Origin of the sequence: Halobacterium salinarum DSM 3754 (assembly GCF_008124605.1) — an archaeon.
Classification (GTDB): domain Archaea; phylum Halobacteriota; class Halobacteria; order Halobacteriales; family Halobacteriaceae; genus Halobacterium; species Halobacterium salinarum.
The window spans coordinates 106,277-160,119 of sequence record NZ_VRYN01000003.1 but is presented as its reverse complement, the minus strand read 5'-3'; the positions used below and the strand labels follow the sequence as shown (position 1 = coordinate 160,119).

At 67.7% G+C, this 53,843-nt stretch carries 62 protein-coding genes, 2 tRNA genes and 2 pseudogenes (2 of these 66 running past the window's edge); 37 read left to right on the top strand and 29 right to left on the bottom strand.

What is annotated here, in order from left to right; all coding sequences use genetic code 11:
* Both APQ99_RS08930 and APQ99_RS08925 read right to left on the bottom strand, forming a co-directional pair.
* Positions 1-272, bottom strand: the 5' end (the start) of a protein-coding gene (locus tag APQ99_RS08930; RefSeq protein WP_010902970.1) for a long-chain-fatty-acid--CoA ligase. It extends 1,294 nt beyond the left edge of the window; only the first 272 of its 1,566 coding nucleotides appear in the window; the start codon lies at positions 270-272; its stop codon lies off the left edge, out of view.
* A gap of 75 nt (positions 273-347) precedes the next feature.
* A complete protein-coding gene (locus tag APQ99_RS08925; protein ID WP_010902969.1) occupies positions 348-1,706 on the bottom strand; it encodes a sulfatase-like hydrolase/transferase in 1,359 nt (452 codons plus the stop codon).
* Between the two features lie 101 nt (positions 1,707-1,807).
* Between APQ99_RS08925 and APQ99_RS08920 the strand changes: the two genes are divergently transcribed.
* From APQ99_RS08920 to sod, 3 genes are all read left to right on the top strand, one after another.
* Complete coding sequence (locus APQ99_RS08920; protein ID WP_010902968.1) at positions 1,808-2,263, top strand: hotdog fold thioesterase; 456 nt, start codon at positions 1,808-1,810, stop codon at positions 2,261-2,263.
* A gap of 40 nt (positions 2,264-2,303) precedes the next feature.
* Positions 2,304-3,749, top strand: a complete 1,446-nt coding sequence (locus APQ99_RS08915) for a cryptochrome/photolyase family protein (RefSeq protein WP_012289312.1) — start codon at positions 2,304-2,306, stop codon at positions 3,747-3,749.
* Between the two features lie 64 nt (positions 3,750-3,813).
* On the top strand, positions 3,814-4,416 hold the full coding sequence (gene sod, locus APQ99_RS08910; protein ID WP_010902966.1) for a superoxide dismutase: 603 nt from the start codon (positions 3,814-3,816) through the stop codon (positions 4,414-4,416).
* A 28-nt stretch (positions 4,417-4,444) separates the two neighbouring features.
* Here sod and APQ99_RS08905 read toward each other — a convergent pair whose 3' ends face one another.
* On the bottom strand, positions 4,445-4,906 hold the full coding sequence (locus APQ99_RS08905) for a DUF7522 family protein (protein ID WP_012289311.1): 462 nt from the start codon (positions 4,904-4,906) through the stop codon (positions 4,445-4,447).
* Between the two features lie 87 nt (positions 4,907-4,993).
* On the opposite strand from APQ99_RS08905, the gene APQ99_RS08900 reads away from it, so the two are divergent.
* Positions 4,994-5,263: a DUF5827 family protein gene (locus APQ99_RS08900; RefSeq protein WP_010902964.1), complete on the top strand. Its 270-nt coding sequence runs from the start codon at positions 4,994-4,996 to the stop codon at positions 5,261-5,263.
* A gap of 7 nt (positions 5,264-5,270) precedes the next feature.
* Here APQ99_RS08900 and APQ99_RS08895 read toward each other — a convergent pair whose 3' ends face one another.
* Both APQ99_RS08895 and APQ99_RS08890 read right to left on the bottom strand, forming a co-directional pair.
* The gene (locus APQ99_RS08895) at positions 5,271-5,849 is read right to left on the bottom strand and encodes an MBL fold metallo-hydrolase (RefSeq protein ID WP_010902963.1); all 579 of its coding nucleotides are present in this window, start codon (positions 5,847-5,849) and stop codon (positions 5,271-5,273) included.
* 53 nt (positions 5,850-5,902) lie between these two features.
* Entirely contained in the window at positions 5,903-6,241 is a 339-nt protein-coding gene (locus APQ99_RS08890; protein ID WP_012289310.1) for a cupin domain-containing protein, read from the bottom strand.
* A gap of 85 nt (positions 6,242-6,326) precedes the next feature.
* Here APQ99_RS08890 and thyX point away from each other — a divergent pair, with 85 nt between their 5' ends.
* The 3 genes from thyX (at position 6,327) to APQ99_RS08875 (ending at position 8,053) form a co-directional block, all read left to right on the top strand.
* Positions 6,327-7,070 carry an FAD-dependent thymidylate synthase gene (gene thyX / locus APQ99_RS08885; protein WP_012289309.1) on the top strand — a complete coding sequence of 248 codons (744 nt, stop codon included), beginning with the start codon at positions 6,327-6,329 and terminating at the stop codon, positions 7,068-7,070.
* Positions 7,071-7,166: 96 nt separating this feature from the next.
* A tRNA-Glu gene (locus tag APQ99_RS08880) sits at positions 7,167-7,241 on the top strand.
* Between the two features lie 377 nt (positions 7,242-7,618).
* Positions 7,619-8,053: a GtrA family protein gene (locus APQ99_RS08875; protein WP_010902960.1), complete on the top strand. Its 435-nt coding sequence runs from the start codon at positions 7,619-7,621 to the stop codon at positions 8,051-8,053.
* 11 nt (positions 8,054-8,064) lie between these two features.
* Here APQ99_RS08875 and APQ99_RS08870 read toward each other — a convergent pair whose 3' ends face one another.
* On the bottom strand, positions 8,065-10,512 hold the full coding sequence (locus APQ99_RS08870) for a right-handed parallel beta-helix repeat-containing protein (RefSeq protein ID WP_010902959.1): 2,448 nt from the start codon (positions 10,510-10,512) through the stop codon (positions 8,065-8,067).
* A complete protein-coding gene (locus APQ99_RS08865) occupies positions 10,509-11,627 on the bottom strand; it encodes a thrombospondin type 3 repeat-containing protein (protein ID WP_012289308.1) in 1,119 nt (372 codons plus the stop codon). Before APQ99_RS08865 ends, APQ99_RS08870 begins: the two co-directional genes overlap by 4 nt.
* A 117-nt stretch (positions 11,628-11,744) precedes the next feature.
* On the opposite strand from APQ99_RS08865, the gene APQ99_RS08860 reads away from it, so the two are divergent.
* Entirely contained in the window at positions 11,745-13,430 is a 1,686-nt protein-coding gene (locus APQ99_RS08860; RefSeq protein ID WP_010902957.1) for a hypothetical protein, read from the top strand.
* A 14-nt stretch (positions 13,431-13,444) separates the two neighbouring features.
* On the opposite strand, the gene APQ99_RS08855 is transcribed toward APQ99_RS08860, so the two are convergent.
* Positions 13,445-13,786 (bottom strand): hypothetical protein, encoded by a 342-nt coding sequence (locus APQ99_RS08855; protein WP_010902956.1) that lies wholly within the window; start codon positions 13,784-13,786, stop codon positions 13,445-13,447.
* A 176-nt stretch (positions 13,787-13,962) separates the two neighbouring features.
* Between APQ99_RS08855 and APQ99_RS08850 the strand changes: the two genes are divergently transcribed.
* Positions 13,963-14,100: a hypothetical protein gene (locus APQ99_RS08850; RefSeq protein ID WP_227970939.1), complete on the top strand. Its 138-nt coding sequence runs from the start codon at positions 13,963-13,965 to the stop codon at positions 14,098-14,100.
* 95 nt (positions 14,101-14,195) lie between these two features.
* Here APQ99_RS08850 and APQ99_RS08845 read toward each other — a convergent pair whose 3' ends face one another.
* The 4 genes from APQ99_RS08845 to APQ99_RS08830 all read right to left on the bottom strand — a co-directional run bounded on the left by APQ99_RS08845 (position 14,196) and on the right by APQ99_RS08830 (position 17,096).
* Positions 14,196-14,609: a hypothetical protein gene (locus tag APQ99_RS08845; RefSeq protein ID WP_012289307.1), complete on the bottom strand. Its 414-nt coding sequence runs from the start codon at positions 14,607-14,609 to the stop codon at positions 14,196-14,198.
* Positions 14,596-14,817, bottom strand: a complete 222-nt coding sequence (locus tag APQ99_RS08840) for a hypothetical protein (protein WP_010902953.1) — start codon at positions 14,815-14,817, stop codon at positions 14,596-14,598. Before APQ99_RS08840 ends, APQ99_RS08845 begins: the two co-directional genes overlap by 14 nt.
* Before the next feature lie 131 nt (positions 14,818-14,948).
* A tRNA-Glu gene (locus tag APQ99_RS08835) sits at positions 14,949-15,023 on the bottom strand.
* A 93-nt stretch (positions 15,024-15,116) separates the two neighbouring features.
* On the bottom strand, positions 15,117-17,096 hold the full coding sequence (locus APQ99_RS08830; protein ID WP_010902952.1) for a 3-hydroxyacyl-CoA dehydrogenase/enoyl-CoA hydratase family protein: 1,980 nt from the start codon (positions 17,094-17,096) through the stop codon (positions 15,117-15,119).
* Between the two features lie 141 nt (positions 17,097-17,237).
* Between APQ99_RS08830 and APQ99_RS08825 the strand changes: the two genes are divergently transcribed.
* The 5 genes from APQ99_RS08825 (at position 17,238) to APQ99_RS08805 (ending at position 21,455) form a co-directional block, all read left to right on the top strand.
* The gene (locus APQ99_RS08825; protein WP_010902951.1) at positions 17,238-17,813 is read left to right on the top strand and encodes a DNA-3-methyladenine glycosylase family protein; all 576 of its coding nucleotides are present in this window, start codon (positions 17,238-17,240) and stop codon (positions 17,811-17,813) included.
* A 146-nt stretch (positions 17,814-17,959) separates the two neighbouring features.
* Entirely contained in the window at positions 17,960-18,352 is a 393-nt protein-coding gene (sdhC, locus tag APQ99_RS08820) for a succinate dehydrogenase, cytochrome b556 subunit (RefSeq protein ID WP_012289306.1), read from the top strand.
* A 1-nt stretch (position 18,353) separates the two neighbouring features.
* A complete protein-coding gene (locus tag APQ99_RS08815; RefSeq protein ID WP_010902949.1) occupies positions 18,354-18,716 on the top strand; it encodes a succinate dehydrogenase hydrophobic membrane anchor subunit in 363 nt (120 codons plus the stop codon).
* A 6-nt stretch (positions 18,717-18,722) separates the two neighbouring features.
* Complete coding sequence (locus APQ99_RS08810; protein WP_010902948.1) at positions 18,723-19,601, top strand: succinate dehydrogenase/fumarate reductase iron-sulfur subunit; 879 nt, start codon at positions 18,723-18,725, stop codon at positions 19,599-19,601.
* A 6-nt stretch (positions 19,602-19,607) separates the two neighbouring features.
* Positions 19,608-21,455, top strand: coding sequence for an FAD-binding protein (locus APQ99_RS08805; protein WP_010902947.1), 1,848 nt, complete (start codon positions 19,608-19,610; stop codon positions 21,453-21,455).
* Here the strand turns inward: APQ99_RS08805 and purD are convergent.
* Positions 21,449-22,741: a phosphoribosylamine--glycine ligase gene (gene purD / locus APQ99_RS08800; RefSeq protein ID WP_136361469.1), complete on the bottom strand. Its 1,293-nt coding sequence runs from the start codon at positions 22,739-22,741 to the stop codon at positions 21,449-21,451. The genes APQ99_RS08805 and purD overlap by 7 nt on opposite strands.
* 134 nt (positions 22,742-22,875) lie before the next feature.
* On the opposite strand from purD, the gene APQ99_RS08795 reads away from it, so the two are divergent.
* On the top strand, positions 22,876-25,041 hold the full coding sequence (locus tag APQ99_RS08795; protein WP_136361468.1) for a thioredoxin domain-containing protein: 2,166 nt from the start codon (positions 22,876-22,878) through the stop codon (positions 25,039-25,041).
* Here the strand turns inward: APQ99_RS08795 and APQ99_RS08790 are convergent.
* Complete coding sequence (locus APQ99_RS08790; RefSeq protein WP_010902944.1) at positions 25,031-25,381, bottom strand: TlpA family protein disulfide reductase; 351 nt, start codon at positions 25,379-25,381, stop codon at positions 25,031-25,033. The two genes, APQ99_RS08795 and APQ99_RS08790, sit on opposite strands and share 11 nt — an antisense overlap.
* 128 nt (positions 25,382-25,509) lie before the next feature.
* Between APQ99_RS08790 and APQ99_RS08785 the strand changes: the two genes are divergently transcribed.
* Entirely contained in the window at positions 25,510-26,493 is a 984-nt protein-coding gene (locus APQ99_RS08785; protein WP_136361467.1) for a PLP-dependent cysteine synthase family protein, read from the top strand.
* A 13-nt stretch (positions 26,494-26,506) separates the two neighbouring features.
* Here APQ99_RS08785 and APQ99_RS08780 read toward each other — a convergent pair whose 3' ends face one another.
* The 4 genes from APQ99_RS08780 to cyaB all read right to left on the bottom strand — a co-directional run bounded on the left by APQ99_RS08780 (position 26,507) and on the right by cyaB (position 30,115).
* Positions 26,507-26,959 (bottom strand): DUF5804 family protein, encoded by a 453-nt coding sequence (locus APQ99_RS08780; protein ID WP_136361466.1) that lies wholly within the window; start codon positions 26,957-26,959, stop codon positions 26,507-26,509.
* Entirely contained in the window at positions 26,956-28,134 is a 1,179-nt protein-coding gene (locus APQ99_RS08775) for a tRNA sulfurtransferase (RefSeq protein WP_136361465.1), read from the bottom strand. The genes APQ99_RS08780 and APQ99_RS08775 overlap by 4 nt, the downstream gene beginning before the upstream one ends.
* Positions 28,135-28,210: 76 nt before the next feature.
* Complete coding sequence (locus APQ99_RS08770; RefSeq protein ID WP_136361464.1) at positions 28,211-29,437, bottom strand: methionine adenosyltransferase; 1,227 nt, start codon at positions 29,435-29,437, stop codon at positions 28,211-28,213.
* A 66-nt stretch (positions 29,438-29,503) separates the two neighbouring features.
* Positions 29,504-30,115, bottom strand: coding sequence for a class IV adenylate cyclase (gene cyaB / locus APQ99_RS08765; RefSeq protein WP_010902939.1), 612 nt, complete (start codon positions 30,113-30,115; stop codon positions 29,504-29,506).
* A gap of 112 nt (positions 30,116-30,227) precedes the next feature.
* On the opposite strand from cyaB, the gene APQ99_RS08760 reads away from it, so the two are divergent.
* The 14 genes from APQ99_RS08760 (at position 30,228) to hflX (ending at position 40,638) form a co-directional block, all read left to right on the top strand.
* Positions 30,228-30,419 carry a DUF7511 domain-containing protein gene (locus APQ99_RS08760; protein ID WP_010902938.1) on the top strand — a complete coding sequence of 64 codons (192 nt, stop codon included), beginning with the start codon at positions 30,228-30,230 and terminating at the stop codon, positions 30,417-30,419.
* Positions 30,420-30,479: 60 nt separating this feature from the next.
* Positions 30,480-31,391 (top strand): FKBP-type peptidyl-prolyl cis-trans isomerase, encoded by a 912-nt coding sequence (locus APQ99_RS08755; RefSeq protein WP_010902937.1) that lies wholly within the window; start codon positions 30,480-30,482, stop codon positions 31,389-31,391.
* Between the two features lie 233 nt (positions 31,392-31,624).
* Positions 31,625-32,452: a hypothetical protein gene (locus APQ99_RS08750; RefSeq protein WP_010902935.1), complete on the top strand. Its 828-nt coding sequence runs from the start codon at positions 31,625-31,627 to the stop codon at positions 32,450-32,452.
* A gap of 52 nt (positions 32,453-32,504) precedes the next feature.
* Entirely contained in the window at positions 32,505-32,720 is a 216-nt protein-coding gene (locus tag APQ99_RS08745; protein ID WP_010902934.1) for a hypothetical protein, read from the top strand.
* A gap of 36 nt (positions 32,721-32,756) precedes the next feature.
* Positions 32,757-33,179, top strand: coding sequence for an RNA-binding protein (locus APQ99_RS08740; RefSeq protein WP_010902933.1), 423 nt, complete (start codon positions 32,757-32,759; stop codon positions 33,177-33,179).
* A gap of 64 nt (positions 33,180-33,243) precedes the next feature.
* Positions 33,244-34,005, top strand: coding sequence for an Lrp/AsnC family transcriptional regulator (locus APQ99_RS08735; RefSeq protein WP_148889174.1), 762 nt, complete (start codon positions 33,244-33,246; stop codon positions 34,003-34,005).
* 76 nt (positions 34,006-34,081) lie between these two features.
* Positions 34,082-35,695, top strand: coding sequence for a TrkH family potassium uptake protein (locus tag APQ99_RS08730; RefSeq protein ID WP_010902931.1), 1,614 nt, complete (start codon positions 34,082-34,084; stop codon positions 35,693-35,695).
* Positions 35,695-35,895: a hypothetical protein gene (locus tag APQ99_RS08725; RefSeq protein ID WP_010902930.1), complete on the top strand. Its 201-nt coding sequence runs from the start codon at positions 35,695-35,697 to the stop codon at positions 35,893-35,895. Before APQ99_RS08730 ends, APQ99_RS08725 begins: the two co-directional genes overlap by 1 nt.
* A 44-nt stretch (positions 35,896-35,939) precedes the next feature.
* On the top strand, positions 35,940-36,608 hold the full coding sequence (locus tag APQ99_RS08720; RefSeq protein WP_010902929.1) for a potassium channel family protein: 669 nt from the start codon (positions 35,940-35,942) through the stop codon (positions 36,606-36,608).
* A 112-nt stretch (positions 36,609-36,720) separates the two neighbouring features.
* Positions 36,721-37,419: an RNase P subunit p30 family protein gene (locus APQ99_RS08715; RefSeq protein WP_136361687.1), complete on the top strand. Its 699-nt coding sequence runs from the start codon at positions 36,721-36,723 to the stop codon at positions 37,417-37,419.
* Positions 37,403-38,005, top strand: a complete 603-nt coding sequence (locus APQ99_RS08710) for a class I SAM-dependent methyltransferase (RefSeq protein WP_136361463.1) — start codon at positions 37,403-37,405, stop codon at positions 38,003-38,005. Before APQ99_RS08715 ends, APQ99_RS08710 begins: the two co-directional genes overlap by 17 nt.
* On the top strand, positions 38,002-38,496 hold the full coding sequence (locus APQ99_RS08705) for an Rpp14/Pop5 family protein (RefSeq protein ID WP_010902926.1): 495 nt from the start codon (positions 38,002-38,004) through the stop codon (positions 38,494-38,496). The genes APQ99_RS08710 and APQ99_RS08705 overlap by 4 nt, the downstream gene beginning before the upstream one ends.
* Positions 38,497-38,556: 60 nt before the next feature.
* On the top strand, positions 38,557-39,282 hold the full coding sequence (locus APQ99_RS08700) for a ribosome assembly factor SBDS (RefSeq protein ID WP_010902925.1): 726 nt from the start codon (positions 38,557-38,559) through the stop codon (positions 39,280-39,282).
* A 48-nt stretch (positions 39,283-39,330) separates the two neighbouring features.
* A complete protein-coding gene (hflX, locus tag APQ99_RS08695) occupies positions 39,331-40,638 on the top strand; it encodes a GTPase HflX (protein ID WP_010902924.1) in 1,308 nt (435 codons plus the stop codon).
* Between the two features lie 1,117 nt (positions 40,639-41,755).
* Here the strand turns inward: hflX and APQ99_RS08690 are convergent.
* From APQ99_RS08690 to APQ99_RS08670, 5 genes and pseudogenes are all read right to left on the bottom strand, one after another.
* Entirely contained in the window at positions 41,756-42,412 is a 657-nt protein-coding gene (locus APQ99_RS08690; protein WP_136361462.1) for a hypothetical protein, read from the bottom strand.
* Positions 42,413-42,650: 238 nt separating this feature from the next.
* A complete protein-coding gene (moaC, locus tag APQ99_RS08685) occupies positions 42,651-43,139 on the bottom strand; it encodes a cyclic pyranopterin monophosphate synthase MoaC (protein WP_136361461.1) in 489 nt (162 codons plus the stop codon).
* The gene (locus APQ99_RS08680; protein WP_136361460.1) at positions 43,132-44,568 is read right to left on the bottom strand and encodes an NAD(P)H-hydrate dehydratase; all 1,437 of its coding nucleotides are present in this window, start codon (positions 44,566-44,568) and stop codon (positions 43,132-43,134) included. The genes moaC and APQ99_RS08680 overlap by 8 nt, the downstream gene beginning before the upstream one ends.
* 190 nt (positions 44,569-44,758) lie before the next feature.
* Positions 44,759-45,268 (bottom strand): hypothetical protein, encoded by a 510-nt coding sequence (locus APQ99_RS08675; RefSeq protein ID WP_136361459.1) that lies wholly within the window; start codon positions 45,266-45,268, stop codon positions 44,759-44,761.
* Positions 45,269-45,330: 62 nt separating this feature from the next.
* Positions 45,331-45,537 (bottom strand): annotated as a pseudogene (locus APQ99_RS08670) (IS66 family transposase); the annotation flags it as partial.
* Between the two features lie 161 nt (positions 45,538-45,698).
* Between APQ99_RS08670 and APQ99_RS08665 the strand changes: the two are divergent.
* Entirely contained in the window at positions 45,699-46,499 is an 801-nt protein-coding gene (locus APQ99_RS08665) for a hypothetical protein (RefSeq protein WP_136361458.1), read from the top strand.
* Positions 46,500-46,523: 24 nt separating this feature from the next.
* Positions 46,524-46,711, top strand: a pseudogene (locus APQ99_RS08660) (IS6 family transposase); the annotation flags it as partial.
* A gap of 43 nt (positions 46,712-46,754) precedes the next feature.
* Here the strand turns inward: APQ99_RS08660 and APQ99_RS08655 are convergent.
* A complete protein-coding gene (locus APQ99_RS08655; RefSeq protein ID WP_136361457.1) occupies positions 46,755-47,648 on the bottom strand; it encodes a hypothetical protein in 894 nt (297 codons plus the stop codon).
* A gap of 64 nt (positions 47,649-47,712) precedes the next feature.
* Entirely contained in the window at positions 47,713-48,618 is a 906-nt protein-coding gene (locus tag APQ99_RS08650) for a DNA-3-methyladenine glycosylase family protein (protein ID WP_010902918.1), read from the bottom strand.
* Between the two features lie 84 nt (positions 48,619-48,702).
* Between APQ99_RS08650 and APQ99_RS08645 the strand changes: the two genes are divergently transcribed.
* Positions 48,703-49,086: a DUF555 domain-containing protein gene (locus APQ99_RS08645; protein ID WP_010902917.1), complete on the top strand. Its 384-nt coding sequence runs from the start codon at positions 48,703-48,705 to the stop codon at positions 49,084-49,086.
* Positions 49,087-49,161: 75 nt separating this feature from the next.
* Here APQ99_RS08645 and APQ99_RS08640 read toward each other — a convergent pair whose 3' ends face one another.
* Positions 49,162-49,404: a UPF0058 family protein gene (locus tag APQ99_RS08640; RefSeq protein ID WP_010902916.1), complete on the bottom strand. Its 243-nt coding sequence runs from the start codon at positions 49,402-49,404 to the stop codon at positions 49,162-49,164.
* Positions 49,405-49,545: 141 nt separating this feature from the next.
* Here APQ99_RS08640 and APQ99_RS08635 point away from each other — a divergent pair, with 141 nt between their 5' ends.
* Complete coding sequence (locus APQ99_RS08635; RefSeq protein ID WP_010902915.1) at positions 49,546-49,944, top strand: translation initiation factor IF-2 subunit beta; 399 nt, start codon at positions 49,546-49,548, stop codon at positions 49,942-49,944.
* Positions 49,945-49,948: 4 nt separating this feature from the next.
* On the opposite strand, the gene APQ99_RS08630 is transcribed toward APQ99_RS08635, so the two are convergent.
* Both APQ99_RS08630 and APQ99_RS08625 read right to left on the bottom strand, forming a co-directional pair.
* Positions 49,949-50,131, bottom strand: a complete 183-nt coding sequence (locus tag APQ99_RS08630) for a DUF7836 family putative zinc-binding protein (protein ID WP_010902914.1) — start codon at positions 50,129-50,131, stop codon at positions 49,949-49,951.
* 143 nt (positions 50,132-50,274) lie between these two features.
* On the bottom strand, positions 50,275-50,559 hold the full coding sequence (locus APQ99_RS08625) for a DUF357 domain-containing protein (protein WP_010902913.1): 285 nt from the start codon (positions 50,557-50,559) through the stop codon (positions 50,275-50,277).
* Between the two features lie 113 nt (positions 50,560-50,672).
* Between APQ99_RS08625 and APQ99_RS08620 the strand changes: the two genes are divergently transcribed.
* Complete coding sequence (locus tag APQ99_RS08620) at positions 50,673-51,761, top strand: NAD(P)/FAD-dependent oxidoreductase (protein WP_136361456.1); 1,089 nt, start codon at positions 50,673-50,675, stop codon at positions 51,759-51,761.
* A 48-nt stretch (positions 51,762-51,809) separates the two neighbouring features.
* The gene (locus APQ99_RS08615) at positions 51,810-52,094 is read left to right on the top strand and encodes a DUF7545 family protein (protein ID WP_010902911.1); all 285 of its coding nucleotides are present in this window, start codon (positions 51,810-51,812) and stop codon (positions 52,092-52,094) included.
* 7 nt (positions 52,095-52,101) lie between these two features.
* Here APQ99_RS08615 and APQ99_RS08610 read toward each other — a convergent pair whose 3' ends face one another.
* Entirely contained in the window at positions 52,102-52,764 is a 663-nt protein-coding gene (locus APQ99_RS08610; RefSeq protein ID WP_136361455.1) for a 2,5-diamino-6-(ribosylamino)-4(3H)-pyrimidinone 5'-phosphate reductase, read from the bottom strand.
* 105 nt (positions 52,765-52,869) lie between these two features.
* On the opposite strand from APQ99_RS08610, the gene APQ99_RS08605 reads away from it, so the two are divergent.
* A protein-coding gene (locus tag APQ99_RS08605; protein WP_136361454.1) for a Single-stranded DNA binding protein crosses the window boundary here: on the top strand, positions 52,870-53,843 show its 5' portion. The gene runs 298 nt beyond the window's last position; only the first 974 of its 1,272 coding nucleotides appear in the window; it begins with the start codon at positions 52,870-52,872; the stop codon falls past the right edge of the window.

Here is a 53,843-nt window from a genome sequence, read left to right as displayed (position 1 = left end):
ATTTCGCGGGTCTTGTACTGTGGGTTCATCGGCACCACGACGCAGCCGGCGCGGAGCGCGCCGTGGAACGCCGTCACGTACTGTGGGAGGTTCGGGAGGTACAGCGCGACCCGGTCGTCCGGGGTCACGCCGTGGTCGCGGAGCGCGGCCGCGAACTGTCCGGTTCGCTCCCAGAGGTCGCTGTAGGTGTGGGTGTGGTCGTCGTACACGACTGCGGGGTGATCCGGAAGCTCGGTCGCCGAGGTTTGGACGTTGGTAACGAGATTCGACATCGGTTGTTCACCATCACGATAGACCATGGCAAATACGTTTCCAAATGGACGCCCGCTGCCGGTATTGGTGTCTGGTCAGCGGTACCCGAGCGCGGAGAGTCGGCGTTCGACGTCGTCCGGCGTGGCGGCCGCGGCGTCGCCGTCGGTTCGGATCGCGTCCAGCCGCTGGCGTGTCGCTGCGTGCAGGGCGTCCAGCGGTGGATCCGCGGTGCCGGACACGTCCGTCTGCTCGCCCGGATCGCTGGCACGGTCGTACAGCTCGTGGGTGTCGCGCTCGGGGTCGCGGATGTACGTCCAGCGGCCGTCGCGCGCGCTGACGAGCGGGCGACCGGCACCGAGGTGGCGCGGGATCGGTTGTTGTGTCACCGACGCCCCGCGTACTGCGACCGACGTGATCGGGCCGCGGGTCGGCTCCGTCCCGGCGCGGATCTCGGGGGCGAGGCTCTCACCGGTGAACCCCCGTGTCGAGCCGCCCATCACGTCGAGCACGGTCGCGGGCACGTCGGAGAGGCCGACCGCCGTCGACACCCGCCCGCCCGCGCCGGCCGGATGGTCAACGAGCAACGGCACGTGCACCAGCTCGTCGTAGAGCTTCGGGTAATGCGCGAGGTGGCCGTGTTCGAGGAACTCCTCGCCGTGGTCCCCAGCCACCACCACCATGGTGTCCTCGCGGCGGTCGCCGAGCGCCGCCAGCACGCGCCCGATGCTGGTGTCGACCTGGCGCACGGTCGCGTCGTAGAGGGTGTGCAGCTCGCCGGCCGTGGCCGAGCTCACCGTCAGCCCGAGGCCGACGCGGAGGTGCGCCGACAGCATGCCCAACATTGCGCCCCGGCGGTCCGTCGTCGCACGCAGGTGGCGCGGCGCGGGGACGTACGGCGTGTGGGTGTCCATGTAATGCAGCCAGAGGAAAAACGGCTCGCTGGCCGCCGACAGGAACTCGACGGCGCGGTCCTCGATGTCGAGCATGCGCGTGGCGTCGACGCGCTCGCGGCCGTCGCTGCGCCGCCGGAACGGCGACGCCCCGACCTGCAGCCACCCCTGGACGGTGGGGTGTGCGGCGAGCGTGCGCCCGAGCCGCGAGTTCGTGTCCGTGAACGCGTCGTAGGTGTCGAAACCGCGGTCGTACCCCCAGTGTTCGGTGAGGAACCCGTTGGCGGCGTTGACGCCGGCAGTCCGGACGCCGGCGTCGGCGAGACGGCCGGCCAGCGTGGTGTCACCGACGCCGATCGCGCCGTCGGCAGCGAACACGTGGCTGTCCCCGAGCACGCTCGGGAACGAGAACGGCGTCCAGTTCCCGTGGGCGTACGCGCGCTCGAAGACCGTGCCCGAGTCCGCGAGCGCGTCCAGGGTCGGCGTCTCGACCCGGGATCGCGCGTCCGCTCGCAGCGAGTCGACGGTCACCAACACGGTCCCGGCGGCTGAAGTCACTACCATGTCGTGTGATCGCACACACTTTAGCAGTTCTCATACGTTCACTGATAAGATCGGCGTGGCGGCTCGGTGGGCTTATAGACACCGGGGTTCCAGTCGCAGCCATGACCGGGTTCGACGCCGACGACGCGGCCGCGCTCATCCAGTCCTACGTCGACGACCACGGGCTGCTGTCGTTTCTCGGGGTGTCCGTCGAGGACGCCAGCGACGGCGAGATGCGCCTCCGCATCCCCTACCACGAGAAGCTTACGAACCACGGTCCCGGCGAGGGAGACGTCCACGGCGGGATCGCGGCGACGCTGATCGACACCGCCGGCGGGCTGGCGGTGCGCAGCGCGCTCCCGAAACCCGTCGCCGCGAACGTCGCCACCATCGATCTGAACGTGTCCTATCTCCGGCCGGCCCGCGGCGACCTGATCGCCGATGCGTCGGTCGTGCGCGTCGGCTCAACCGTCGGCGTGGCGGAGATCTCGGTCGTCACGCCCGCCGACACGGCGGACGCCGAGCCCACCGAAGTGGCCGTGGGACGCGGGTCGTTCCGCGTGTTCCGCGACGACTGACACCCACACGTTGAGGATGCCGGCCGCCCAACCCCCCGGCATGCAACTGTTCTGGCACCGACGGGACCTCCGCACCACGGACAACCGCGGCCTCGCAGCGGCCGCTCCGGGCGTGACAGCGGTCGACGGCGGCCACGACCAGGGCCCTGTCGCGGCGGTGTTCTGCTTCGACGACGAGGTGTTGGCTCACGCCGCCCCGCCCCGGGTCGCGTTCATGCTGGACGCGCTGGCCGCCCTCCGGGAGCGCTACCGCGACCTCGGCAGCGACCTCATTGTCCGCCACGGCGACCCCGCTGCGGTGCTCCCGGCGGTCGCCAACGATCTCGACGCCACCCGGGTCGTCTGGAACCACGACTACTCGGGGCTGGCCACCGACCGCGACGCGGGCGTGCGCGACGCCCTCGACGCGGCGGGCGTCGCACACGCCCAGTTCCACGACGCCGTCCACCACCGGCCGGGCGAGATCCGCACGAACGCGGGCGACCCGTACTCGGTGTACACGTACTTCTGGCGGAAGTGGCAGGACCGCGAGAAGAACCCGCCGGCCCCGGAGCCAGAGCCCGCGGATCTCGCGGCCGACACCGCGCTCGCGGACACCAGCCCGCTGCCGTCCGTCCAGGAGCTCGGCTTCGCGGAGCCGGAGGCGGCGGTCCCCGACGCCGGAACCGCGGCGGCGCGATCGCTGCTCGATGCCTTCCGCGAGTCCGGCGACATCTACCGCTACGAGGACCGCCGCGATTACCCCCACGAGGAACCCACGTCGCGGCTCTCCCCGCACCTGAAGTTCGGCACGATCGGGATCCGAACGGTCTACGAGGCCGCACGCGCGGCGAAATCCGACGCCGACACCGACGACGAACGCGAGAACGTCGCGGCGTTCATCGGCCAGCTCGCGTGGCGGGAGTTCTACGCACAAGTCCTGTATTTCAACCAGAACGTCGTCTCGGAGAACTTCAAAGCGTACGAGCACCCCATCGAGTGGCGCGACGACCCCGCGGCGCTGCAGGCCTGGAAGGACGGCGAAACCGGCTATCCGATCGTGGACGCCGGCATGCGCCAGCTCCGCGCGGAAGCGTACATGCACAACCGCGTGCGGATGATCGTCGCCGCCTTCCTCACGAAAGACCTCCTGGTGGACTGGCGGGCGGGCTACGACTGGTTCCGGGAGAAGCTCGCGGACCACGACACCGCCAACGACAACGGCGGCTGGCAGTGGGCCGCCTCCACGGGCACCGACGCCCAGCCGTACTTCCGGGTGTTCAACCCGATGACCCAGGGGGAGCGCTACGACCCCGACGCCGACTACATCACCGAGTTCGTCCCCGAACTCCGGGACGTGCCCGCGGACGCGATCCACAGCTGGCACGAGCTGTCGCTGTCCGAGCGCCGCCGACACGCCCCGGAGTATCCGGACCCCATCGTGGACCACAGCCAGCGCCGCGAGGACGCGATCGCGATGTTCGAGCGTGCGCGCGGCGACGAGTGAGCCCACGATCCTCACGAACATTTAACATGACGCCGCGTGATCACTGATCCGGTGGATTCCACCGATGAGCCAGCACGAACTCCCATCGCTGCCGTACGACTACGACGCACTCGAACCACACATCAGTGAGCAGGTGGTCACGTGGCACCACGACACCCACCACCAGAGCTACGTGGACGGCCTCAACAGCGCCGAGGAGACGCTGGCGGAGAACCGTGAGACCGGCGACCACGCTTCGACTGCCGGCGCGCTCGGGGACGTCACGCACAACGGCTGTGGGCACTACCTCCACACGATGTTCTGGGAGCACATGAGTCCCGACGGGGGCGGCGAGCCGTCCGGGGCGCTCGCCGACCGCATCGCGGCGGACTTCGGCTCCTACGAGAACTGGCGGGCTGAATTCGAGGTGGCGGCCGGCGCGGCCAGCGGCTGGGCGCTGCTCGTCTACGATCCGGTCGCCAAGCAGCTCCGGAACGTGGCCGTGGACAACCACGACGAGGGCGCGCTCTGGGGCAGCCACCCCATCCTCGCCCTCGACGTCTGGGAGCACTCCTACTACTACGACTACGGCCCCGACCGCGGCAGCTTCGTCGACGCCTTCTTCGAGGTGATCGACTGGGACCCCATCGCGGCGAACTACGACGACGTGGTGTCGCTGTTCGAGTGACCGAACACGCTCCCGTGTTTTTTTCGCGTCATGGCGGCTCATCAGTGGCTGGCGTGAGTGCGGCGACGCTGTGCTCGTCACCGACCGCGTGCACGGTGTCGGTGAGCGCGTCGAAATCGTAGCAGGTGCCGTCGGCGTCGAGGCCGATGACGACGCCAGCGGAAGTGGTGCCATCGGCGGCATCAAGGAACGTCCGGAACAGCTCCCAGGTGTCGAACCCACGGTGCGTGTACCGCAGCGTGGCGTAGTGGAGGCGGTTGTAGGTGGCGCGAGTGATGAACCCGTAGCGCTCGTTGTCGAGGTACCGCTGGGCGTCCACGGTCGTCGTGCGGGCTGCAACGTCATCGCGCATGTACAGCAGCGCCTGCGCGTGCCGGTCAAGCACCCAGATGTCCCGGAGGCTGTCTCCGACTCGATCCATGACGGCGTCCACGAGCGCCTGCATGGCGTCTGTGCGTTGGTCGTCCAACTGCGGTGAACTATCTGACATGTTGGGCGGATACATGGACTTCGGCGAGACAGATAACCGTTGGGTCAACTCGCTGGGTTTTTCGGCGTCGCCGCCGCCTGTCAGCACATGCCGGTTGCGAAATCCGAGTTCGACGACCTGTACCCGTGTGACTTCTACGAGCCAGCGGCATTACTCGACGACGACCGCATGTACACCGTCTACGAGATCGCGCGCCTGCTGCAGGACCTGGAGCCCGACGCGGACATCGATCGCGGCACCGAGGACGTGTTGCTCGACTGGGCGATCCCGTGGGTGATGCTGCACGCCGGCGCGCTCGTCGTCGCGGAACCCCGGACCGACGACGAACCCGGATACTACGGCCTGGACACGAGCTAACCGCGGCTCACTGGAAGCGCGCGGATCGGGCCGCCAGGTCGATGTCGGCGGCCGGATCCGAGGTGACGCTGGGGCCGTGGCCGGGATACAGCGCCGTCAGTTCCTCGCCCGCGACGGTGTCGGCGAGCCGGTCGATGCTCTCGACCAGCGTCTCCCGGTCGCCGCCGTCGAGGTCCGTGCGCCCGAAGCTGCCGTTCGCGAACACCAGATCCGCGGAGAACAACACGCCGGCGGCCGGGCTGTACAGACACACGTGGTGGGGTTCGTGGCCGGGCGTGTGCAGAACCACGTAGTCGTCGTCGCCGAGCCGGATTTCGTCGCCGTCGGCCAGCGCCCGGTCGGCGTCGGCGACGCCGTCGAACCCGAGCACGGTCGGGTCGAAGGCGTCCACGAGCGCGTCGAGGTTGCCGACGTGGTCGGGATGCGGGTGTGTGATGACGACCGCGTCGGGCGTGACGCCGTGGTCGCGGACCGCGGCGACGACGTCGTAGTTCGCGCCCGCGTCAACCACCACGTCGCGGTCGCCGGTCACCAGAAACACGTTGCTCGTGAACGCCTGAACGCCCGCCGAAAGGTTCGTCGGCATGGCTGTCCGTATGCCGGCCACCACTTAGGGGTTGCCGCACGCGGCGCGCGCGGTCAGCGGGGTGCGCCCACCAACACCAGCTCGGAGTGGTGATCGCCGTTGTGGAGCTGTCGGTCGTCGGTGGCGTCGACGCGGATGGCGTCGCCGGCGTCCAGCGACACCGTCTCGTCGTCGAAGACGACGTCCACACCGCCGTCGGCGACGTAGTACACTTCCTCCTGGCCGTCGTTGGCGTGGTCGTGCTCCATTCCGGTTGCGCCCGGCTCCATGTGGTACACCGAGATGGCGACCTCGTCGGTGTTCAGGGCGTCTTTCATGAAGTAGAGGTCGGCGTCCGCGTCGGCCGACAGCGCCGAGTCGACGTCGTCCACTGACACGTCCTTGTGGGCCATGTTTCGACGTGGTTCGTGGCACCACTTCATGGTACCGGCGCGTGGGTTCGGAGTGTTTTTGCCACCGGCAGGCACACCGTCTAGCATGCGCGTCCGTCTCCTCGAAGCGACTGAGAACCCGGAGGAACTCATCTGTCAGAGCGCCCGCAACGACTACATGTCCGACTGGGTCGGTGACACGCCACTCGACACCGCGATGGCGTCCGTGGACGGCGACACCACAGACGAAAAGCTGTCGAACCTCATCGCACAGCTGCTCACTCGCGGCCACTACGGCCCCTTCGAGCATCCGTCGGCGACGTTCGCCATCGAGGGTGTGAGCCGGTCGTGTATGGCGCAGCTCACTCGCCACCGCCACGCCAGCTTCGACGTGCAGTCGATGCGCTACGTCGCGTTCGACGACGTCGATCCGGCGGCGGTTGCGGAGGGCGAGCTGGTGGTGACGCCGCCGTCGGCGACCGACCCCGACTGGGTCGGCCGCAACCAGGACGCGGGCGACATCGACGAGGAGACCATGGCCGAACGCGAGGCGGTCTTCCAGGCGTCGGTGCGGCGCGCCGTCGAAGACTACCAGGAACTGCTGGGGCTCGGGATGCCCCCGGAGGACGCCCGGTTCGTGCTCCCCATCGGGACCGAAGTGAACGTGGTGATCACGCTGAACCCGCGGTCGCTGATGCACGTCGCGGACATGCGGGCCGCCGCCGACGCACAGTGGGAGATCCGCGAGCTCACCGAACAGCTACTCGATGCGGCCGCTCAGTGGTGTCCCCACACCTTCGAATATTACGACGCGGAGATGAAACACCGGAAGAACCGGCTCGCGCCCTGACCGGCCGCGTGTCCCCCGGCGCTACGGGAGGGAGTGACAGTCTGCCCGCGAGACGAAACGGTTATTTGTGTCTCCCAATTACCGAAGAGTGGACGCGCTCCGTTGGTGTAGTCCGGCCAATCATCTTGCCCTCTCACGGCAAGGACTAGGGTTCAAATCCCTGACGGAGCATTCCAACTTCCTGCAGTCGCGTTACGATCACCGATCACCGGCTGGTGTGGCATAAAGCATGCGTGGCCGCCCAGCTGTGGAACGGTTCCAAGGGGTGTCAGCGGACCGCAGGTGAAAACGTCTCGGGGATCCGGTGGCAGTCTATCAGGGAGCGTGTGACACCCGTTAGTGCCACCGTATCCGTTCATTCCGGATCACACAGATAAGAGTATGCCTCGTGATATCAGCCATGATAACGGCGAACGCAACTCCCGGCTGGGTTGCGGTGTGCGTTGACACGACCGGAACAGTGATACATCGTTACACACGTACGCCTCGGTAGGCGTGACTCACACGAGAGCGACTGCGTCGGCCACTCCGACGGTGGTGCTGTGTGGATGATTCGGCGGCTGCTTCGCCGCGCTAACTCCGGGCCGACCGCAACCAGGCTGCGCCGGTTCGCCGCCGTCGGTGTGGTTGCGGCGGGCGCCCAGATGGCGCTGCTGTGGGTGTTCGTTGACGCGGTCGAGGTGGCCTACATCCCCAGTGCGGTCGCCGCGATCGAGGCCACGATCGTGCTGACGTACGTCTTGAACAACGCGTGGACCTTTCAGGCGATCCGGAACAGCGGCCGCGTGGAGTACGCCGTTGGGCTGGTGAAGACCAACGTCGTTCGCGGGACCGCGATCCCGATCCAGTTGGGGGTGTTGTTCGCGCTCGTCGAGTGGTACAGCCTGCCGTACTTGCTCTCGAACGCCGTCGGCATCCTCGTCAGCGGTGGCTACCGGTTCGTGCTCGATCTGCGCTGGACGTGGAGCACGAGCGCCAACTGAGACCCCACCGGCTACCTGCTCGCCGCGGCCACGACCGCGGCGGTCACCACACCCCACCCAGCGAGTGCCACGCCGCCCGCCGACAGCAGCGGCGGGACCGCGAGCAGTCCGGCGGCGATCCAGACGCCGGCGGCGACCACCGCGAGTGCGTGCGCGACCCGCCCCCGAACCGGGGGTTGGGCACCGCGCATCGACGCGACGACGCCGTACCCGCCGACGCCAACCGCAAGCACCCACAGCGCGCCCCCGAGCAGTCCAGGGACCGACAGGACGCTATCCAGAAGCGACGGCGGTGCGGCGCTGTCCGCGGGCTGAGGTGGGCCGGCTGTCGGGGGCGGTGCCGTCGTCGCTGGGGCCGTGGACGCGTCCTCAACCCGGACGGTCGTCGTGGCGGGCGGGCGGCTGGCCACCCCCCGGTCGTTCACCACAGCCACCGCGATCTCGTGTGCACCGGGGTCGTCGAACGCGCTGACGAGCGACGGCGACGCCTGCGTGGGGCGGCGCTGCCCGTCCACGGTGAACTGGTAGGTCGCGTTCGGCCCGGCAGGGGACGCCGCCGTGACCCGGACATCGGTGCCGGCGGCGACCGTCGACCGGTTGGCCGTGAGGCTGACTGATGGGCGCTCGATGAGCGCGCGATGCGGTGTCTCCGCGATCGGCGCGATGTCGGCGACGCCCCGCCGCATGCGGATCGTGTCCCCGTCGCCGTCGGGCGTGACGCTGGCGTAGAACGGCCCGCTTGGGGCCCCCCAGTAGTTGTGCTCGGCGTCGATGGTGCCGTTGGTCGCGGCTCGCAGCCCGACGAGGTGGCCGTAGATGTCGTTTCGCGTGATCGTGACGTTCCCGGAGGCGTTGGTCAGGGTCACACCGACCGACGGGCCGACGGCACTCGCGTCGGCGCTGCGGGCGGTTGAGCGCGTGTTGACGGCGATCGTGTTGCCCGTCAGCCGAACCGGCGACGGCCCGTCGACGGTGATGCCACGCGTGTTGGCGGCGACCGTGTTGTTCCGCGCGGCGACGGGGCCGCCGTTCGCCGCGCCGGAGACGCGCGCGCCGAAGGCCACGTTGTTCACTAGCGTGTTGTTCGCAACCGTCAGCGGCCCCGGGGTGCGCGCGGCACGCACGCGCACGCCGCCCCGACCGTTGGCCGCCACACGGTTCCCCGCGACAGTGAGGTTCCGGACGCGACTGCCCCGAACGTTCACCCCCCGGTCGTGGCTCCCGCGAACCGTGTTGTCCGCGATCGTGGCACCCGAAAGCACCGGCGCGTGGAGCGCAACGCCGTCGCCGCCGCTGCCGGTGACAGTGTTGTTCCGAACGTCGAGTCGGGAGACGAACAGCCGTTGGGCGTCGATCGAGACGCCCGCACCGACGGTCTCGCGGAGCGTGTTGTTGGTCACGGCGACCGAGACGTGTGGCGGCTGGCGCTGTGCGCGGCGGTGCGTGAGCGCGATGCCGCGGGCAGCGCCACGCACTGTGTTGTCGTCAAGCACGACATCATCGAGGTCGATGGCGCGCCGAACGCCGATCCCGTCGCCGTCGACCCCGTGGACGTCGATGTCGGAGACGCGCACCCGATCGAGGTGCCCGCTCTCGATGGTGACGGCGTCGCCGCGGGCGTCGGCGAACTCGACGCCGTGCACGGTGGTGTACGTGACACTGCGGTCGTCCGGCCCGGGAACGTCGGCCGCACGGTTGCCCGTGGAAACGGCGACGCCGCCGGACTCGTAGCCGGTGATCGACCCCCCGACGACCGACACACCGACCAGGTGGCGGGCGCGAACCACCACGCCGTACTGGCCGGGGTTCCGGAAGTCGGTGTCCCGGATCGTGACGCCGGCCACACGGCGCGCGAACGGGTCCGTTCCGGGGGTCGTGACGGCCACGCCCGCGTAGCCGGTGTCGGCGATCGTCGAGCGCGCGAGCCGCAGCGACGGCGGCCCGTCGGCGGTCGTGACGGCCACGCCAGCGCGCACGTGCTTGCGCAGCAGGCTGTCCTGGACGGTGATGCGGCCGTCTGCGGACGCCACGCGAACCGCCGTGGTGGCGTATTCGACGGTGGTGTTTGCGAGGCGCAACCGGGAGTCAGCGGTGCCGGCGTACGTGATGGCGGTCCACGAGCCGGGCTGTGGTTTCGGGCGCGCGGTCGTGAACGACACGCGGTCGGTGCTCGTGCCGGCCGCATCGAGGCTGCCGGCCACCGTGATCGAGGCGTCCTTGGCGACCTGGACCGTCGTGCCCGGGGCGACGGTGAGCGTCGCGTTCTCCGTGACGGTCAGTTCGGTCGTCACCACGTACGGGCCCTCACCGGGGGTCCACGTGGTGTTCGTCGTGACGTTCGTGCCGACGTACGTCGCGTCGCCGGTGGCAGCCGCCGATGTGCCGGCACCGAGCGCGGCGGCCGCGAACACGAGCCCCACCGCGAGCGCGGCGAGCAAGCACACCACGGCGCGCCTCATGCATTCCCCTCCGGAGGCCCGAACAGTACTCGCCCGAGCTGTGTGGCGAACGCGTCGGCGCTGGGGCCGCTCGGACGGATCACCGACGCGTGCGCGGTCTCAAGCGCGCTGTGTTGCGTGGGATCGGTGCCGTCGAGCACCTCCCGGCCGTCGTTGACGCCGTCGCCGTCGGTGTCGACTGCCGTCGGATCGCTACCGAAGCGCCGCACCTCGATCCCGTCGGTGAGCCCGTCACCGTCCGTATCGGCGACGGTCGGGTCGCTGTCGTAAACGCCGACTTCCACGGCGTCCGTGAGTCCGTCGCCGTCGGTGTCCCGCTCGGTCGGGCTCGTCCCGAGCTCCGCCTCAGCGGTGTTCGGAAGCCCGTCGAAGTCGGCGTCGACGGCCGAAGCCGGCGTTCCCTGGAGGCGCTCGGCGAGACTCCCCGTCGCCTCGGGGAGCGACCCCGCACGGAGTTCGGCGGCGTCGTCGACGCCGTCGCCGTCGGTGTCCCGCTCGGTCGGATCCGTGCCGGCGACCCGTACCTCGACGCCGTCCGAGAGTCCGTCGTCGTCGGTGTCCCGGGTCAGCAGCGCCGTACCGGCGCGCACCTCCTCGTCGTTCCGGAGGCCGTCGCCGTCACGGTCGCCGTTGCGCTTGATCGCGTGGACCGTGATCGTGGTCTCGTTGACGCGCTCCTCGACCCGTGTCTCGGGGTCGTACATGCCCACGTGGAGCTCGTGGACGCCGGTCTCGAACTCCCCGGCCGGCACGGGCAGCGAAACGGCGCGTTGCTCGCGCTCCCGCATCGTCACCGTCGTGGTGGCGACTGCGTCGTCGAACACCGGCTGGAAGCTGGACAGCGAGTCGTTCGTCAGCCGCAGTCGGTAGGTGTCGTAGCGGCTCGTGGATTCGAAGACGATGTCCTGGGTCGTCGCGACGATGTCGGTCCGGGCGTTGCGCCAGATGAACTGCGTGTCGTTCTCGACGGTGGCGTTGCCCGGACCGGAGACGCCCACCGTGACGACGCCGCCACCGGTGTCAATGCGGCCGGCCGCTGGGGCCGCTGTGACGGCGACGCTGGCGGCGACAACGACCACAACGGCTGCCACCGCTGTCGAACGGCGGCGCGACATGCACACGAGTATGCTTGAACCCGTAGTGTACTTGAACATACTGGTGGCCGGGTGCGCCGGGGCCTCGGCACCGGGAATGCGGAGGCCTGAAATCGCCCACCGACGTACCACGGGACAATGACTCAGCGGGTCCGCTGGCAGCGACCGCTCCCCGGCGGCGAGCACGCAACCGTGACGCGCGTCGTTGGTGACCACGAACTCCCCGAGTCGGGGGCCGAAACCCGGCGGTTCCGCGTGGACGCCACCGCCGACTGGGTGCGCGCTCGGGCCGCGGGCGGCGACGTGACGCGGCCCGCGGCCGACGCCGTTTCGGTCTCGCTGCCCGCCGATGCCGGGCTCACGCGCCTGCGGCTCACAACGCCGGACGGGACGACGCGGCTGTGGCTCCCCGGGCCGGCAGCCGCAGCCCGCATCGACGCCGCCCTCGACGGCGACCCGACTGCCGCCCGGCAGCTCACGGCGCACGCCGGTGGCGTCGCTGCGCTCGCGTTCGCCGCCGGCGAGTGTCTCACGCAGCCCGGTCTCTGCGACCTGCTGGACGCGGTCACGGCGGCCTCGGACAGCGCCGCCGACGACCTGCACGCGCGCCGGTACGGCGTCCTCGTGGGCATGCTATCGACCACCGCCGGGCCGCCGACGGACACCGCGGCGGACGTGCGCGCGCTCTGTGAGGGGGTTGACGCCATCGACGCCGTCGGGGACGTGTCGGTGAGCGCCGTCGTCGCCGAAGCCATGCACCGGGTGACAGACACGCCACGGGGGGCGCGGGCGTTCCTCGCCGACCACGGCGTCGAGCCGCGGGCGCTGGCCGACGACAGCGACGGCGTGTTCTTCGCCGCGCTGCTCGCGCACGCCGCGACCACGCGTGGCCTCCCGGCGGCGAAACGGTGTGCGACCCGGTGGCCGGCGTCGAAGACCTTCGGCGCGGCGAAAGCGGACGCCGAAGCCGCCGACTACTGGGCGCGCGGCGACGCGTGGCGCAGCGCCGTCCCCACGGCCGCCGACCAGTCCGACGCAGTGTTCGCGTACGCGCTGGCGAACGCGCTGTACTGGACCGCCGAGGTCGACCGCGGCGACAGCCGCATCGACGAGCTGCTGTTCGACGGCGCTGTGGTGGCCGGCCGGGAGATCGACCACGACTGGATCATCGGCCACAGCCGCTTCGAGCGCGCTCGCGCCCGCGCCCACCGCCACCGAACGAGTCGCACCCACGCCCTCGCCATCGCGGCGTTCACCGACGCCGAAGCGATCGCCGACCAGTGGTCGTTTCTGGACGCCTGGGAGCCAGTGTACACGCGCGCGATCGTGGCGTCGAACATGGCGTCGGCGCGTGGCAACCACCACGCCGCGGTCGGGGCGCTCGACGACGGCCGAGCGGCGCTCTCGGAGCTGGCCGTGCCGGACGCCCGTCGTGAGGAGATGTACACGCACTTCGACGCCCAGCGCCACGAGCGCCGCGCGATACTCACCGACGAACCCGACCAGCGCCGGTCACACCTGGAGGCGGCGCGCGCACAGTACGACCAACTCGGGTTCGACCGGTCCGTCGAGCGCATCCAGGAGAAGCTCGCAGCCGCGCCCGACCACGGAGACGACGCCACGAACGGCGGCGTGCGGGACCGCCAGCGCGCGGCGCTCGCAACCCGGCAGTCACTGGCGGGCAGCGACCGCGGGCCGGCGCTGGCGGACATCCCGGCGCTCCACGACTTCCTGACGGAAACGGCCCCCGAGGCCGTCGGCAGCCCGGATCCGGGCGTGCTGCCCAGCGAGCGCGGCGGCCCACCCGACGACCTGCCCCCGTAGCACCACGCCGGCGCTCAGGCGTACTCGGGGGCGCGGTCGTCGTGGTCGGCAGCCACCCGGGTGGCGTCCACGTCGGCCACGGAGTCGATGCCGAAGCCGTCGGCGAGCGCGTCCGCGGTGGCGCGCTCGATGTCCGGCGCGTCGGCGACCGTGACGACCGCCGTGACTGTCGCCGTGACCTGGAGGTCGTTCAACCGCGGGCGGAGGTCCTGGACGTCGATCCCATCGACGCTGGCGACTGCGGACACGCCGCGCACGACGTTCGTCACTCCGTCCCCGAGGTCGCCGGTGGCGTTCCGAGGCACGTGCATCGTGAGGTCCGCGGTGATCTGTACCGTCTGGTTGGCCGTAGCCATAGCCTCCCGCCGAGAGTCGAACTCGGCTGGAGCGGGACCGCCCGCCGGGAGTGCCCGGCAGTCCACGGCCACCGCTGGGGGAACACGAGGGCGCCAACAGCAGTACTGGTGCTAGAATGGCGTCCACGTCATCCCCCGGGTGGTGTGTCGCGCGCAGTTACGCAGCGAGGGTGGACGTGGACGCCGATTTCGGCGCAAATCCTGTTGTTGCCACGCATCCCGTTCGAGAGCATCCGGACCCGCCACTGCTCGTGGCGGCGGTGCCGGATGCGGGGGATGCTGCGGCGATCATGAGTGGATTCGAGCCGGTGTGACTCGCGGTCAGCGAGTCGCTCGTCGCGTGTACGAAGTCACCTGAGCCACATAAGTGTTGCCGCACTGTGAGAGTTGTTACCGCAGTGGGCGCCGGTCACGACGTGAGCGCGCCGGCCAATCGCCGAGCGGCACCGAGGGCGGCGGTGACACCGCGGCCGGCGGCGACGGCTGCACCACCAACGCGCAACGCAGCCGGCGCGACACCCATGCGATCCGAGAGCGCTCCGGGGGACGCGTCCGCGCCGACGACCGCGACGGGGGACTCCCGAACCCGCAACTCGACGGTGAGGTCCGCGTCCTCCAGCGCCGCCGCCGCGGCGGGGACCTCGGACCGCGGAACGCCCCCCAGCGCGTCAACGCCCGCGGCGAGCGTTGGCACGTCTACGAGCAGGCGGTCGCCGGTCGAACGGACCGAGACCGGCGTGCCGTCGATCGAAACGTCGAGGTCGGTGGCCACTGACAGCGGCGGCCGGCCGTCGTGGTGGGACGCGCCGTCAGTCGCGCTCACGAGTGGTGACGCGGATCGTTCCGTCCACGTGCCAGCGCGCGTGCTCGGCGTCATCACCGGTCCCGCTGGGGACGTCCACATCGAGTTCGTCGAACTCGTAGATGATCTCCGCGCCGCGCCCGGTCAGGCGGTCGTAAAGCCCAACCGCGAGGTCCGGCCACGTCGTCGGTTCCTCGACGGTCTCGCTCGCTGAGTCTGTCTCGCTCATCAACGATGATGAGGGACCGGCAGGTGTTAAATCTAGTTACATGTATCCGAGCATTCAGTCGACGGGACGGCGACGGCCACGGCTCACAGCCGGACTACCCAGTCAGCGGTATCGCACACGACCGCAAGAAATGCTCGGTCAGGGATTTGAACCCTGGTCGTCGGCTCGAAAGGCCAACATGATTGGCCGGACTACACCAACCGAGCGTCCGCATCCGGACTGAACGACCGCTCACGTATAAATCCCTCTAATCTGATTCGCCACGACAACCACCGACGCGCCACCCGACGGCGCGGCGGCTACTCCCCGTTGAACTCCGGCTCCCGGTCCGCGGAGAACGCGCTGACGCCCTCCATCAGGTCTTGGGTGTTCATCAGCTGGCCGAACGACTGCGCCTCGATCTCCAGGCCGGCGTCGGTGTCGTCGCGGCCGGCACGCATCGCGCGCTTCGTGTACTTCATGGCGATCGGCGGGCCGGCGGCGAGGTCGCGGGCGAGCTCCCAGGCGCGCTCCTCGAACGCCTCGGTGGTGACGACCTCGTTGATGAAGCCGTAGTCGGCCAGTGTCTCGGGGGCGAAGCGGTCGGCGGTGAAGATGATCTCCTTGGCGCGGCCCTCGCCGACGATGTGCTTGAGGCGCTGCGTGCCGCCCCAGCCCGGGAGGAGGCCGAGATCGTGTTCGGGCTGGCCGAGCTCGCTGCGCTCGCTGGCGAGGCGCATGTCCGCGCAGGTCGCCAGCTCCATCCCGCCGCCGAGACAGTAGCCGTCGATGGCCGCAACCACCGGCTCGTCGGCGGCTTCGAGCTTGCCGAACGTCTGCTGGCCCATCCGGGAGAGCTCCACCGCCTCTACGGGGTCGGCGTTGCCCGCCATCGACGTGACGTCCGCGCCGGCCGAGAACGCTTTCTCACCCGCGCCGGTCAGGAGGACGGCGCGCACGTCGTCGTCGTCGCCGAGCACGTCGATCGCGTCCGACAGATCGGCCAGCAACTCGCCGCTGATGGTGTTCATGCGGTGCGGGCGGTCGAGTTCGATGTGGCCGACGTTGCCGTCGACGGAGACGCTGACGGCGTCGAACTCCCGGCGGCCGTCCGCGTCCTCGTCGCCGCGCCCGTGGAACGACTCGCCGGCCGCCGCCATCTCGGCGAGGGTGTCGGCGGGCTCGTAGCGCGCCTGCCCGGTCGCCTCGTGGGCCGCAACCAGCGTCTCGTGGAGGTACGTGATGCCCGCTGCGTCGGCCATCTTCGCGGGGCCTTCGGGGTAGCCCGCGCCCAGCATCACAGCCTCGTCGATCTCCGCGGGGTCGGCGACGCCGCCGCCGACGAGCTTCGCGACCTCGTTGGCCATCACGGCGGTGAGCCGGTCGGCGATGTCGGCCCGGATCGCGTCGGTCGGCACGTCCGCGCCGGCCGCGTCATCGCCGTAGTCGTAGAAGCCAGCGCCGCTCTTCCGCCCGAGGTCGCCGGCCTCGACGTGGTCGACGAGCACCGGACACGGCTCGTAGGCCGTGCCCAACACGTCCTGCATGTAATCGAGGACGTCGTGGGAGACGTCGATGCCCACCTGGTCGGCGAGCTCGAACGCCCCCATCGGCAGCCCCATGTCGTATTTGGTCGTGGAGTCGACCTCGGCGATGGTCGCCTCGTCGTCGTGGACGAGCCACGCGGCCTCGTTCAGCAACGGCACGAGGATGCGGTTGACCACGAACCCGGGGGAGTCCTTGCGCACCCGCACCGGCGTCTTCCCGAAGTCCGCGGCCAGCGACTCGATGCATTCGAGCACCGCGTCGTCGGTGTGCGCCCCGGAGATGACTTCCACCAGCTCCATCCTGACGGGCGGATTGAAGAAGTGCATGCCGCAGAACCGCGCGGGGCGCTCGGTGACCTCCGAGAGGTCCGTGATGGAGAGACTGGAGGTGTTGGTGGCGAACACCGCGTCGGCGGGGGCGTGCGCCTCGACCTCGGTGTACACGTCGGTTTTGATCTCCATCTTCTCGGGGACCGCCTCGATGACGACGTCCACGTCGTCGACGGCGTCGCTCACCTCGACGTGCGTGCTGATGCGGTCGAGTGCGGCGTCGGCCGCGGCCTCGGTGAGCTGGTCGGATTCCGCGAGCTTCCCCAGCGACCACTCGATCTGGTCGTAGCCGTCCTGGACGAGCTCCGCGGAGATGTCCCGGAGCCGCACTGTGTATCCGGCCATCGCGGCCACTTCCGCGATCCCGTGGCCCATGTTTCCGGCGCCAAGCACCGCGATGCTGTGGATGTCATCGACGTCCATGCGGGAGTGGTCGCCGGCTGCCCCGTTGAACCTTTCCCTCTCGGTGGCTGACAACAGTGCACACGTTTACGCGCGTGGACACACCGCCAGCGAACCACCCGACAGCGCAGCCCCCAAACGTCGCCGCACCGAACCAGGCGTATGGCCGACGCACACGACGCGCTCAGGACCGACCCGACGCTCGCGCCGCTGCTCGACGCCCACGGCGAACTCGCAGTCACCCCCCACGACGACCTCTTCGAACGCCTCGTCGTGGCGATCATCCGCCAGCAGCTGTCGACGGACGCCGCGGCGACGATCCGCGAGCGCGTGTTCGACGCCGTCGACGTGACCCCGGCCGGGATCGCCGCCGCCGATCCGGCCGTCCTGCGCGACGCCGGGCTGTCCCGCCAGAAGACCGACTACGTCACCAACGTCGCGGCGGCGTTCCGCGAGCACGACTACACGCGGGCGCGGTTCGCCGAGCTGAGCGACGCGGCGGTGCGCGAGGAACTCACCGCGATCACCGGCGTCGGGGACTGGACGGCGTCGATGTTCCTGCTGTTCGCGCTCGGCCGAGCGGACGTCTTCCCGGTGGGGGACTTGGGCATCCGGACCGGCATGCAAGCGCTGTACGGCGCGGACACCACGCGCGCCGAGATGCGGGAGATCGCCGACAGCTGGCGGCCGTATCGGTCGTACGCGTCGCTGTACGTGTGGCGTGCACAGGACGCATAGTCGCTGCCGCCACACCGTGACCGCGCCAGCGCACGAGAGCGGCTGCTTACCGGTTCTGCGTGCTATTTTCGGGGTTTTTTCAGGGTTGCGTACTCGCTGAGCGTGTAGTAACTTCTATGTGCGGTCAGTCCCGACCGTTAGTTGGTATGAGCGAGTCGTATGACCGAGGCCTTGTGGCGGACTTCGGCCGATGGACGGAGTTCTCGGCCGGCATGTGGGCCTGGGTGTTTCACAAGTTCACAGGGTGGGTTCTCGTTGGCTATCTGTTCACCCACATCTCGGTCCTGAGCACGTCGCTACAGGGCGCACAGGTTTACAACAGTACGCTGAGTGGATTGGAGAGTCTGGCCATCGTGCGCCTGCTCGAAGTGGGGCTGCTGGCGGTGGCCGTGTTCCACATCCTGAACGGCATCCGGCTGCTGTTCGTGGACCTCGGCGTTGGGCTGGAGGCACAGGACAAGAGCTTCTACGCGTCGCTGGTGTTGACGGGCGTGATCGTCGTCGCCAGCGTGCCGACGTTCCTCACGGGTGCATTCTGAGATGGCGAAACGATACTCCTCGTTCCGATCGGGATCGACGACGTGGCTGCTCCAGCGGCTGACCGCTGGGTTCCTCGTCGTGGTGTTGGCGTTCCACTTCTTCAACCTGCACTTCGTCAATCACGCCTACAACATCGACTTCGCCGGCAGCCAGGTCCGGATGCAGAGCCTCGGCTACTACGTCACGATGGTGTTGTTCCTCGTGACGGCGACGTTCCACGGGGTCAACGGCGTCTACAACGCCCTCGTGAACCAGGGCATCGAGGGGAACGCCAAGCGCGCCGCGCAACTCGTGCTTGGGGTTGCCGGCGTGCTGTTGATCGTGCAGGGGATTCGCGTGGCGAACGCGCTTGCGGGGTTCTAGATACGAATGAGCACGAAACCATCACAATCAGAGACCGAGACCGAGACCGACACGGAGCCGGCGACCACCGGCCACCAGCAGCGCCGCCTCGACGACAAGCGTGCGCGGGCCGACGACCGCGACGAGGCCGCCGCGCAGGCCGAGACCGAGTTCGACGGCGAGACGGTCGAGCTGAAGGTGTTCCGGTACGATCCGGAGATCGCGGGCAAAGAGGAGCCGCGCTTCGACACGTTCACCGTCCCCTTCGAGACGGGGATGACCGTCCTGGACGCGCTCATCTTCGCGCGGGACAGCTACGACTCCAGTCTGACGTTCCGGCATTCCTGCCGGCAGGCCGTCTGTGGGTCCGACGCGTTCTTCGTCAACGGCAGCCAGCGGTTGGGCTGCCAGACCCAGATCGAGGATCTGGAGTGGCCGGTTCGTGTCGAGCCGCTGCCCCACTCGGACGTCGTCAAGGACCTGGTCGTGGAGATGGATCACTTCTACGACCAGATGGAGTCCGTCGACCCGTTCTTCGACCCGGACGACCTGCCCGACGGCGAACTCGAAGAGCAGCGCCAGAGCCGACAGAACCGCGAGAACATCAAGCTCTCGACGCGCTGCATCTGGTGTGGCGCGTGCATGTCCTCGTGCAACATCGCCGCCGGGGACAACAAGTATCTCGGCCCGGCAGCAATCAATAAGGCCTACCGGTTCTATATGGACGACCGTGAGGGATCGGAGAAGCGACAGGAGCGCCTGGAGATCATCGAACAGGAGCACGGCGTGTGGCGCTGCCAGACGCAGTTCTCCTGTACGGATGTGTGCCCCAAGGACATCCCGCTGACCGAGCACATTCAGGAGCTCAAGCGCGAAGCAGTCAAAGAGAACCTGAAGTTCTGGTAACAACTCATGTACGAGCACGACGTCATCGTGGTCGGCGGCGGCGGCGCGGGACTCCGCGCAGCCATCGCCGCCCAAGAGGAAGGCGCAGACGTAGCGATCGTCACGAAGCTCCACCCGGTGCGCAGCCACACCGGGGCCGCGGAGGGCGGCATCAACGCCGCGCTCCGTGACGGAGACTCGTGGGAGGACCACGCGTACGACACGATGAAGGGGTCGGACTACCTCGGGGACGCCCCGGCCATCGACACCTTCGCGAAGACCGCGCCCGACGAGGTCATTCAACTGGAGCATTGGGGGATGCCGTTCTCCCGGGAGGACGACGGGCGCGTGAGCCAGCGGCCGTTCGGCGGGCTGTCGTTCCCGCGGACCACGTACGCCGGGGCCGAGACCGGCCACCACATGCTGCACACGCTCTACGAGCAGGTCGTGAAACGCGGCATCGAGGTGTACGACGAGTGGTACGTCTCGGAGCTGGCGGTCACCGACGAGGACAACCCCAACGACCGCGAATGCCACGGCGTCGTGGCGTGGGACGTGCAGTCCGGCGAGATCGCGGGGTTCAAAGCCAGTGACAGCGTCATCCTGGCGACCGGCGGGATCGGGCAGGCGTTCGATCACACGACCAACGCCGTCGCGAACACCGGCGACGGCGTGGCGATGGCGTACCGCGCCGGCGTCCCCGTCGAGGACATGGAGATGATCCAGTTCCATCCGACGACGCTGCCGTCGACGGGCGTCCTCATCAGCGAGGGCGTGCGTGGCGAGGGCGGCATCCTCTACAACGGCGAGGGCGAGCGGTTCATGTTCGAGCACGGCTACGCCACCAACGACGGCGAGCTGGCGTCCCGAGACGTGGTGTCGCGGGCGGAGCTCACGGAGATCAACGAGGGCCGTGGCGTCGACGACGAACACATCTACCTCGACATGCGCCACCTCGGCGAGGAGCGCATCACCGACCGCCTGGAGAACATCCTCCACCTGGCCGAGGACTTCGAGGGCGTCAACGGGCTCGAGGAGCCGATGCCCGTCAAGCCCGGCCAGCATTACGCCATGGGCGGCATCGAAACCAACGAGTTCGGGGAGACGTGTGTCAGCGGGCTGTACGCCGCCGGCGAGTGTGCGTGCGTGAGTCTCCACGGCGCGAACCGCCTCGGCGGGAACGCGCTGCCGGAGCTCATCGTGTTCGGCGCGCTCGCGGGCCGCCACGCCGCCGGCAAGGAGATGGCCGACCCGCTCATCGAGACCGGGCCCAGTGACGCCCTCGAACACGACGAGCTCAGCGTGCCGACGGGCGCGCCCGACGGCGACGCGGGCGTCGCGGAGCCGGCCACCGACGGCGGCGCACAGGGCGCGGTGGACACCCGCGCACCGACCGACGTGGTCGCGGACACGGCGACCACCGAAGAGGAGCGCATCGAGGCGCTGCTGGGCCGCGAGGACGGCGTCAACCACGCCGACGTGCGCGCCGACCTCCAGCAGTCGATGACCGAGAACGTCAACGTGTTCCGCACCGAGGACGGCCTCAAGCAGGCGCTCGCGGACATCCAGGACGCGCGCAAGCGCTACCAGGACGTCTACGTCGCCGACAAGTCGCGGACGTTCAACACGGACCTGCAACACACGATCGAGACGCGCAACCTCCTGGACGTCGCGGAGATGATCACCATCGGGGCGTTGGCCCGCGACGAGTTCCGGGGCGCACACTGGCGCAAGGAACACCAGGAGCGCAAGGACGACGAGTGGCTCAAACACACGATGGTGTCGTGGAACGACGGCGACCCCGACCTGTGGTACCGCCCGGTGCTGCTTGAGGGGCACGACGACACCTACGAGCCGAAGACGCGCTCCTACTGACCGTCTCGCAGGCGGCGCATGCGGGCGTTGCGGTCCGCTAAGAGCGTTTCACTGCCGATGTCCCGGCGCACGCGCACGCCGTCGGGCAGGTCTGCGAGCGCGGCGTCGACAGAGGTGGCGGCGGCGGGGATGCTGTCGCCGGTACCGACGACGGCGAACGACCGCGACGTGGTGGTCGTGAGGGTGCCGTCGTCGTGGGCGTCGACGCTGGCGTAGAACAGCTCCGCGTCCCCCGTCGACGCGTCGTCGATGGTGATGGTGGTGCCGCCCGTGGGATCGGTCGGGTAGCCGTCCGGAACGGCGTACGTGCAGACCGTCGCCGGCTCCGAGAAGGCGAGCTCGGGCAGCGCTTCGCCATCGCGGGCCGCAGCCAGCACGTCCAGGAGCGGCGTCTCCATCGTGGTCAGCGTGTTCATGGCTTCGGGGTCGCCGAACCGGGCGTTGAACTCCACGACTTTGGGGCCGTCGGCGGTGAGCATGAACTGGCCGTAGAGCACGCCGCGGTAGTCTTCGAGCCCGTCGACGACGGCGCGGATGGTGTCGACGGCGGCCTGGTAGTCGGCGTCGGTGGCGAACGGCACCAGCCGCCCGGGGCCGGCGATGCTGCCCATGCCGCCCGTGTTCGGGCCGTCGTCGCCCTCGTAGGCGCGGCCGTGGTCGTGGACGACCGGCGTGGTCCGGATGTCGCCGTTGGCGACCAGCGCCTGGACCGTGATCTCGACGCCGTCGAGGCGCTCCTCGATGACCCAGTCGTCGTGGTCGCTGGTGCGGATGTAGTCGGCGGCCGCCGGCTTCGAGAGCTGGTCGCCGGTGACGCGGACGCCCTTGCCGCCGGTGAGCCCCGCGGGCTTGACCGCGACGTGGCCGTCGACGCCGGTGACGTAGTCGGCGGCCGCGTCCGAGCCGTCGAACGTCTCGAAGTCGGCCTGCCCGGGGACGTCGTTGGCGGCCATGAACTCCCGCTGAAACTGTTTGTCCGTCTCGATGCGGGCGTCGGCCTGTGTGGGGCCGAACGCGTAGATGCCGGCGTCGGACAGCGCGTCCACGACGCCGGCGGCGAGCGGGGCCTCGGGGCCGACGACCACGAGGGTGGCGTCGACGGCCGTGGCGTGGTCGACGACCGCCGCGGGGTCTGCCGGATCGAGGATCGTGAGGTCGTCGGCGAGCGCGTCGATGCCGGGATTACGGGTGGACCCAGCCGCGTAGAGGGTGCAGTCGTCGGCGAGCGCGTCTGCCAGCGCGTGCTCTCGGCCGCCACCGCCGAGCAGGAGGACACGTTCGGTCATACCCGCCACCGACTCCCCACGACAGTGTAAACGTTCTCCTTTCTCGTGGCGGATCTATCCACGGACGTGGTATACCACCGGCCGGCGGTGACGCGACACCGGGGTTTACCCGCGCGGGCGCGCTACCGGGGGGCATGACCCATCCGACCGCCCGCAACCGCTTGGACGAGGCGGCCAGCCCGTACCTCCGCCAGCACGCCGACAACCCGGTGAACTGGCAGCCGTGGGGCGAACCGGCGTTTTCCGCCGCCCGCGAACACGACGTGCCGATCTTCCTCTCGATCGGCTACTCGGCGTGCCACTGGTGTCACGTCATGGCCGAGGAGTCGTTCGCCGACCCGGAGATCGCTGCCGTCCTGAACGAGCAGTTCGTCCCGGTGAAAGTCGACCGCGAGCAGCGCCCGGACGTCGACGACCTCTACATGACCGTCTCACAGGTCACGCGCGGCAGCGGGGGGTGGCCGCTGTCGGTGTTCCTCACGCCCGAGCGCAAGCCCTTCTACATCACAACCTACGTCCCCAAGGAACCGACGCGCGACCAGCCAGGGTTCGAGAGCCTGCTTGAGGATGTGACCGCGAACTGGCGGGAGAACCGCGGGGACCTCGACGCGCGCGCCGAGCAGTGGCTGCAGGCAGCCCGCGGGGAACTGGAATCCGTGCCCGACCCCGTCGACGACGCGGGCACCGACTCGCCGCTGCCCGCGGCCGCCGGCAGCATCGCCGACGCGGCCGACGCCACACACGGCGGGTTCGGGCGCGGCCAGAAGTTCCCCCATGCGGGCCGCCTGCGCGTGCTCCTGCGGGCGACACAGCGCGACGCCGGGGACGGCGCGCGCGCCGCCAGCGCCGCCCGCCACACCCTCACCGCGATGGCCGACGGCGGCCTCCACGACCACGTCGGCGGCGGGTTCCACCGATACTGCACGGACCGCGAGTGGACGGTGCCCCACTTCGAGAAGATGCTGTACGACCAGGCGGCGCTGGCGCGGCTGTACGTCGACGGCTACCGCGCCCTCGGCGACAGCCGGTACGCCGATGTCGCGCGGTCCACGCTGACGTTCGTCGACCGCGAGCTTGGCCACCCCGACGGCGGGTTCTACGCCACACTCGACGCCCGCAGCCCACCCCCGGACGCCCCCGACGGCGACCGCGAGGAGGGCGCATACTACGTGTGGACGCCCGATCGCGTCGCCGCCGCGATGCGCGATCACGCCGCCGCTGCACCCTGCGACACCGCGGACGCGGACGTGCTCGTTGACGCCGCGTGCCGGCGCTACGGTATCGACGACACGGGGAACTTCGAGGGCGGGACCACCGTCCCCACCGTGTCGGCGTCGGTGGGTGCCATCGCGGACGCCTTCGACACCGCCCCCGCCACGGCCGAGGCGTGGTGTGACGTGATCGACGCGCGCCTGCGGGCGGCCCGAGCCGACCGCCCACGGCCCGCGCGCGACGAGAAAGTGCTCGCCGGGTGGAACGGCCTGATGGCGCGCGCGTACGCCGAGGCCGGGCTGGCACTCGACGACCGGTTCGCCGAGCGCGCCGCCGACGCCATCGCGTTCGCACGCGACACGCTCTGGGACGGCGACCGGCTCGCCCGCCGCAGCATCGGCGGTGATGTCGCGGGCGTCGGGTACGCCGCCGACTACGCGTTCCTCGCCGCCGGCGCGCTGGCCACCTACGAGGCCACCGGAGCCGTGGCCCACCTCGACTTCGCGCTGGATCTCGCCGACGCCATGCTTGAGGCGTGCTACGACGCGTCGGCGGGCGTGCTCTATGAAACGCCCGCGTCGGTCGACGACGTGGCCGTGCGCTCGCAGGCGACCGGGACCGGCTCTACCCCCAGCCCGGTCGGCGTGGCCGCGGACACCCTCGACGCGCTGGCTGCGTTCGCGCCCGCGGCCGGCTACGACGACGCCGCCGCGGCGCTGCTGTCGCGGTACGGCAGCCACATCGCGGAGTCTCCAGGCCGCCACCCCGAGCTCGTGCTCGCGGCGGACACGCGCGCCGGCGGCCGCCGCGAGATCACGGTGGCCGCCGACGACCTCCCCGACGCGTGGCGCGACGCCGTCGGCGCGGCGTACCTGCCCGACCGGCTGCTGTCCAGGCGGCCCCCGACCGAGGACGGCCTGGACGCCTGGCAGTCCACGCTGGACCAGGCGTCGGTGCCGCCGCTGTGGGCGGGCCGAACTGGTGGCGACGACGGCACGCCGCGCGCGTACGTCTGCCGGCGGGCGTGCTCGCCGCCGCTGGACGACGCTGCGGGCATCACCGAGTGGCTCGCCGAGTTCAGTCGCTGAGCGCGTCCGCCAGATAGCGCTCGGGCGGGAGCGAGTCGCGCTCCTCGAAGCGCGCGTGTTCGGTGCCGTCGGCGCCTTCGACGACGACCGTCGGGATGCGGTCGATGCCGTACTCGTCGACGCGCGGCCCGGTTTTTCCGTCGTCGCCCCGCGACACCGGGTGCACGGCCGGTTCGACGCCGCTGGCGGCGAGCGCGGCGGCGAAATCCGGGAGCTGGGACCGGCAGTCGCCACACCAGTCCCCGCCCCAGACGTGCACGGTCGCGTCCGCGGGCAGCGATTCGAACGCCTCGATCACGGCCGGATACGACTCCGCGTCCCACGCCGGGTTCGGCTCCATCGTGGTGAGTGACACGCCTGGGGGTTGGCTGCTCGCGGACAAAAACCCCGGCCCCCTGGCAAGCGACGACTGGGAAACGCTGGCCGCGCCCGTTACACGTTTACTCCACAGCCACGTACGTCGGGGCAATGAAAGACAGCATCCTGGACGCCATCGGGACGCCACTCGTTCGGCTCACGGCACCCGAGGGTGCGACCATCGCGGCGAAGCTGGAGGGGTTCAACCCCGCCGGCTCGGCGAAAGACCGGCCGGCCAGGGAGATGGTGTTGGCCGCCGAGCGCGCGGGCGAGATCCAGCCCGGCGACCAGTTGGTCGAGGCGACCAGCGGGAACACGGGGATCGGGCTGGCGCTGACCGCCGCCGCCCGCGGCTACGCCCTCACGATCGTGATGCCGGCGTCGATGTCCACGGAGCGCAAGCAACTGCTGCGCGCGTACGGCGCGGACCTGGAGCTGGTGGACGCCGGCATGGAGACCGCGAACCAGGTGGCCGACCGGGTCGCCGCCGACACCGGCGCGTTCCGGGTGGGACAGTTCGAGAACCCCGCGAACCCGCGCGCCCACTACCGGACGACCGCCGAGGAGATCCTCGACCAGGTCGAGGGCCGCGAGATCGACGCGCTCGTTGCGGGCGTCGGGACCGGCGGCACGATCACCGGGACCGCAACCAGGCTCCGGGAGGCCCATCCCGAGATGTCCGTGGTCGCGGTCGAGCCGGAGGCGAACGCGGTGCTGTCGACGGGCGAATCGGGCGACGACGACTTCCAGGGGATGGGGCCGGGGTTCGTCAGCGACAACCTCGACCGGGAGCTGATCGACACCGTCGAAACCGTGGCGGTGGACGCGGCGGAAGCCGAGACGCGGCGGCTCGCCCGCGAGGAGGGCGTGCTCGTGGGCCAGTCCAGCGGCGCGGCGGCGCTGGCGGCCACCCGGACCGCCGAGCGCATCGCCGACCCCTCGCTTGACTGCCCGGACGTCAGCTTCGACGCCGACGCCGTCGGCGATCCGGACGCCATCGCGGACGGTGGTGACGGACCCGACGACTGCCCGCTGGTCGTCACGATCCTGCCCGACACCGGCGAGCGATACCTCTCGGCGGGCGTGTTCGACTGACCGATCCGCGGCGCTACTGGAACTCCGCGGCGGTCACCCGCACCGGCAGCGTGTCGTCGACCGCGCGGCGGTCGTACGCCGGCACCTCGTCGCCCTCCCGGGTGGCGTAGATCGGCTCGACGAGCGCGCCGTCGACGATCCCGTAGAGCTTCAGGCGGGCGTCCGTCTCGGCCGCCGGGAGATCGCCCGCTCGCACGCGGGCGGCCACGTCGCGTGACAGCCACTCGTGTTCCGCCACGGACGGGTCGCGAACCATCGCGGCGTCGGCGAGCCGGGCGAGATACCAGTTCAGGTCGTTCAACAGCGACACCGCCGCCCCGAGGCTGACGGTGGTCACGGCCACGGTGTTGGCGTACGGCGACCGCACGTCGTAGGTCGACAGCGCGCGCCGCGCCGTCTCGTACTCGAACAGCGCCGCCCGCAGCGACGGGTCGTCGTCGGTCCCGAGGATCAGCACGTCGGTCACGCGACCGCCACCTCCACGGGGCCGGTGTCGGCGGCGACCGTGCGCGCCCACTCGAAGAGCGCGTCGGGTTCGTCGGCGCGCACGCTCTCGATGGGGGCGGCCGTCAGCGGCTGGCGCGGCGCGAGCCGGTTGCAGCCGACGTCGAGGCTGGAGTCCCGGAACGTGTCGATGGAGCGGGCGGCCGCGGTGATGCGTTGTTTGTCCCACGTGAGCAGCGGTCGGTGGACGGGCAGCGTGGTGGCGCGGTCGACGACGCCGAGGTTCGCGGTGGTCTGACTGGATTTCTGGCCGACGGCTTCCCCGGTGACGATGCCGGCCGCGCCCGCGTGCTCGGCGACGTGCTCGGCGACGCGGTACATGAACCGCCGGAACGAGAGCATGCGCGTGCGCCCCGTCGCCGCGGCCAGCCGGTCGATGGCGTCGCCGGCCGGCGCGACCCGCAGCGAGAGGTCGTGGTTGGGCGCGTAGTCGTCGAGCGTGCGCACGGCCGCCTCGGCGCGGGCGCGATGGTCGGGGCCGCCGTAGTCGCCCAACGCCAGGTACAGCGGGATGACGGGCGCGCCCCGGCGCATCGCCTCCCAGGCGGCGACCGGCGAGTCGATGCCGCCGGAGACGAGCGCGACCAGCGGCTGCTGGGTGCCAAGCGGCATGCCACCGGGGCCGTCGCGGTGTGTCAGGAACACGAACGCCTCGGCGTCCCGGACTTCCACGAAGAACGTGATGTCCGGGTCGTCGAGATCAACGACCGGCTGGAAGTCGTCCTCGACGGCGGCCCAGACGGCGTCGCCGCCCACGCGGTTGACGTCGTGGCTGTCGAAGTCGTGGGTGCCGGCGCGGCGCGCGTCGACCGCGAACGCGCCGCCGTCGTAGTGGGCGCGGGCGGCGGCGGCGAGCGCGTCGCTGATCGCGTCGAGGTCGGGGGCGACTGAGACGGCGGGGCTGGCGGAGACGACGCCGAACGTGTCAGCGGCCGCACCCGCCGCGCGGCCGGGCGCGGGACTGCGAACGAGGACGCGCCCCCATTCGCGCTCGACATCGCCGGGCACGCCGCGGTCGGCGAGCATCGCGGCGACGTTGTCCCGGAGCGTCCGCTCCATGTCGGACTGGACGTGACTGGATTTCACGCCGACATCGCCGTGCCTGACGACGACGCTGTCGGCCCCGGGTGGAAGCATGCGTGGTGGAAGCCAGTCCGCGAGTAAACACCTATCGGTCCCCACTGAAGAACACTCGCAGACCGGGGGTGCGCGCTCAGAACGTGGTGCGTTCGCCGTCGATGACGCGGCGCGTGAGGTCCGTGACCGACGCGAGTTGCGCGTCGACGATGCGCTCGATCTCGGCGTCGACGTCGGTCACCGCGGTGCCGTCCTCGGTGACGACTTCCACGTCCGCGACGTGGGGCTCGTCGATCGGGCGGCCGATCTGTGAGAGCAGTCGCACCCGGAGGTCGCGGATGCCGTCGACCTCGGCGACGACCGCCTCGGCGATCTGCGTCGAAAGCAGGTTGTAGATCTTCCCGATGTGGTTGACCGGGTTCTTGCCGGACGTGGCTTCCATGCTCATGGCGCGGTTGGGGGTGATGAGGCCGTTGGCCCGGTTGCCGCGGCCGACGCTGCCGTCGTCGCCCTGCTCGGCGCTGGTGCCGGTGGTGGTGAGGTAGATCGAGCCCGACTCGTAGTCGTCGGCGGTGTTGACGTGGACGGTGACCTCGCGGTCCGTGTGCTCGGTGGCGAGATCGAAGACGTGCTCGCGGATGGCTTCGACCTGGGCGATGTAGGCGTCCATATCCGGCACGTGCGCGTCCACGAGCGCGGCGGCGATCGTGAGGTCGATGTGGTCGTCTTCGCGTTTCCCCATCACTTTCACGTCCTCGCCGACCGCGGGCGTGTGCTCGGCGTACGGCCCGTTCAGCGAGCGCTCGGCTTCGAGGACGATGCGCTCGGTTTCGGTGAGCGGGGCGTGGCCGACGCCGAACGACGTGTCGTTGGCCATCGGCACGGCGGGGCCGTCGTCGTCGTCGGTGAACACGTCCTGGAGGTCCCCCGATCCCTCGCCGAGCTTGACGTCGACGATCACGTCGGTTTCGAGGTCCAGGTGGGGCAGCGTCTCACGCAGGTACTCGCGGGCGGCTTCCAGGGCGATGGATTCGACCGGGATGTGGTGTTCGGTGCCGTCGGCTTCGACGTAGTGGCTGGTGGCGCGACCGACGACCAGGATGTAGATCGGGTCGATGACGTTCCCGCCGCCGAACGCGGGGGCGGCGTCACCGGCGACGAGTTGGGTCTCGTCGGTGTTGAAGTGGAGGACGTGGCCCACCCGGTCGCGGTATTCCCGGGCGAGGGTTTCACAGACGTGTTCGGCGATGCCGTCGCAGATGGAGTCGGGGTGACCGAGCCCCTTTCGCTCGACGATTTCGACGGCGTCGTCCTCGACTGCGCTGCGGTCGAGAGACTGTACTTGGATGTTCCGGTCAGTCATTGGCTGAGCGTACCCGGTCTCGGTTCGTATAACTTCCGGAAACGGAGACGCCGACAATTATGCGTGCTACGCATTCGACGTGCGGAGGCCGAGATACGACGTGCGGATCTGATCGGTCGGATCCAACCCCAGACGCCGGAGCACCGCGTAGGCGTCCTCCCGAGCGCCGGAAACGGCGTGCTCTGCCTCGACGGTCGTCTCGATCTCGACGTACTCGCCGACGTCCTCGACGGCATCCAACAGCACAGTGAACCCCTCGAAGTGGTGTTTCGTGCGGAGCTTCCGCACCACCGCGGCCGACTCGAACCCGAGTTGCTCGATGATGGCCGCCATCTGTGCGTCGTCCCCGACCGCAGTCTCGAACTCCTCGCGGGTCTTCGACTCGGCCTCGACCAGCGGCCCCTTGTACGTGACGCGGGACTCGCCGTCGGCGCGCGCCGGCCCCGAAAGCACCGCATCGATGTCCGCCGTGAGGTCGTCGCCGCGCTCGAACCCCCGCGCAGCGGTGGCGACGCGCCGCAACCGGAACGCCTCATCGGTCTGCTCGAAGGCCCGGTGGGGCGCATCGTAATACGTGTCCGCCTGCGCAACCGTCGTGTGCTCGGCGGCATCCACGTCGGCAAGCGCCGCCCGAACCGTCTCGTACTCCCCCGGAACCTTCACTTCGACCTCATACATACGTTCGTACTCGGCACGCTGATTCAAAAAGACCGACGCTTCCCGGTCTCAATAGCCGTATAGTCCACTCCTAGCAGCGTTCAAGAGCACTGGCGGCACACACCGAGACGACATGGCCGCCAACAGCCCCACATGTGAGTCCCGCCCCACCGCAGGTTCACCGCTGCAGCTCACCGTTGTCCGGTACAGCGACGACGCCGACCGCGCGACGGTCACACCGGTGTCGGTCGTCGACGGCGACGTCACGACCACGTGGCTGTCAGTTGACGCGGGCGCTGTCGTGTCGTTGGCCGACGCCCGCTGACCGTCTCGCTCACCGGTTCGAAACGTGATTCTTAAGGATGGAACGAGAGTGCGTATTGGTATGAGCGACGAACCCGAGGCCGAGCAGGCCGACTCATCCAGCGACGAACAGGACGGATTCCAGACGGGCGACTTCGTTGAACTGTCGTATACGGCCTACACGGTCGACAGCGAGGAGCTTGTCGACACCACCGACGAGGAGATCGCCGAGTCGGAGGGCGTCGACACGGACGAACAGGAGTTCTCCCCGCGCACGATCGTCCTCGGTGAGGAGCACATCTTCGCAGCCGTCGAAGACGACATCGTCGGGCAGTCCGTCGGCGACGACGGAACCGTTCTCGTCGAGGAGGCGTTCGGCGAGTACGACGAGGACGAGGTCCGAACGGTCAGCGCCAACAAGATCCCCGAAGACGACCGCTACCCCGGCGCACACGTCGACGTCGACGGCGAGCACGGCCACGTCGAAGCCATCATCGGCGGGCGCGCCCGCGTCGACTTCAACCACCCGCTTGCCGGCGAGGACATCGAATACGAGTACGAGGTCCTCGACGAGATCACCGACCGCGAGCAGCAGGCCGTCGGCTTCCTGGAGATGATGTTCGACGTCGAACTCGACGTCGATCTCGTCACCGAGACCGTCGAGGAGGAGGTCACCGAGGAAACCGAGGACGGCGACGCCGAGACCACCACCGAGAGCGTCGAGAAAGAGACCCTCTACATCGAGCAGTCCCCGCAGCTCCAGTTCAACCAGCAGTGGATGATGGGCAAAAGCCAGGTGCTGTCCCAGGTCATCGACATGCTCGACATCGACCGCGTCATCGTCCAGGAGATCATCGACGGCCAGCCCGCCGGTATGCCGGGCATGGGCGGCATGATGGGCGGTGCGGGCGGCGACCTCGGGGACGTCGAGGACGCCCTCGAAGACGCCGACGTCGACGCCGACGAGATCGTCGACGAGCTCGACGACGAGTAACGCCACCACGCCGACTGTCGGCGAACGCGCGCGCCGACAGCCCGCAAAGCGTTTAATGCCCCCGTGAGTGCTGTGGGGTATGGCACGGAAACTCCTGAAGGCTGGTGTCGCGCTGTTGGTGATCGTCCTCGTCTGGAAGCTCTTTGCGGGCGGCGACGCCGAAGACCTCGAAGAGATCGACCGCATCGACTGAGTCGAACCACTTACGCGGCCCCCATTCCTACCGCGAACGTATGTACGGCGTCGTCACGCGGAACGCCGAGGAGCTGGACTGGCCGGAGTTCGAAACCGGGTTCTACGAAGTCAAGGACGTGACCGGCCGCCACGTCGACCCCGTGGAGAACGCCGTCAGCATGGTGTCGTGTTTCGGTGACAACGCCACCGCCGGCACCGACCCCGAGCTCGTTCCCGTCGACGACGACGGCAGGCCGGCGACCCGTGAGCGCCAGTACTTCGACTGGGCGTACATCTGCCCGCTGGCCGAGGACTACCGCAACGGCGTGCTCACCGTCGTGGAGACGTGCAGCGACGTGAGCGGCGACGTTCGACTCGACGACGTGGGGTTCCCGCGGGCGGAGTACTGTCACTGCGATCGCTGCACGGCGGCGTTCGAGGCGTCGGCGTTCGACGACTGGCAGGCGTGGCGCGCGGACGTCATCACGTCGTTCGTCGCGGACGCCGTCGACCGCATCGACGGCAAGACGTATCTCACGCTGTACCCGGATCCCTACCCGGGCCACCTCTACGAGCGGGCGGGCCTGGATCTCGACGCGCTCGCGGAGCTGGTCGACGAGTTCGTCGTTCCGCTGTACGACACCGCCTACGAGACCACGTACTGGATCGAAACCATCGCCGCGGGGTTCGAGGACGCGGTCGACGCGCCGTTCAGCATCGAGCTGTACGCGGTGAACGTCGACATCGAGAACCTGCTGCACGCCGCCGAGGTCGCCGCCGAATACGGCGAAGACGTGTTCTTCGGGTACGAAGCCAGCAACGCCCGGGCGGCGCTCCGCAGGCTGGACGCCGAGGACCGCGACGGCGTGTCGTTCGGGCCGGAGTGAGTCGCCGCCAGTAATCAATTCACTTTTGACTGCTGGGGTGGAATCGGATGCCATGAGCTTCGAGAAGGGCGACACGGTCGTGCTCCACGAGAAACACAGCGACTACGACGGCGAGGAGGGCGAGATCACGCAGACCGCCGAAACGATGTTCGGCGACGTGAACTACACGATCAGCTTCGAAGACGGCCAGGAAGCCGGCGTTCCCGAGGACAGCCTCGACCTCGTCGCGGAAGCCGACGACGACGACGCGGAAGCCGACGCCGAGTAACGAGTCTTTTACGCGTCGGCGGCGTACGCCGCCATCATGAGTGAGGTTCCGTTCCACTACATCGATCTCCGCGTGTTCTGCTACGACACGGAGGCCGACTCCCGGGTAGCGGACGCGCTGGGGCATTTCCTCCCGGAGGACGTCGAGATCGAGCGCACGGACAGCGAGGGGCATCTCGGCGACCGCATCGGCGTGCTGTCGACCCGCGTCGAGCGCGCCGACGACATGCGCCACGTGCTCGACCAGCTCCGGGACGGCGCTGATATCGAGCAGATCCGCGACCAGCTCGACGAGCGCGTCGACGACAACTGCTCGCTGTTCGTGCACCTCGACAAGCAGGCGGCGTACCTGGGGGACGCCCAGCTCGGGGACGGCATCTCACTGCGCGCGAAGGTCGAAGCCTACCCCGCGAAGAAGGACGCCGCCGTCGAGAACGCGCGGGACGCGCTCGCGGACTAGGACCCGGTCGGTGGCCGGCCCCTGATCCAAACTGGTTATCCTCCTCGACGTGGAGGGAACACGTATGAGCGACCGACTGGACGAGGTAGACAAGCGAATCCTCTACAACCTGGTTCGTGACGCGCGCAACACGTCCGCCCCCGACATCGCCGACGAGGTCAACGTGTCCACAGGAACGATCAGAAACCGGATCACACATCTCGAAGCGGCGGGGATCATCCGCGGCTATCACGCGGTCGTCTCGTACCCACAGGTCGGCGGTCGGCTCACGAACCTCTACATCTGCACCAGCCCCGTGCCCGACCGGGATCGGCTGTCCAAACAGGTCGCTGAGATCCCCGGCGTGGTGAGCGTCCGCCAGCTGATGAAAGGGCGCAGCAACCTCCACGTCACGGCTGTCGGCGACGACATGCAGGAGCTCACCCGGATCGCGAACGACCTGTCGGCGATCGGGCTGGACATCGAGGAGGAGAACCTGCTCCAAAGCGAGGAGATCCGGCCGTACCACGAGTTCGGCCCCGACGACTCCCAGGACGGACACACGATCGCGGATTTCATGGAGCTGTCCGGCGGTGCTGAGGTCGTGGAGCTGTCCGTGGCGGCGGACGCCGAGATCGCCGGGCACACGCTGCGCGAGGCCAACGAGCGCGGCGTCATCGAGTCCGACGTGCTGGTCGTTTCGATCGAGCGCGACGACGAGATGTTGACACCGCGCGGGGACACGAGGGTGCGGCCGGACGACCTGGTGACGGTGTTCTGCCGGGGCGGCATCAGCCAGGAGACGCTGTCGGTGTTCGGGAAACGCGGCTCGGCGACGGAGACTTAGTAGTACGCAATTCAGGTGGCCACAAACCCAGTGGAAACCAGCTAGCTTAAATTCCCTGTTCGGCAAGCGAGAAGCCATGGTCGATCGTCTCGGAACAATCGCGCGCGACCTCGGGCGGATGCTTGAGGCGCTGGCCGGCCTCATCTTCGTTTCCGTGCTCGTCCCCCTCGTGTGGGGGGAGTTCTGGGTGGTGCCGGCGATGGTCGTCTCAGGACTCATCCCGCTAGTCGTGGGGCTCACGCTCAGGCGGACGTTCGAGCACGCCGCCGATCCCGGCCGGTTGCATGGCATGATGATCGCTGCGTCGGGGTGGTTTCTGGTCGCCGCGTTCGGTTCCGTGCCGTTCCTCCTGGCCGCATGGACCGCCCAGCTCGATCCCGGCATGCTCGACGTGCCGGCGCGGTTCACGGTCCCGGGAACCAGAACGTTCAGCACGCTTGCCGCGTTCCAGAACCCGCTCAACGGGTTCTTCGAGAGCATGAGCGGGTTCACCGGCACGGGGCTGACGATGGCCGACAACGAGGCCGCGCTGCCCCACACCCTGCAGTGGTGGCGGTCGTTCATCGAATGGGTCGGCGGCGTCGGCGTCATCGTGCTTACCACGGCGATCCTCGCGCGACCCGGCAGCGGCTCGCTGACCCTCTACGAGAGCGAGGCGCGCTCGGAGAAGATCCACCCCAGCATCGTCTCGACGGTGCGCACCATCTGGTGGATCTTCCTCCTGTTCACGTTCTTCTCGATCCTGCTCCTCTGGATCGCCGGGATGCCGATGTGGGACGCCATCAATCACGCGATGACCGGCCTCGCGACCGGTGGGTTCTCGATCACGGACAACTCGATCGCGACCTACGGGAGCGCCGCCATCGACTTCGCGCTCATCCCGGTGATGGTCCTGGGGAGCATCGCGTTCCCCATCCACTACCTCGTCCTCCAGGGCGACCTCCGCAACCTCTACACGGACCTCCAGACCCGGTGGGTGTTCGGGTTTTTCGCGCTCGGGACGGCGCTCCTGACGGCGGTCCTCCTCCAGCAGGGGTACTACGTGACCGAGTCAGTCGCCGTTGCCGGCGTCGTGCTGCATGGGTCGGCAGCGACGCTCTTCCAGACGGTCCGGTACGCGTTGTTCCAGTTCGTGTCCGCGGCCTCGTGTACGGGCTTTCAGACGGCGGGCGCGCTGGGGTCGGGGTGGACGGCCCCCGCGCAGTTGACCGTGGCGTTCGGCATGGTCGTTGGGGCTGCCGCCGGATCAACGGTCGGCGGCATCAAGCTGATTCGACTGCTCACGCTCGTGAAAGGCATTCTGTTCCGGATTCGGGGGGTGTTCTACCCGTCGGATGCCGTCCGCACGTTCCGCCTCGACGGGCGCGCGCTCTCTGACACCGAGGCCGCCCAGGAGTTCGAGGAGGCCGCGATCATCACGTTCCTCTGGCTCGTCTTCCTCGGGGTGGCGGCGTTCGTGTTCATGCTCGCGATCCCCATGGGGCCCGACGCGTACACCGTCGAGAACGTCCTCTTCGAGGTCGCGTCCGCGCAGGGCAACGTCGGGCTGTCCTCGGGCATCACCGGGCCGGGGATGCCGACGGTCACGAAGGCGATGTTCCTGTTCAACATGTGGATCGGTCGCCTGGAGATCATTCCGGTGTTGGTGCTCCTGCGTGGCCTGTTCAGCACGCTGGAGGTGTACGACTGATGCGCCTCGATGCGATCCCGGTTATCGGGCCGCTGCTGGCCGCTGGCGCCGACGACCGTGTCTTCGACGCGCTGCTCGTGTTGGGGCCGGTGGTCATCGTGGCCATCCGGCTGCTCGGCCGGACGCCCGTGTCGCTGGCGCTCGCGGTCGCGTACACCGTCGGGTTCGCCGCCTACATCCTCTCCGAGGCCATCCGCTAATTGAGGAGAGAAAAACTTAGCAGGGCGGAGATTTACGATGCAGTATGTACATTATAGTGGTCGGTGCTGGTGACATAGGATCGCAGGTCATCCAACTGCTCACGAAAAGCGCAAACGAGATCGTGGTCATCGAGACCGACCCCGACGTGGCCGACCAGGTGAGCCGGGACTACGACTGTCTCGTGTTGAACGCCGACGCCACGGCGAAGGACACGCTCGTCGACGCCGGCTCCGAGAAGGCCGACGCCATCATCACCACCACCGACCGCGACCCCACGAACATCATGGTGATGCTGCTGGCGGACGAACTCGACATCGAGTCGAAGGTGAGCGTCGTCCAGGACCCCGACAACATGGAGCTCTTCCGCCGGATCGGGGTGAACGTCCTCGAAAACCCCCAGCGCCTGATCGGGGAGTACCTCGTTCGAGCGGTCCAGCGCCCGTCGATCAAGGACTTCATGACGCTCGGCGGGGAGGCCGAAGTGTTCGAAATCACGGTGACCGAGGACGCACCGCTGGCCGAACAGACCCTCCAGGATGCGGACACCAACGGACTCCTCGGGGACGATGTCCTGGTTGTTGCCATCGAGCGCGGCGACGACGTCATCACGCCGCGCGGAGAGACAACGATCCACGCCGGCGACCTCATCACCGCGTTCTCCAAGCACGGCGTGACCAGCAGCGTCATGCAGACGTTCACCGGCTCGGAGTGAGCCACACCGGGTGCTTGACCGGCCGGCTGCGTGGTGTCGCCGGGCGGTGTCCGCCCGCGGGCAACAAGGGAGACCGCACGCGTTTTTACCGCGGGGTCGCCAACGTGTGAGCGTGTACGAGGCGGTGTGCGCCCACCCGGACGGAGACAGCACGGTCGCGCGGCTGGCGGCGACCGCGGCCAGCGCCGGCTACGACGGCATCGTGGTTCGGAACTGGGGGGCCACGAGCGCCGACCCGGACGCGGTCGGTGCGGACACGGGTGCGGACGTTGTCAGGGGGACGACGGTGTCGGTGACGGACCGCGCCGGGGCCAGCGAGCGGATCCGCCGCCGCCGCGAGAACGCGGTGGTGGTGGCGGCGCGGGCGTCGTCGCCGTCGCTGAATCGGTTCGTCGCGGAGTCCGAGCGCGTGGACGTGCTCGCCGCGCCGATGGCCGACGGCGGGGACGTGAACCACGTCATCGTGAAGGCGGCGCGGACACACGGGGTGCGCTTGGAGTTCGATTTCGCCGGCGTGTTGCGGGCCAGCGGGGGCGACCGCGTGCAGGCGCTGCGGGGGCTGCGGAAGCTCCGGGAGCTCGTCGAGCACTACGACGCGCCGTTCGTGGTGAGCGGGCGGCCGGCCAGCCACCTGCACGTGCGGTCGCCCCGGGAACTGGTCGCCGTCGGCGCGGAGATCGGGTTCACGGACGCCCAGGTGCGGGCCGGCCTGCGGGAGTGGACGCACCTGGCGGCGCGGAACCGCCGGCGGCTGTCCGCGGAGTTCATTGCACCGGGGGTCAAACGTGGCCGGTATGAAGAAGACCCTTGAGGAGCACGCCGCGCGCTTCGACGACGTGGCCGCGGCCTACGACGACGACCAGACCCCGGAGTACAACGAGTGTGTGGCGCTGGTGCTGGAGCACGCTGACGCGGGCGGCGCGGACACGGTGCTGGATCTCGGCTGTGGCACGGGCGCGATCGCGCTCGGCCTCGCCGCGGACGCCGGCAGGGTCGTGGGTCGAGACATCAGCGACGGGATGCTGACGCAGGCCCGCGAGAAGGCGACCACACGCGGCGTGGACAACGTCGCGTTCGACACGGGGCGGTTCAGGGAGCCGAACTACGACGGCGACGCCGACGTGGTGGTGTCGAACTTCGCGATGCACCACCTGAGCGACGCCGAAAAGCGCAGTGCGATCGACACCATCGCCGGGCTGAACCCCCACCGGATCGTGCTCGGGGACGTGATGCTGTTCGGGGGGCCGAACCCCGATGCCCCGTTCTACTCGCCGGCAGTCGACGACCCGGCGACGGTCGGCGTGCTCGCCGACGCGTTCACGGACGCCGGGTACGCGGTGACGGCGGTGGAGATGGTCCACGAGCAGGTCGGCGTGCTGGTGGCCGAGACGCGATGAAACACCTCCCCAAGCACGTGCGACCGCGGTGGCGGTATCTCGCCGTCGGGATCGAGGCGTGGCCCGACGCCGGGATCGAGCGCAGCGACTTCCAGCGCGCCCTGTGGTTTGCCGCCGGAAACCTGCTGGGCGACCCCGGCAGCGCCGACGCCGGGGTGCGTGTCGTCGCGTACTCGTTCCGGGACGGCCGCGGGGAGGCGCTGGTGCGGGCGCGCCGCGGGACCGTGTCACGAGCGCGCGCCGCGGTGGCCTGCGTGAGCGCGGTCCGAGAACACCCCGTTCGGGTGTGCGTCCGCGGCGTCTCCGGGACGATGCGCGCCGCCAGGGAGCGGTATCTCGACGGCCTCGACACCCCCGAACGCCGGAGCGATGTCGCCTTCGACGGGGACGCCCGCGATGGCGTGTGCCGCGGGGAGAACGTCGACGTCGTTGCCGGCGACGATGGCTGGGTGGGGGCGCGCCGCCGGGACTGCGGGACGGACGGGGAGTGAGTGCGGTCGGCACCACGGGATGGGAGAAGGTCTTTTGGTGGCCCCGTCGAAGGAGTCAGTATGATTTCGCTTGACGACGCCGTGACCGCACGGCTGGAAACGCACGGCGAGCGCTTCGAGGTACTGGTGGACCCGGACGCGGCGCTGGAGATGCGACGCGACGAGTTCGACGGTGAGCTGACGGACGTGATCGCGGCCCGCGACGTCTTCGAGAACGCCTCCCGGGGCGACCGCCCGGCGGAGTCCGACCTGGAGACGGTGTTCGGGACGACCGAGCCCCTGGAGATCATCCCCGAGGTCATCGGCCAGGGCGAGATCCAGATCACCGCCGATCAGCGCGAGGCGATGCAACAGCGCAAGAAGCGCAGCCTCATCAACACGATCTCGCGCAACGCCATCAACCCACAGATGGACGGCGCACCGCATCCACCCGACCGCATCGAGAGCGCGCTCGACGAGGCGGGGTTCACCGTCGATCCGATGACGCCCGCCGACGAACAGGTCGACGACGCCCTGGAGGCGCTGCGGCCCGTCATCCCGATCCGGTTCGAGGAGATGACCGTCGCCGTCCAGTTGCCCGCCGACTACGCCGGCAGCGGGCAGGCGAAACTCCGCGAGTTCGGCGAACTGGAGCGCGAGGAGTGGCAGGCCGACGGCTCGTGGGTGGGCGTCATCACGTTCCCCGCGGGCATGCAAGACGAGTTCTACGGCCGCGTCAACGAGGTGTCCGAGGGCAACGGCGAGACCAGCGTCGTGAAGGACAAAGACGAGCTGAAGACGCGGTAGGCCGCCGCGCCGGAGGCTTAAGTGCGCCGGGTGCGTACCGTACAGAGAGTGACCGGAGACACCACGGCGACGGCCGTCGTCGCGAAGCGCGTCGACGATGGCACACCCGAGACAGCCGAGATCAGGGATCTCGTCCAGGCTGCGGGCTACGAGTTGGTCGGCGAAGTCACCCAGTCGCGGACCGCGGACCCGGCGTTGCAGTTGGGCGCGGGGAAGGTGACGGAGCTCGCCGAGCGCGTCGCGCGCACCGACGCCGACCGCGTGGTCTTCGACAACCGGCTGGGTCCCTATCAGACGTTCAACCTCGGCCAGGAGCTGCCCGACGGCACCGAGGTCGTCGATCGGTTCCGGCTGATCCTGGACATCTTCGGGCAGCGCGCCAACACCCGGAAGGCACAGCTACAGGTGGAGCTCGCGGAGTTGCGCTACGAGCTGCCCCGCGCGGAGGCCAAAACCAGCCTCGCCAAGCGCAACGAGCGGCCGGGATTCATGGGGCTCGGCGAGTACGACGAGAGCCGCGAGCAGGACATCAAAGCCCGCATTTCGCGGATCCGCGACGAGCTGTCGAACATCGAGAAAACCGAGCAGCAGCGCCGCGAAACCCGCCGGGAGTCCGGGTTCGACCTGGTGGCGCTGGCTGGGTACACGAACGCCGGCAAATCCACGCTGTTGCGCCGGCTGGCCGCCGACGTCGCGGTCGACGAGAACGACGACCGGCATCCGGATCTGGACACCACCGCGGAGTCCCAGGACGACCTGTTCACCACGCTGGGGACGACGACGCGCCGGATGGAGCTGGCGCGGCGGGACGTCCTGTTGACGGACACGGTCGGGTTCATCAGCGACCTGCCACACTGGCTCGTGGAGTCGTTCAAATCCACGCTGGAATCGGTCTACCAGGCGGACCTCGTGTTGCTCGTGGTGGACGCCAGCGAACCCCTGGCGGACATCCAGGAGAAGCTCGCGACCAGCCACGACACGCTGTACGAGCGCAACGAAGCCCCGATCGTCACGGTGTTCAACAAGACCGACCGGGTTGAGGACGCGGCGCTCGCCGAGAAGATGGAGGCGCTGGCGGCGCTCGCGCCGGCCCCGGTCGCGGTCAGCGCCCGAGACGCCAGCAACCTTGAGGAGCTGCGCGAGCGCATCGACGCGGCGCTTCCGGCGCGCGAACGCGAACGCCTCGTGCTCCCGATGACCGAGGACACGATGAGCGTGGTTTCCTGGGTGCACGACCACGCCCACGTGCGGACGGTCGATTACGGCGACCAGGAGGTCGTGATCGACTTCGAGGCGCGCCCGACGATCGTGGAGCGCTCGCACGCGAAGGCCAGCGACCTAGTGGCCGAGGCCTGACTGCCGACTCCAGCGGGCGGGTCTCCTTCGTGTCGACGCCGTACTCTCGACTGGACGGTCAGTAGTCGATTCCCCTGATGAGCGAGGACACCAGGGAGTCGTGGCTCCATGGTCACGCCCGTTTCGGCGACTTACGCCACACGAACGACGAAGCCATCATGTACGTTGAGAGTTGGTCCTCCGTCGCAGAGTAGTTGCAGGCGAACACCGAAGAGTCGACATCGGTGGTATCAGCGTAACCGGATGAATAGTATCTCACTCGGTGCAACAGGAAAAATGTTTACGTTGAAAACTAACTCTGATATTTATGAACAGACGTACCGTGCTTTCCGGAACCGCAGCGGCTATTTCGGCCGGACTTGCCGGCTGTTCAACCTCGACAACCCAACGACTACCCTCGGCAGTTCGTCGGGAAGAGCCGATAGACCGCCCATTTTCCACTCCAGTTGTCGGAGAAAACAAGACGACGGCCGGCGCCGACCAGAACGGAGTCGTGGAACTCCGCGTCCACGTCCACAAAACGCCGGAGCTGCTGATGCTCGTGTCTATTTTCCAACTGAACCCTGGTGAGTCGTACGAGAGTAACGGTTGGAAGTCAACTGGATTCAACGTCGAACACCGCTGGGGAGGAACCCGATACGATGGTGAAGGGGGCCTATCCCGGCGTGCTACGCTGGTACAAGCCCCAACCGACGACGCTGAAACACCGTATCGGATGGCGACCACCGACGACTCAGCCAGGCATGTGTGGCAAGTCCGATGTCAAACGCCGATGGTCAGCGCGACTACCGATATATTCGTGACGGAATTTCCTGTGCCGGAGTCAGCTCAGTGGGGCGATACCTTTACCGTGAAAGTACATGCCGAATTTTCTAACGAACAGCAAAAAGACAGAGTGTGGTGTGAGCTCCCGGTCACATATTCCCCATCCGAGTCGTGACTGTGTTCGACCTGAGACGGATATCTCGCATCTGGTCGAAAAATAGCGAATCGTCGTTTTATTATCGGTACTCGTCGGCGACCGCTGACCAGCCGACAGTCCCGTGAGGTTTGAGTACCGGCGTGGAGACACTGGTATCTAAACTCGTCGCTCCGGGAGGGACCGGTTAATCAGGTTCTAGGGATTACTATAAGTGCTTGCAGGAGTCACCGTATCCGTTCGAGTGTACATGGAATCACTGGGAAGCTCAACCTTCGTCGCCTGCCCGCCGATTTCGTAGGAGTCGACCCCGTCTTTCCAGATCTCACCAAAGGCTAATTTCTGGCTTATGAGGTCGGCGCCGTCTAAATTATCCGCGTACGTCTCCGACATCGAGCTGGTACTCTTAACGTTGTACATACGCCGTCCAGTGTCGTCATCCGCAGTGATCTCTATTTCACCATGCGTGTTGTCCTTCTCGGAGCCGTTATTCATGTCTCTGACCACTGTCCGTCCACGCCCAATCGAGTCCACCTTGTAAATGAATTCGTCCTGAGGGATTCGGATTTTGTCGTACTTCGAAAACAGGCCCGACGCAACGTGTCCAGAGACTACGCCGTAGGTTCTGTTGTGTATTCTCTCGGTAGAGACGGTTTCCTCGGGTTCCTCCTTTTCGAGGTTGATGTCCGTCGTCGTGAACCAGATCTCGTAATCCGTTCCGGCTCGGGAAGGGGTTGAGACTTTGAGGCCTCTTCGACCACTCGCAGCGGTAACGTTTCCTGCACTGAACGACAGTGCCCCTATACTCGTAATCCCTACTTTCTTTATTATCCCTCTGCGTGTAGTTCCTGACATGTGTTCTCGATAATATGACTCAGGACATGAGTGTTTTGTATACGTACGTAACGGCTACAATTTGGGAGAGCGAATACGCGGGCCACACACAGTTACCTGTCAAGTGAGGGCTGCTTTGCGTCACCAACAGCGATCAGAGCGGCGACTCAACGACGGCTCTAAACAGAGCCAACAGGTGGCGGGTTAGCTTTGCGATTGTCAAAATTCTTCTCGGCACCGTTGGTTCCGTGATCCCGACCTACAACTCGTGCTTCTGCTTCTCGACTACCCGGACGTTCTCGATGGCCGTGCCCGGGTACTGGCCGTCGCCGTCCTTCTCGGCGGCTTTCACCATGTCCCAGACGACGTTGAGTCCGGTCGTGACGCCCTCCAACGCCTCCATCTCGCAGCCGGTCTTGCCAGTGGTCTCGACGGCGACCTCCAGTGCGACACGGTCGTCTCGCACGTCGAAGGTCGTGTCGACGTTCGTGATGGGAATCTGGTGGCACATCGGGATCGTCTCCCAGGTGTGTTTGACCGCCTGGATCGCACCCACTCGGGCCGTCGCGAGCACGTTCCCTTTCCCGATGCCGTCGTCACGGACGGCGTCGATGGTCGACTCCGCGAGGTGGAGGTCGCCGCTGGCGACCGCGCGCCGCGCCGTGTCCGGCTTCGAGCCCACGTCCACCATCTGCGCGTCGCCGTCGGCGGTCGTATGCGTGAGGGCGTCGTCGTCGCCGTCAGGCATCCTGGCCACCCCAGATGGCGGCGGGCAGCGCGTCACAGATGTCGGTCGCGAGCAGTCCGTGCCCGCGGGCCTCAGCGGCGCGCTCACCGGCCCCACCAGTGGCGTACGCGGCAGCGCTCGCGGCCTGGATGGGGGGTTGTGTCGCGAGCATCGCGCCGGTTGCGCCCGCCAACACGTCGCCCGTGCCCCCGACGGTCATCCCGGGCGTCCCGGATCTGTTGACGCGCGTCGTGTCACCGTCGGAGAGCACGTCTCGCGCGCCGGTCACCAGCAGCGTCTGCCCCAGTTCGGCGGCGAACCCTTCGACGGCGTCCCGGGACGGCTGCGAGCCGTCAACAGTCGGGCCGCCCATCGCCTGCAGCTCTCCCCGGTGGGGCGTGCACACGAGGGTGGCGTCGGTCTCCACGTCGGGAACAGCCGTGAGGGCGTCGGCGTCGACGACCGCGCGCCCCTCGAAGGCCGCGAGGAACGCCGCGACGGCGGCCTGCGTGGTGTCGGCGTCGCCGAGCCCGGGCCCGATCACGACGGCGTCGGCGTCCTCGGCGCGCGCCAGCAGGTCGGGTACGTGTTCCTCGACGAGTCGCGTCCCGATCACGCTGTCGACGATGAACGTCTCGTCGAACCCCTGGACTTCGGCCGCAACGGCGTCCGGGACGGCAAGCCGCACGAGGTCAGCGCCGGCGCGGAGCGCGGCCTGCGCGCAGAGCGCCGGCGCGCCGGTGTACGGGCCGCCGCCGATCACGAGCACGGACCCGGCGTCGCCTTTGTGTCCGTGGGGGTCGCGGTCGACCCCCAGCAGGTCGCCCGGCCCGACGACGGTTTCAGCCGCCTCTGGAATGCCGATGTCGGCGACGGTGACGTGGTCGTGGTCGGCCAGCCCGGGTGTGGTGTCGTGGAACGTGACCACGCGGTCAGCGTCGACGGCACTCCCGGGCGTCGCGCCCGTGTCGGCGTCCAGCCCGGACGGCACGTCTACGGCGACGGTGGGGGCGTCCGTGGCGTTGATGCGTTCGATCGCCGTCGCCTCGGGCTCCCGGGGCGGCCCCGAGATCCCCGTTCCGAGGAGCGCGTCCACGACGACATCGGGGTCGTCGAGCGCGAGGGCGTGGGCGTCGCGCACTGCCGTGGTGTCGTAGCCGCCGGCCTGCAGGGCGTCCCAGTTCGCGCGGCTGATCCGGTCGTTGATCGACTCGGGGCGGCCGAGCAGGCTGACCGACACCGCGTAGTCGTCGAGGAAGCGCGCCGCCGCGAACGCGTCGCCGCCGTTGTTGCCGCGGCCGGCGACGATGGCGACGCCCGCGCCGGGGTCCGCGACGCGTTTGACCGCGCGCCCGACGGCGTGTCCGCTTGACTCCATGAGCTGCGCCCGGGGAACGCCGAGCGCAGCGGCGTTGCGGTCGACTGCTGCCATCCGGTCGCTTGAGATCACGCCCGACTGTTCGGCGGCCGCGCTAAAAGAGTGTGGTGTCGTCAGACGGGAGCGGCGATTCAAACCACATCCAGATGCTTCCTGAGAATCTAACCCCCTGTCCGTTGTGACCTGTTTTTGACTTGGGGGGTGTTCCCGATTATGAGTGAAATATGCCGGACGGTCTGATCGGATACCTACAACTAATACGTCATTTCGTCGGAATATGGATGAGGCCAAAATAATCGCCTATATACCACAATATAGCAAGAAAACCACAAAACGCTGTGAAGAACCGCATTTCGCGTGTTGAAAATAGGCCATAAAGTGGCTTAATGTCGTACGGCATGAAGGGATACATCAAGGGGTGGTGAAATGCATCAATTGTTACATGGATCATCGATCCGAGAAAAGCAGCAACAGCAATTCTCGTCACTGAGACCCGCTGGTGAAGGCCCATTGACTCCATCAGTTTGTCTAACTCAGGCCGGATCAGTACCATGCCTATGGTTAGGATCATAGAGAAGAGTATTGCACCGAGATATGTGTGCATCCAGCTGTGCCTCGGACCTGGCCAGAGTCCAAACACAACGAGAGCAGCTCGCCAGTCAATGAGCACGTTCGCTATCACAAACGTGGGAAAATCAATATACTTCACCAATAGCAGTCCAAATAGAAGCCCGGGGCCGAAATGAAATAGTGTAAATGGCATGATAGTCATCACAATGTCGTTTTGATATTTAGATCTGCTGTATATGTGTCACCTACGTGTATGATAATTCATGGGTTGTGTCCCTGCTGGCGCCACGTCGCCGTCAGAGACAAGACATTCCCGCAAACGAACATGCCCCGGTCGTTCTGGGGTGTTCCGATGATTTCCGTAACAAGACCAGCTCACGACGTGCATTCTCTGCGGCATCATTCGCCGGGGAGCCAGTGATCGAGCACACCTTCCACCTTCCCAGAAGGTGTTGCCACTAGTCCGTCGGGATGGTTTCCGCTGCTCGGAGACATCCCTGAGAAGACATATCCAATCCCGACTGACAGGTTATGTGTACCTCACGTGCCACCATCTACGAGACAGTGGCGAACTCAGCCAGAGCTGAACACGTACGAATCGTTTATATGTTGTGATATTCAGTTTGAAGAGTATGAATCGAGACAAGTTATTGAAATTGGGATTAGTAATTGTTCTCTTCTTAGCTGTTTCAATATTTATTGAGATCGGAATGATCGGTTTTTTGAACACAGACACTGCTGGTAAGGGAGGTCCTACGATATTCGGTGGCGGGACAGGCCATTATACTGAAAACATTCCTGAGTTTGGTACATATACGGTAACTATTATTGGAAACGGAACTAGTGTAAATAGCTCGTACGTTGTCAGTGCTAAGGTAAATTCAACTGACACGCGCTCACGATACAATATTCAAACTTTTGGAAAACAATATGAAATATACTATGATGGGAATGATTCGTATTTGAACGGACCCGATTCCGATCGTAATGTGTCTATGTTTGATGGTGATATTGTCACTGCCAACCCAGCAGGAATATCATCATATCTACCTAGTGAGGTACAATATGACTATATTGGTCCAGGATCCATAAGCGGGACCTCTGTCTCTCTGTTCGAAACTACAGACCCTCCAAATCCAGGACGATCTATCGAGATATACGATTATAGCAGTAGAGATAAGCTAGTTTACAATAGTAGTGAGATTGAACAATCTTCGTTTAAAGTTTATGTCGCTAAAGGGGATATAGTCCGTCGGATCGAACTCAACATCACCCTTACAAATGGTGAATATATTGAGAACACAATAACATTTTCAGATCTAGGAACGTCTAACGCTAGTAAACCATACTGGCTATCTCAAGATAATTTAACGTCATTCAGAGATCTTACAGGATCGACTGAAAGATCGTGTTTAGTTAAGGGTGAAAAGTGAGGCAGGAGAATGTCTTGCTGGTCTATGGCAGAAATCACCCGCCTCAGTGGTCATAGAGGGTGTATTTTGTGGAGCGTGAACGGACACCCGAGTGGATAGCGGCGCAGGGTATTCAATCGCACATCACGGGACTGTCGCTGGCGAATGCCGTCGAATCACTCGAAGATCTGGGTGTCCAACGCAGCCGGACGGCGGTCCACGATCGGGTGCAGAGTTTCGCTTGCTGGCACACTGCGCCAAACTGACCACCACCCGTCAGACCGCCAGCGTCGTCAGCGGCGGGGTGTCGGCTGTGGTTTCGAGCACCACAGTGTGGCCGTCCTGGCTGATGACCGGGTCGGCGAGTGTGGCGTCGGCGGCCGCAACCAGTCGCCGTGTCTCGCCCACCGACAGGTCCGCTGCGTCCGAGACCGCGCCGTACTGAAGGCGCGTGTCGGCGTCGTCACGAGTGGTCACCGAGACACCGACTGCCGAGGCGTGCGCCAGGAGTGCGTCGAGTGCGCCGGGGATGTCGTGGAGCGCAGCCCGAACCGCGGGACGGGCGTCGGCGCTCAGCGACGCGTATCCGACGGCGTCCCCGGAGAGCGCGTCCCGTAGGCCGCCGAACGTGTCCGCGTCGCCGTCGAACCCGGTCGACGAGCGCGCCGCGTCGATGTGTGCGTGCGCCCGGGTCAGCGACGGGGCGTGACCCACCCGGATCGCGGCGTCGCTGATCGAAACCGCGTGTGTCGTGTCGGTTCCCTCGAACCTGGCAGCGTCGGCGTCGCGCGCTGAAACGTCGGTGAGCGCGGTGTCGGCACGCGCCTCCGACCGGACGGCGGCGGCATCAAACGATCCGTGGACGGTCAGACAGCCTGCAACGTGTTCGGGCGACCGCGCAACGCCGGCCGTGACGTGCGTGCTGTCGCTCGCTGTGATCGAGTCGTAGCGCTGAGTGATGCTGCGCAGCCTGTTGGTAACCGTCTGCGGGAGGGCGACGTGGCTGCGAACGCCGGGCACGGCGGCGCCAGCCGCAACCACGGGCGCGTCGGTGACGGCGCGTGGGTCGTACAACTCGCGAGTTGGGGCTGCCGCAGCGGGCGCGCTCGTGACGAGGGGGACAGCGGCGAGCGCGCCGACGGTCCGCAGGAGGCGTCGTCTGGAGGGCATTGCGTTGATTTATGTTTCAACTAAAATATGTGCTGTGGTTCGGCGTCGGGGCTGTCTGGGCCGCTCATTCGGTCGGTTCGGGGGCGGATCCCCCGCTGCGAAGGTAATGGAACAGATACGTCTGCGTGTAGCCGGCGTGTGGTCCGAGGTGTTCCCGGAACGCCCGCGAGGTGTCCTCGTAGCGCCCGCGCTCGCAGTCGGGGTAGTGATCCTCGATGGCGGTCTGCATCCACGTGTCGAGGGGTACGGCGGCGAGATAGCCAAGCGAGAACAACAACACGCAGTCAGCGACCTTGTTCCCGACGCCCACGAAGTCGGTCATTGTCTCGCGCGCCAGCTCGTACGCGCGGCCATCGATATCCCGCTTCGTGAGTTCGCCCGACGCCACCATCGCAGCAGTCCGCTGGACGTAGGGGGCGCGGTAGCCGAGCTTGAGATCGCGGAGGTCGGACTCCGTGGCGGCCGCCAGTGCCGACGGCTCGGGGACGCTATAGACCGTCTGGCCGTCGAACGTGATCGGCGTGCCGTACTCCCGGCGGAGCCGTTCTTGCATCTCGAAGATCCGTTCGACCCGCATCTGGGCCGAGCAGATGAACGAAACCAGGCAGCCGAAAAACGGGTCGCGGACGATCCGGAGACCGTCGTAGGCGTCCCACGCGGCTGTGATGAGGGGGTCGCTGCGAGCGGCACCGCGAACGGCGTCTAAGTCGTCGTGGAGGCCGAGCGCGTCGCGAACGATGGGGGCAGCGTCGGTCGTGCCACGCCACTCGATTGCGGTTGCGGTCTGGCGGACGTCGATGACGTCGTCGTCGATGACGGTCCGGTACCAGGCGTCGCCGCCCGAGAGGCCGTCGGTGCGGTAGGTGTCACCGTCGGGACGCCACCACAGGTAGGTTTGCCCGCTTTCGAGGGTGGCTTGCACGTCGACGGCACCTGGCACGTCGTCGAGAGGAATCGCCCCGCGTTCCATGGCCGTGTTCGGTGATCCCGACGAAAGGCCCCATCGATCCGGGCCAAAGTTCTTCTATAATGGTTGCGAACGTCACACGTGAGCATGGATTGTAGGGTGGTCGTCGAGGCTGCAGTCCCAGTGTACGACGTGCAGTCCACCGACGAAGCGGTACGCATCGCCATCTCGAAGACGGGCGAAATGCTGAACCCGGATCTGAACTACGTCGAGATAGAGATGGGGTCGCGGTCCTGTCCGCACTGCGGGACGGACACGGAACCAGCGTTCGTCGCTGCCGACGAGAGCCTCGTCGCGCTTGAGCTCTCGATGACGGTGTTCAACGTCGAACGCGACGAGCACGCCGCGCGCATCGCGCGCAAGGAGATCGGCCAACGCCTAGCGAACATTCCCCTGGCGGTGCTTGAGGTCGACACCGTCACGGACGACGACACCCAGGAGTCGACCGGTGGGGACACCGAGACGGCGTAGCACCGGCCATCGGCGGCGCAGTGGCTGTCGGCTGGCGTCGATAGAGCGCCGACGTGGATCCGTCGTGCGTGGAGATCAGTCCGCAGAAGCGGGAACAGCTTCGGTCTCGTCGTCTTCGGTTGCCATCGTGGATGTGATACCGCCGGCGAGCGCAAAGACAGCGGCCTTGTGGTCGGTCTTGGATTTGTGGATCGAGGTCGGCCGTACGCCGAGGTCGTTGTAGTCGGTCAGGTCAACGTCCTCTGCTGCGTTCTCCTCGTAGTAGTTGCTGACCTCGGCGAGAAGGCCGTGAAGGTGGATGAGCTCCTGCTTCTTCATGACAACACGTCCTTACGGTCACGGGGTTATAGTATTATCCTGAGAGGCATTCACACGGCCGTGTGTGAACGCGAGTGAGGTTGTAACGCGTTTCTGGGTCGTCCTGAAACCCTTTTGTGGTGGCCACCACTTCCGAATGGTATGGACTACGAAGAGCAACTCGACCGCGCAATGGACGAAAAGCCCGACGTCACGGGCAGTGAAACCCGATTCGAGGTCCCCGATCCGAACGTCAGAAAGGAGGGCAACGTGACGGTGTACGAGAACTTCCAGGCGACGCTGGACGCGCTGAGCCGGACACAGGATCACGTCCTGAAGTTCCTCCAGAACGAAGTCGGGACGAGCGCCAGCATCGACGAGAGCGGGCGCGCGCGACTCACCGGTGAGTTCGGCCAACGGCGGGTCTCGGACACCCTAGACGCGTACGTCGAAACGTACGTCACGTGTCCCGAGTGTGGGCTTCCGGACACCAACCTAGAGACCGACGGCGACACGATACAACTGCACTGCGAGGCCTGTGGCGCGCGCTCGACAGTGTAGGGCGCTACTGGAGGTTTTTGAGGGTTTCGAGGTCGCGGTCGGTGCGTGCGAACAATGCCGTGCGGCGCGTCGCGTGACAGCCCGGACAGCTGAAATTGTCGGTGTGAGCGGGCAGCTCGCTCGGCGTGCTCTCCCAGCTCTTCGAACACTCCGGACAGGACAGCTGCACGAACGCCTCGTGTGGCATACGTAGTCGTGGGCGCGACAGCGCCAAAAGCTTTGTCGCCACTCTCGGCGCGCGACAACACGCGTGGTGTTGGGACACGGTGGGGAACGCCAGGGCAGCGACCGCTCGCAGCAGGGTGGTGTTCGGGGCCGCCGTCGCGGTGGCTACACGGTGAACAACTCCCCGGCAGCGGGCACATCGAACAGCCCGATCCGCGCGCCGGCGTCGAGCCACGCGTGCCCGTAGGAGAACGCTGCCAGCGCGTTCACGGGGTCGTCGTGCGCGCGGAAGTGCCGGCCGTCTTCGAGGTAGGATTCGGCCATCTCGAAGTACTCGGCGGCGGCTTCACCCAGCGGCGACCCGGCGGGGGGAACGGGATCAGCGGCGGCCAGTGCGTCCGCAAGCAGGCCCTCGTAGCGGTCGGTTTTCTCCGCGAGATCGGCAGCCATACTGGCGTCTGCGTGGCGGACGGCACTAAGTGCTTTGCTGGGCGACGGCTTCGCTACCGGCACGCGCGCACGCCAACACAACGTACAAACAGCGCGGCCGCCGACGTACGTGTATGACTGAGGCCACGACCGACAGGACGGCACTGACGGATGGCGGGCGTGATGTCGTGGAGCACCGGCAACTGGTGATCGTGGGATCGGGGATCGCGGCGTTGAGCGCGGCGACGTACGCCGCACGGTCGAACAACGACCCGTTGCTGTTCGAGGGCGACGAGCCCGGCGGCCAGCTCACGCTCACCAGCGAGGTGGAGAACTACCCGGGGTTCCCGGAGGGCATCGCGGGCGCGGAGCTCATCCAGGAGATGAAAACCCAGGCCACGCGCTTCGGCGCTGAGGTCGAGCACGGGATCGTCGAATCCGTCGACGACTCCGGGCGGCCGTTCCGGCTCACGCTCACCAACGGTGATGTCTACACCGCCGACGCGGTGATCGTCGCCTCCGGCGCGAGCGCGCGCACGCTGGGCATCCCTGGCGAGGACGAACTCATGGGGCAGGGCGTCTCGACGTGTGCAACGTGTGACGGCGCGTTCTTCCGCGGGGAGGACATGATCGTGGTGGGTGGCGGTGACGCCGCCGCCGAGGAAGCGAGCTTCCTCACGAAGTTCGCGGACACCGTCTATCTCGTGCACCGCCGCGACGAACTGCGCGCCGAGGACTACTGGGCCGACCGCATCCGCGAGCACGTCGCCGACGGCGACATCGAGGTGCTGTGGAACACGGAAGCCGTCGAAGTACACGGGTCGCCCGAGGAGGGCGTGACGGGCGCGTCGCTGGTCCGTCACCCGGAGGGGCATCCGACGGCGAAGCTCGATGCCGACGAAACCGAACAGCTGGAGCTGGACGTCGGCGCGTTCTTCATCGCCATCGGCCACACGCCGAACACGTCGTTCCTCGCCGACACCGGCGTCGTCTGTGACGATGCGGGCTACGTGCAGACGGTCGGGGGTGCCGGCGGCGGCCAGACCAAAACCGACGTGACGGGCGTGTTCGGCGCCGGCGACGTCGTGGACTACCACTACCAGCAGGCGGTCACGGCCGCCGGCATGGGGTCGAAGGCCGCCATCGACGCCGACGAATACTTGGAGAGCGTCGCCGATGGGGTCACCGGTGAGACGGCCGACGCCACGCCGGCCGACGACTGACGGCGCTGTACCCACACCGCTTTTAGGCGGCGTCCCGTCAGCACTGGCATGGACGAAACGACGTTCACGATCGAGGACGCAGCCGGCAACGCGAACGATGTCACGCTTCCCACGGGGCTCGTGGAGCTGTTCGCGGAAGCCGAGGACGAATCGGACGCCCAGGTCGTCGGCGACATCGCGCTGATGGCGTTCGCACAGCGCGCACACGCCGTGGTCCACCACAGCGAGGGGCAGGTCGACGACGACCTGGAGGCCATCGAGGAAGCCACCCTCGATCAGTTCGAGCAGCGGTTCGGGCAGACGTACGCGGAAGCGACCGGCCACCAGCACTGAGCCTGCGCTATCGGCAGTCGTAGGCCAGCAGCACGCCGTCGTCGAGGCGGTCGACGCCGGTCAACTCGAAGGTGGGGAACTCCGCGACGAATCCATCGCCGTCGGCGAGTGTCGGGGCGTCCCGCCCGCCGATGAGCTGGGGGGCGACGAACACGGACAGCTCGTCGACGAGCTCCTCGGCGAACAGCGAGAAGATGAGTTCGCCGCCACCCTCCACCATGAGGCGGTCGACGCCCCGGGATTCGAGGGCGTCGAGGGCTGACGGCAGGTCGACTCGGTTCTCGCCGGCGACGACCACAGTCGCGCCCGCGGCCTCCAGGCTCTCCCGGTGTTCGACCGGCTCCGCCTCGGCGACGAGGACGTACGTCTCGGCAGCGCCGTCCAACAGCCGTGCGTCCGGCGGCGTGCGGGCGTGGGAGTCCGCGACGACGCGCGCCGGGTGTGGGGACTCGCCGCGCTCCTCGCGGGCGGCGACGTGGTCGCTGTCGTCCAGCGTCAGCGACGGGTCGTCGGCCAGGACAGTGCCGACGCCGACCATGACGGCGTCGACGCTCGCGCGCAGTTCGTCGACGCGTTCGAAGTCCGCGTCGCCGCTGAGGGTGACTTGCTCGCGGCGGCGGGTCGAGAGTTTGCCGTCCGCGCTCATTGCGGCGTTCACGACAACATGCATACAGTCGCGGTGTCGGGGCCGCCTGAAACCGGTTTTCGTTCGGTGGTATGCGCCCGGCGCTGGCTCGCCAACCCTTATGCCCCAGGACGACCGACAGTACGCTGTATGAACGTCGACGATCACGCCGAGGAGCTCGCCTCCGACCTCGGTGTAGACAAAGCGGAGGTCAAAGAGAACCTGCAGAACCTCGTGGAGTACAGCGTGCCGCTGGAGGAGGCCAAGCGCAGCCTCCGGCGGAAGTACGGCGACGATGACGGGGCGCCATCCGGGGGGCCGACCGCCGTCGACATCGCGGACGTCGACACGGACAGCGGGAACGTCACTGTCACGGCGACGGTGCTGACCGCGGGGAAGCGCTCGATCCGCTATCAGGGCGACGACCACGTCATCGGCGAGGGCGAGCTGGCCGACGAGACCGGGCGCATCTCGTACACGGCGTGGGAGGAGTTCGGCCTGGAACCCGGCGACACCGTTACTATCGGGAACGCCAGCGTCCGCGAGTGGGAGGGCAGCCCCGAGTTGAACTTCGGGGAGTCCGCGACGGTCACGACCGCCGACGGCGACATTGAGATGGCCGCCGAGGTGGGCGGGGACCGCGACCTCGCGGCGCTCTCGGCGGGCGATCGCGGGCGGAACGTCGAAGCCGTGGTCACGGAGGTCGAGGAGCGCACCATCGATGGGCGGGACGGCGAGACGGAGATCCTCTCCGGCGTGCTCGGCGACGAGACCGCGCGCCTCCCGTTCACCGACTGGGATCCCCACGGCGAGATCGAAGCGGGGGCGTCGGTCCGCATCGAGGACGTCTACGTCCGGGAGTTCCGGGGCGTGCCATCGGTGAACGTGTCGGAGTTCTCCACGGTTGAGCGCCTCGACCACGAGGTCGAGGTCGGCGGTCCGACCCGGATGGCGATCCGGGACGCCGTCGCCCGCGGGGGTGCCTACGACGTCGAACTCGTGGGCAGCGTCATCGACATCCGGGACGGCTCGGGGCTGATCAAGCGGTGTCCCGACTGTGGGCGGGTGGTCCAGACGGGGCAGTGTCGCCAGCACGGCGCGGTCGAGGCCGAAGACGACCTGCG

Coding starts and splice junctions, on each gene's coding strand:
- APQ99_RS08805 (WP_010902947.1), top strand. CDS start 19,608: ATGTACGAGCACGACGTCATCGTGGTCGGCGGCGGCGGCGCGGGACTC.
- APQ99_RS08855 (WP_010902956.1), bottom strand. CDS start 13,786: ATGGCTACGGCCAACCAGACGGTACAGATCACCGCGGACCTCACGATG.
- sod (WP_010902966.1), top strand. CDS start 3,814: ATGAGCCAGCACGAACTCCCATCGCTGCCGTACGACTACGACGCACTC.
- APQ99_RS08920 (WP_010902968.1), top strand. CDS start 1,808: ATGACCGGGTTCGACGCCGACGACGCGGCCGCGCTCATCCAGTCCTAC.
- APQ99_RS08700 (WP_010902925.1), top strand. CDS start 38,557: ATGATTTCGCTTGACGACGCCGTGACCGCACGGCTGGAAACGCACGGC.
- APQ99_RS08860 (WP_010902957.1), top strand. CDS start 11,745: ATGACTCAGCGGGTCCGCTGGCAGCGACCGCTCCCCGGCGGCGAGCAC.
- APQ99_RS08790 (WP_010902944.1), bottom strand. CDS start 25,381: ATGGAGCCGAACCCGGCGTGGGACGCGGAGTCGTATCCGGCCGTGATC.
- APQ99_RS08925 (WP_010902969.1), bottom strand. CDS start 1,706: ATGGTAGTGACTTCAGCCGCCGGGACCGTGTTGGTGACCGTCGACTCG.
- APQ99_RS08675 (WP_136361459.1), bottom strand. CDS start 45,268: ATGACTATCATGCCATTTACACTATTTCATTTCGGCCCCGGGCTTCTA.
- APQ99_RS08760 (WP_010902938.1), top strand. CDS start 30,228: ATGGCCGCCAACAGCCCCACATGTGAGTCCCGCCCCACCGCAGGTTCA.
- APQ99_RS08900 (WP_010902964.1), top strand. CDS start 4,994: ATGCCGGTTGCGAAATCCGAGTTCGACGACCTGTACCCGTGTGACTTC.
- APQ99_RS08615 (WP_010902911.1), top strand. CDS start 51,810: ATGGACGAAACGACGTTCACGATCGAGGACGCAGCCGGCAACGCGAAC.
- APQ99_RS08750 (WP_010902935.1), top strand. CDS start 31,625: ATGTACGGCGTCGTCACGCGGAACGCCGAGGAGCTGGACTGGCCGGAG.
- APQ99_RS08690 (WP_136361462.1), bottom strand. CDS start 42,412: ATGTCAGGAACTACACGCAGAGGGATAATAAAGAAAGTAGGGATTACG.
- APQ99_RS08830 (WP_010902952.1), bottom strand. CDS start 17,096: ATGGACGTCGATGACATCCACAGCATCGCGGTGCTTGGCGCCGGAAAC.
- APQ99_RS08815 (WP_010902949.1), top strand. CDS start 18,354: ATGGCGAAACGATACTCCTCGTTCCGATCGGGATCGACGACGTGGCTG.
- APQ99_RS08665 (WP_136361458.1), top strand. CDS start 45,699: ATGAATCGAGACAAGTTATTGAAATTGGGATTAGTAATTGTTCTCTTC.
- APQ99_RS08875 (WP_010902960.1), top strand. CDS start 7,619: ATGATTCGGCGGCTGCTTCGCCGCGCTAACTCCGGGCCGACCGCAACC.
- APQ99_RS08640 (WP_010902916.1), bottom strand. CDS start 49,404: ATGAAGAAGCAGGAGCTCATCCACCTTCACGGCCTTCTCGCCGAGGTC.
- APQ99_RS08870 (WP_010902959.1), bottom strand. CDS start 10,512: ATGAGGCGCGCCGTGGTGTGCTTGCTCGCCGCGCTCGCGGTGGGGCTC.
- cyaB (WP_010902939.1), bottom strand. CDS start 30,115: ATGTATGAGGTCGAAGTGAAGGTTCCGGGGGAGTACGAGACGGTTCGG.
- APQ99_RS08865 (WP_012289308.1), bottom strand. CDS start 11,627: ATGTCGCGCCGCCGTTCGACAGCGGTGGCAGCCGTTGTGGTCGTTGTC.
- APQ99_RS08620 (WP_136361456.1), top strand. CDS start 50,673: ATGACTGAGGCCACGACCGACAGGACGGCACTGACGGATGGCGGGCGT.
- APQ99_RS08610 (WP_136361455.1), bottom strand. CDS start 52,764: ATGCATGTTGTCGTGAACGCCGCAATGAGCGCGGACGGCAAACTCTCG.
- purD (WP_136361469.1), bottom strand. CDS start 22,741: ATGACCGAACGTGTCCTCCTGCTCGGCGGTGGCGGCCGAGAGCACGCG.
- APQ99_RS08720 (WP_010902929.1), top strand. CDS start 35,940: ATGTACATTATAGTGGTCGGTGCTGGTGACATAGGATCGCAGGTCATC.
- APQ99_RS08755 (WP_010902937.1), top strand. CDS start 30,480: ATGAGCGACGAACCCGAGGCCGAGCAGGCCGACTCATCCAGCGACGAA.
- APQ99_RS08775 (WP_136361465.1), bottom strand. CDS start 28,134: ATGCTTCCACCCGGGGCCGACAGCGTCGTCGTCAGGCACGGCGATGTC.
- APQ99_RS08915 (WP_012289312.1), top strand. CDS start 2,304: ATGCAACTGTTCTGGCACCGACGGGACCTCCGCACCACGGACAACCGC.
- APQ99_RS08895 (WP_010902963.1), bottom strand. CDS start 5,849: ATGCCGACGAACCTTTCGGCGGGCGTTCAGGCGTTCACGAGCAACGTG.
- APQ99_RS08905 (WP_012289311.1), bottom strand. CDS start 4,906: ATGTCAGATAGTTCACCGCAGTTGGACGACCAACGCACAGACGCCATG.
- APQ99_RS08635 (WP_010902915.1), top strand. CDS start 49,546: ATGGACTACGAAGAGCAACTCGACCGCGCAATGGACGAAAAGCCCGAC.
- APQ99_RS08795 (WP_136361468.1), top strand. CDS start 22,876: ATGACCCATCCGACCGCCCGCAACCGCTTGGACGAGGCGGCCAGCCCG.
- APQ99_RS08650 (WP_010902918.1), bottom strand. CDS start 48,618: ATGGAACGCGGGGCGATTCCTCTCGACGACGTGCCAGGTGCCGTCGAC.
- APQ99_RS08645 (WP_010902917.1), top strand. CDS start 48,703: ATGGATTGTAGGGTGGTCGTCGAGGCTGCAGTCCCAGTGTACGACGTG.
- APQ99_RS08825 (WP_010902951.1), top strand. CDS start 17,238: ATGGCCGACGCACACGACGCGCTCAGGACCGACCCGACGCTCGCGCCG.
- APQ99_RS08840 (WP_010902953.1), bottom strand. CDS start 14,817: ATGAGCGAGACAGACTCAGCGAGCGAGACCGTCGAGGAACCGACGACG.
- APQ99_RS08730 (WP_010902931.1), top strand. CDS start 34,082: ATGGTCGATCGTCTCGGAACAATCGCGCGCGACCTCGGGCGGATGCTT.
- APQ99_RS08625 (WP_010902913.1), bottom strand. CDS start 50,559: ATGGCTGCCGATCTCGCGGAGAAAACCGACCGCTACGAGGGCCTGCTT.
- APQ99_RS08770 (WP_136361464.1), bottom strand. CDS start 29,437: ATGACTGACCGGAACATCCAAGTACAGTCTCTCGACCGCAGCGCAGTC.
- sdhC (WP_012289306.1), top strand. CDS start 17,960: ATGAGCGAGTCGTATGACCGAGGCCTTGTGGCGGACTTCGGCCGATGG.
- APQ99_RS08725 (WP_010902930.1), top strand. CDS start 35,695: ATGCGCCTCGATGCGATCCCGGTTATCGGGCCGCTGCTGGCCGCTGGC.
- APQ99_RS08705 (WP_010902926.1), top strand. CDS start 38,002: ATGAAACACCTCCCCAAGCACGTGCGACCGCGGTGGCGGTATCTCGCC.
- APQ99_RS08735 (WP_148889174.1), top strand. CDS start 33,244: ATGAGCGACCGACTGGACGAGGTAGACAAGCGAATCCTCTACAACCTG.
- APQ99_RS08890 (WP_012289310.1), bottom strand. CDS start 6,241: ATGGCCCACAAGGACGTGTCAGTGGACGACGTCGACTCGGCGCTGTCG.
- APQ99_RS08810 (WP_010902948.1), top strand. CDS start 18,723: ATGAGCACGAAACCATCACAATCAGAGACCGAGACCGAGACCGACACG.
- APQ99_RS08740 (WP_010902933.1), top strand. CDS start 32,757: ATGAGTGAGGTTCCGTTCCACTACATCGATCTCCGCGTGTTCTGCTAC.
- APQ99_RS08785 (WP_136361467.1), top strand. CDS start 25,510: ATGAAAGACAGCATCCTGGACGCCATCGGGACGCCACTCGTTCGGCTC.
- moaC (WP_136361461.1), bottom strand. CDS start 43,139: ATGCCTGACGGCGACGACGACGCCCTCACGCATACGACCGCCGACGGC.
- APQ99_RS08630 (WP_010902914.1), bottom strand. CDS start 50,131: ATGCCACACGAGGCGTTCGTGCAGCTGTCCTGTCCGGAGTGTTCGAAG.
- APQ99_RS08655 (WP_136361457.1), bottom strand. CDS start 47,648: ATGCCCTCCAGACGACGCCTCCTGCGGACCGTCGGCGCGCTCGCCGCT.
- APQ99_RS08745 (WP_010902934.1), top strand. CDS start 32,505: ATGAGCTTCGAGAAGGGCGACACGGTCGTGCTCCACGAGAAACACAGC.
- APQ99_RS08710 (WP_136361463.1), top strand. CDS start 37,403: ATGAAGAAGACCCTTGAGGAGCACGCCGCGCGCTTCGACGACGTGGCC.
- thyX (WP_012289309.1), top strand. CDS start 6,327: ATGCGCGTCCGTCTCCTCGAAGCGACTGAGAACCCGGAGGAACTCATC.